This is a genomic window from Cupriavidus sp. 8B (assembly GCF_054589115.1).
In genome coordinates this window covers 8,727-66,397 of sequence record NZ_BAAILO010000266.1, presented here as the reverse complement: position 1 = coordinate 66,397, position 57,671 = coordinate 8,727, and the positions used below count along the sequence as shown (strand labels likewise).

45 protein-coding genes and 1 pseudogene (1 of these 46 only partly in view) are annotated in these 57,671 nt (G+C 63.2%); 22 read left to right on the top strand and 24 right to left on the bottom strand.

What is annotated here, in order from left to right; translation table 11 throughout:
• Window positions 1-1,034, top strand: the 3' portion of a protein-coding gene (bcsE, locus tag ACYP5B_RS26445; protein WP_459571670.1) for a cellulose biosynthesis protein BcsE. The gene continues 718 nt to the left of window position 1, outside the view; only the last 1,034 of its 1,752 coding nucleotides appear in the window; its start codon lies off the left edge, out of view; the stop codon is at window positions 1,032-1,034.
• A gap of 173 nt (window positions 1,035-1,207) precedes the next feature.
• Here bcsE and ACYP5B_RS26440 read toward each other — a convergent pair whose 3' ends face one another.
• The 7 genes from ACYP5B_RS26440 to ACYP5B_RS26410 are packed head-to-tail and all read right to left on the bottom strand — an operon-like array spanning window position 1,208 to window position 9,857.
• Window positions 1,208-2,602 (bottom strand): HDOD domain-containing protein, encoded by a 1,395-nt coding sequence (locus ACYP5B_RS26440; RefSeq protein WP_459571738.1) that lies wholly within the window; start codon window positions 2,600-2,602, stop codon window positions 1,208-1,210.
• Between the two features lie 47 nt (window positions 2,603-2,649).
• Window positions 2,650-4,440, bottom strand: a complete 1,791-nt coding sequence (locus ACYP5B_RS26435) for a putative bifunctional diguanylate cyclase/phosphodiesterase (protein WP_400094196.1) — start codon at window positions 4,438-4,440, stop codon at window positions 2,650-2,652.
• A gap of 30 nt (window positions 4,441-4,470) precedes the next feature.
• Window positions 4,471-4,746 (bottom strand): hypothetical protein, encoded by a 276-nt coding sequence (locus ACYP5B_RS26430; RefSeq protein ID WP_400094194.1) that lies wholly within the window; start codon window positions 4,744-4,746, stop codon window positions 4,471-4,473.
• Window positions 4,743-6,320: a cellulose biosynthesis protein BcsG gene (gene bcsG, locus ACYP5B_RS26425; RefSeq protein WP_459571669.1), complete on the bottom strand. Its 1,578-nt coding sequence runs from the start codon at window positions 6,318-6,320 to the stop codon at window positions 4,743-4,745. Before bcsG ends, ACYP5B_RS26430 begins: the two co-directional genes overlap by 4 nt.
• A 14-nt stretch (window positions 6,321-6,334) precedes the next feature.
• Window positions 6,335-8,899 carry a UDP-forming cellulose synthase catalytic subunit gene (bcsA, locus tag ACYP5B_RS26420; RefSeq protein ID WP_459571737.1) on the bottom strand — a complete coding sequence of 855 codons (2,565 nt, stop codon included), beginning with the start codon at window positions 8,897-8,899 and terminating at the stop codon, window positions 6,335-6,337.
• 8 nt (window positions 8,900-8,907) lie between these two features.
• Window positions 8,908-9,672: a cellulose biosynthesis protein BcsQ gene (gene bcsQ / locus ACYP5B_RS26415; protein WP_459571668.1), complete on the bottom strand. Its 765-nt coding sequence runs from the start codon at window positions 9,670-9,672 to the stop codon at window positions 8,908-8,910.
• Window positions 9,669-9,857: a hypothetical protein gene (locus ACYP5B_RS26410; RefSeq protein ID WP_400094190.1), complete on the bottom strand. Its 189-nt coding sequence runs from the start codon at window positions 9,855-9,857 to the stop codon at window positions 9,669-9,671. Before ACYP5B_RS26410 ends, bcsQ begins: the two co-directional genes overlap by 4 nt.
• 702 nt (window positions 9,858-10,559) lie before the next feature.
• Here ACYP5B_RS26410 and ACYP5B_RS26405 point away from each other — a divergent pair.
• The 7 genes from ACYP5B_RS26405 to ACYP5B_RS26375 all read left to right on the top strand — a co-directional run bounded on the left by ACYP5B_RS26405 (window position 10,560) and on the right by ACYP5B_RS26375 (window position 21,386).
• Window positions 10,560-10,850, top strand: a complete 291-nt coding sequence (locus ACYP5B_RS26405) for a hypothetical protein (protein ID WP_318232931.1) — start codon at window positions 10,560-10,562, stop codon at window positions 10,848-10,850.
• A gap of 588 nt (window positions 10,851-11,438) precedes the next feature.
• Window positions 11,439-14,933 carry an SNF2-related protein gene (locus ACYP5B_RS26400; protein WP_459571667.1) on the top strand — a complete coding sequence of 1,165 codons (3,495 nt, stop codon included), beginning with the start codon at window positions 11,439-11,441 and terminating at the stop codon, window positions 14,931-14,933.
• A gap of 146 nt (window positions 14,934-15,079) precedes the next feature.
• A complete protein-coding gene (locus ACYP5B_RS26395) occupies window positions 15,080-15,925 on the top strand; it encodes a class II glutamine amidotransferase (RefSeq protein WP_400094186.1) in 846 nt (281 codons plus the stop codon).
• Window positions 15,926-16,777: 852 nt separating this feature from the next.
• Window positions 16,778-18,181: a sensor histidine kinase gene (locus tag ACYP5B_RS26390; RefSeq protein WP_459571666.1), complete on the top strand. Its 1,404-nt coding sequence runs from the start codon at window positions 16,778-16,780 to the stop codon at window positions 18,179-18,181.
• Window positions 18,174-18,803, top strand: coding sequence for a response regulator (locus ACYP5B_RS26385; protein ID WP_400094182.1), 630 nt, complete (start codon window positions 18,174-18,176; stop codon window positions 18,801-18,803). Before ACYP5B_RS26390 ends, ACYP5B_RS26385 begins: the two co-directional genes overlap by 8 nt.
• A gap of 761 nt (window positions 18,804-19,564) precedes the next feature.
• Window positions 19,565-20,761: a DUF5666 domain-containing protein gene (locus ACYP5B_RS26380; RefSeq protein ID WP_459571665.1), complete on the top strand. Its 1,197-nt coding sequence runs from the start codon at window positions 19,565-19,567 to the stop codon at window positions 20,759-20,761.
• A 268-nt stretch (window positions 20,762-21,029) separates the two neighbouring features.
• The gene (locus ACYP5B_RS26375; protein WP_459571663.1) at window positions 21,030-21,386 is read left to right on the top strand and encodes a type II toxin-antitoxin system HicB family antitoxin; all 357 of its coding nucleotides are present in this window, start codon (window positions 21,030-21,032) and stop codon (window positions 21,384-21,386) included.
• A gap of 326 nt (window positions 21,387-21,712) precedes the next feature.
• On the opposite strand, the gene ACYP5B_RS26370 is transcribed toward ACYP5B_RS26375, so the two are convergent.
• From ACYP5B_RS26370 to ACYP5B_RS26310, 13 genes are all read right to left on the bottom strand, one after another.
• Window positions 21,713-22,330, bottom strand: coding sequence for a type II secretion system protein (locus ACYP5B_RS26370; protein ID WP_459571662.1), 618 nt, complete (start codon window positions 22,328-22,330; stop codon window positions 21,713-21,715).
• Between the two features lie 3 nt (window positions 22,331-22,333).
• The gene (locus ACYP5B_RS26365; RefSeq protein WP_459571661.1) at window positions 22,334-22,750 is read right to left on the bottom strand and encodes a type II secretion system protein; all 417 of its coding nucleotides are present in this window, start codon (window positions 22,748-22,750) and stop codon (window positions 22,334-22,336) included.
• Entirely contained in the window at window positions 22,744-23,262 is a 519-nt protein-coding gene (locus ACYP5B_RS26360; protein WP_400094174.1) for a type II secretion system protein, read from the bottom strand. The genes ACYP5B_RS26365 and ACYP5B_RS26360 overlap by 7 nt, the downstream gene beginning before the upstream one ends.
• Entirely contained in the window at window positions 23,259-25,637 is a 2,379-nt protein-coding gene (locus tag ACYP5B_RS26355) for a secretin N-terminal domain-containing protein (protein ID WP_459571660.1), read from the bottom strand. Before ACYP5B_RS26355 ends, ACYP5B_RS26360 begins: the two co-directional genes overlap by 4 nt.
• Window positions 25,637-26,161: a hypothetical protein gene (locus ACYP5B_RS26350; protein WP_318232894.1), complete on the bottom strand. Its 525-nt coding sequence runs from the start codon at window positions 26,159-26,161 to the stop codon at window positions 25,637-25,639. The genes ACYP5B_RS26355 and ACYP5B_RS26350 overlap by 1 nt, the downstream gene beginning before the upstream one ends.
• On the bottom strand, window positions 26,158-26,775 hold the full coding sequence (locus ACYP5B_RS26345; RefSeq protein ID WP_400094170.1) for a hypothetical protein: 618 nt from the start codon (window positions 26,773-26,775) through the stop codon (window positions 26,158-26,160). Before ACYP5B_RS26345 ends, ACYP5B_RS26350 begins: the two co-directional genes overlap by 4 nt.
• Window positions 26,772-27,320: a hypothetical protein gene (locus tag ACYP5B_RS26340; protein ID WP_459571659.1), complete on the bottom strand. Its 549-nt coding sequence runs from the start codon at window positions 27,318-27,320 to the stop codon at window positions 26,772-26,774. The genes ACYP5B_RS26345 and ACYP5B_RS26340 overlap by 4 nt, the downstream gene beginning before the upstream one ends.
• Window positions 27,317-28,123, bottom strand: coding sequence for a hypothetical protein (locus ACYP5B_RS26335; protein ID WP_459571658.1), 807 nt, complete (start codon window positions 28,121-28,123; stop codon window positions 27,317-27,319). Before ACYP5B_RS26335 ends, ACYP5B_RS26340 begins: the two co-directional genes overlap by 4 nt.
• Window positions 28,116-29,804 carry a GspE/PulE family protein gene (locus ACYP5B_RS26330; RefSeq protein ID WP_459571657.1) on the bottom strand — a complete coding sequence of 563 codons (1,689 nt, stop codon included), beginning with the start codon at window positions 29,802-29,804 and terminating at the stop codon, window positions 28,116-28,118. Before ACYP5B_RS26330 ends, ACYP5B_RS26335 begins: the two co-directional genes overlap by 8 nt.
• Entirely contained in the window at window positions 29,801-31,003 is a 1,203-nt protein-coding gene (locus ACYP5B_RS26325; RefSeq protein WP_400094165.1) for a type II secretion system F family protein, read from the bottom strand. Before ACYP5B_RS26325 ends, ACYP5B_RS26330 begins: the two co-directional genes overlap by 4 nt.
• Before the next feature lie 603 nt (window positions 31,004-31,606).
• The gene (gene gspG / locus ACYP5B_RS26320) at window positions 31,607-32,029 is read right to left on the bottom strand and encodes a type II secretion system major pseudopilin GspG (protein WP_400094164.1); all 423 of its coding nucleotides are present in this window, start codon (window positions 32,027-32,029) and stop codon (window positions 31,607-31,609) included.
• Window positions 32,026-32,724, bottom strand: a complete 699-nt coding sequence (locus ACYP5B_RS26315) for a lytic transglycosylase domain-containing protein (protein ID WP_459571656.1) — start codon at window positions 32,722-32,724, stop codon at window positions 32,026-32,028. Before ACYP5B_RS26315 ends, gspG begins: the two co-directional genes overlap by 4 nt.
• A gap of 537 nt (window positions 32,725-33,261) precedes the next feature.
• Window positions 33,262-33,729: a hypothetical protein gene (locus tag ACYP5B_RS26310; RefSeq protein WP_459571655.1), complete on the bottom strand. Its 468-nt coding sequence runs from the start codon at window positions 33,727-33,729 to the stop codon at window positions 33,262-33,264.
• Between ACYP5B_RS26310 and ACYP5B_RS26305 the strand changes: the two genes are divergently transcribed.
• The 7 genes from ACYP5B_RS26305 to ACYP5B_RS26275 all read left to right on the top strand — a co-directional run bounded on the left by ACYP5B_RS26305 (window position 33,728) and on the right by ACYP5B_RS26275 (window position 45,402).
• On the top strand, window positions 33,728-33,904 hold the full coding sequence (locus ACYP5B_RS26305; protein ID WP_400094159.1) for a hypothetical protein: 177 nt from the start codon (window positions 33,728-33,730) through the stop codon (window positions 33,902-33,904). The two genes, ACYP5B_RS26310 and ACYP5B_RS26305, sit on opposite strands and share 2 nt — an antisense overlap.
• 356 nt (window positions 33,905-34,260) lie before the next feature.
• The gene (locus ACYP5B_RS26300) at window positions 34,261-36,759 is read left to right on the top strand and encodes a PKD domain-containing protein (protein WP_400094158.1); all 2,499 of its coding nucleotides are present in this window, start codon (window positions 34,261-34,263) and stop codon (window positions 36,757-36,759) included.
• Window positions 36,760-36,884: 125 nt separating this feature from the next.
• On the top strand, window positions 36,885-38,999 hold the full coding sequence (locus ACYP5B_RS26295; protein ID WP_400094157.1) for a cytochrome-c peroxidase: 2,115 nt from the start codon (window positions 36,885-36,887) through the stop codon (window positions 38,997-38,999).
• A gap of 47 nt (window positions 39,000-39,046) precedes the next feature.
• Window positions 39,047-41,521, top strand: a complete 2,475-nt coding sequence (locus ACYP5B_RS26290; protein WP_400094155.1) for a PKD domain-containing protein — start codon at window positions 39,047-39,049, stop codon at window positions 41,519-41,521.
• A gap of 170 nt (window positions 41,522-41,691) precedes the next feature.
• Window positions 41,692-43,914 (top strand): multicopper oxidase family protein, encoded by a 2,223-nt coding sequence (locus tag ACYP5B_RS26285; protein WP_400094153.1) that lies wholly within the window; start codon window positions 41,692-41,694, stop codon window positions 43,912-43,914.
• 50 nt (window positions 43,915-43,964) lie between these two features.
• Window positions 43,965-44,456, top strand: coding sequence for a hypothetical protein (locus ACYP5B_RS26280; RefSeq protein WP_400094152.1), 492 nt, complete (start codon window positions 43,965-43,967; stop codon window positions 44,454-44,456).
• Window positions 44,457-44,469: 13 nt separating this feature from the next.
• On the top strand, window positions 44,470-45,402 hold the full coding sequence (locus ACYP5B_RS26275) for an SCO family protein (protein WP_400094150.1): 933 nt from the start codon (window positions 44,470-44,472) through the stop codon (window positions 45,400-45,402).
• A gap of 256 nt (window positions 45,403-45,658) precedes the next feature.
• Here the strand turns inward: ACYP5B_RS26275 and ACYP5B_RS26270 are convergent, their stop codons facing one another.
• The 4 genes and pseudogenes from ACYP5B_RS26270 to ACYP5B_RS26255 all read right to left on the bottom strand — a co-directional run bounded on the left by ACYP5B_RS26270 (window position 45,659) and on the right by ACYP5B_RS26255 (window position 48,839).
• A complete protein-coding gene (locus tag ACYP5B_RS26270) occupies window positions 45,659-46,045 on the bottom strand; it encodes a COG4315 family predicted lipoprotein (protein ID WP_400094149.1) in 387 nt (128 codons plus the stop codon).
• A 205-nt stretch (window positions 46,046-46,250) separates the two neighbouring features.
• Window positions 46,251-46,463, bottom strand: coding sequence for a hypothetical protein (locus tag ACYP5B_RS26265; protein WP_400094259.1), 213 nt, complete (start codon window positions 46,461-46,463; stop codon window positions 46,251-46,253).
• A 40-nt stretch (window positions 46,464-46,503) separates the two neighbouring features.
• A pseudogene (locus ACYP5B_RS26260) lies at window positions 46,504-46,692 on the bottom strand (N-acetylmuramoyl-L-alanine amidase); the annotation flags it as partial.
• 923 nt (window positions 46,693-47,615) lie between these two features.
• Window positions 47,616-48,839: a hypothetical protein gene (locus ACYP5B_RS26255; protein WP_459571653.1), complete on the bottom strand. Its 1,224-nt coding sequence runs from the start codon at window positions 48,837-48,839 to the stop codon at window positions 47,616-47,618.
• Window positions 48,840-49,644: 805 nt separating this feature from the next.
• Here ACYP5B_RS26255 and ACYP5B_RS26250 point away from each other — a divergent pair.
• The 7 genes from ACYP5B_RS26250 to ACYP5B_RS26220 all read left to right on the top strand — a co-directional run bounded on the left by ACYP5B_RS26250 (window position 49,645) and on the right by ACYP5B_RS26220 (window position 57,367).
• Window positions 49,645-51,345: a multicopper oxidase family protein gene (locus tag ACYP5B_RS26250; RefSeq protein ID WP_459571652.1), complete on the top strand. Its 1,701-nt coding sequence runs from the start codon at window positions 49,645-49,647 to the stop codon at window positions 51,343-51,345.
• 47 nt (window positions 51,346-51,392) lie between these two features.
• Window positions 51,393-51,980, top strand: coding sequence for an SCO family protein (locus ACYP5B_RS26245; protein ID WP_400096851.1), 588 nt, complete (start codon window positions 51,393-51,395; stop codon window positions 51,978-51,980).
• Between the two features lie 590 nt (window positions 51,981-52,570).
• A complete protein-coding gene (locus ACYP5B_RS26240; RefSeq protein ID WP_459571651.1) occupies window positions 52,571-53,542 on the top strand; it encodes a Bug family tripartite tricarboxylate transporter substrate binding protein in 972 nt (323 codons plus the stop codon).
• Between the two features lie 11 nt (window positions 53,543-53,553).
• Entirely contained in the window at window positions 53,554-54,669 is a 1,116-nt protein-coding gene (locus tag ACYP5B_RS26235; protein ID WP_400096849.1) for a DSD1 family PLP-dependent enzyme, read from the top strand.
• A gap of 39 nt (window positions 54,670-54,708) precedes the next feature.
• The gene (locus tag ACYP5B_RS26230; protein ID WP_459571650.1) at window positions 54,709-56,175 is read left to right on the top strand and encodes an N-acyl-D-amino-acid deacylase family protein; all 1,467 of its coding nucleotides are present in this window, start codon (window positions 54,709-54,711) and stop codon (window positions 56,173-56,175) included.
• Window position 56,176: 1 nt separating this feature from the next.
• Window positions 56,177-56,368, top strand: coding sequence for a hypothetical protein (locus ACYP5B_RS26225; protein WP_400096847.1), 192 nt, complete (start codon window positions 56,177-56,179; stop codon window positions 56,366-56,368).
• Between the two features lie 45 nt (window positions 56,369-56,413).
• The gene (locus ACYP5B_RS26220; RefSeq protein ID WP_400096846.1) at window positions 56,414-57,367 is read left to right on the top strand and encodes a LysR family transcriptional regulator; all 954 of its coding nucleotides are present in this window, start codon (window positions 56,414-56,416) and stop codon (window positions 57,365-57,367) included.
• The last annotated feature ends 304 nt before the right edge of the window (window positions 57,368-57,671 follow it).

Here is a 57,671-nt window from a genome sequence, read left to right as displayed (position 1 = left end):
TGATGGTGGCAAGCGATGCGGTCACCGGCGCCACGGAGGAGGCCGGTCTGCTGGCACCCGACGAGCAGCGTGTGATCGTTGCCCGCGATGCGGTGATACGCGAACGCTGGATACCCGAGCACTGGGAGGTGGTCGACAGTAATGAAGCCGTGGCCGCCACCGCGCAGAATGCCGTCGCCGCGACGGTGATATTCCATTACGGCGGCCACCAACAACTCGAAGGGCTGGCACGACAGGTCCATCAGTTGCGCCGCCGCTGCGGCGAGGCCTTGAAGATTGTGGTGCGAGAAGACGGGGAAGCCATGCGGCAGCACTATGAACTGCTGGTCCTGAACCTCGGCGCCAACCTGGTCATTGGGCGCCGCACGACGTTCGCACGTGGCGAGGCAATCCTCGAAGGCATCCAGGGTCAGCTATTCTCGCGTCCGGTCCCTGCCGACTGCCAGACCGCGCTGTCCGCCGTAGTCTCCGGCGCCGCGACCGGCTATGTGCCGGCGGGAGAGTTCGTCGAGCTTGTGCGTACTGCGCTTGCGCGCAGTCGCACCATTCGTTTGCCGCACGTGCTGCTACGCTTGCCATTGCTGCCTGAGGTGGCGCATGTGGATGCGCTGCGCGCCTGCCGCATGAGCCGTGTTGGCGATATCTGCACTGTGGGTTCGGACAGCTTGTACGCGTTCTTCTTTGCCTGCCGGATGAATGATATGGACGGGGTATGCAAGCGGGTCTTCCAGCGCCCGTTGGTCGATCTGTTCGCGGGAGAACTGCGCTGCGGCGACCAGGACTCCATCACCGCTTTGCTCGAGACGTTGGAAACCGATGTGGCCGGTCGCACCCTGCCGGATTATCGCGGCTGGCTGGCGCTTCATCTGGACACCCCTGCGGCAGCCGCGACGACGCTGGCCCTGTCCGGCGAGGTACAAGCCATGAACGCGCTCCCACGCAGCGACGCGCAACCCCCGTCACCAGGCCGATGCGCGTCGCCGCGCCAGTTGCCACGGCCACGCGCGGTACCGCTGAAGCCCCGGGGCCTATGACGATGCGTCAAGCAATCAGGCCGCATATGGCAAGTGCTGGTCTTTATTTGCCGCACAGGGCCTCGCTGCGCACGGCGAAAGGCGTCGACTTGCGCGCTGCGTAGTGCTGGCGTTTGACCGCCCATGGCGGTGCCAACCTGCGGCAACACGCGGCAACACGTGGCAACTACCGCTCACCGGCGCTCGGAGGACCTGAGGAAGGCTGAAGAGATCTCCCGGGCCAGAAGGTCAAGGGCTTCCAACTCACTCTCCGACATGCCGCCCGCGCAGGTGGTTGACCCCCAGTCGCCGCAGATGATGGCGACGCAGCGATTGTGCATGTCCACGGGCGCGAGCAGGATGGACTTGGCGTCTGGCAGTTGCTCGCGATACCAGCGCGGCACCCGGTGCGCCACTTCCTTGTCGAAGGTGTCCGCAAACAGCAGCGGCTTGTGCGCGATGGCGGCGAAATGAAAGATGTCCGGAACGAACCCTTCCTCGAACGACAAGGCTTCCAGCTTTTCCCGCATGCCCTCGCCAAAGGCGACACGTGCTCCGAAACGCTTGGCCGCCGGGTTCAGGAGCATGAGAAAACAACGCGAGAAATTCAGTGCCCTCATCGCTGACTCGAGCACCAGCGGGGCCAGTTCGGAAACCGGAAGATTGCCGCCCGTGCGTTTGATTTCAAGGAGACTTTCCTGAAGTCGCTTGAGGACGTTGTGCGGTTTGCCGGAATGATGGGGTAGGGGCGCTTCGGCAACATCATGCGACTCGGATCCGGCGATGGAAGCATTGAGTTCCCGGGCTTGCCATACCGCGGCATCGACGACGGATGATTGCAGCCCCAAGGCCTGCGCATGGCTTTGCAGCAAGTCATGGATGACCTCCTCGGGCTCCCCCTTGGAAAGAAGTGCCGCAGCCCGGGAGGAAATCTCGGCGATCGCGCCCAGCCAGTCTCCATGGGAGTCCAACACCATTTCCGTGTCGAGGTGCTTGCGCGTCATCGACCTCGCGATCAGGGCAGGCAGCCGCCATTTCACCGCGGCCGCTTCGGCGATTTCCTCCAGGGTCACGCCGAGGATACGCTCGCAGGCCTCGCTTTGCGCGATGGCGTCCTCGGCGCACAGAGCTTCGATCCGTGCCCATTCGTCAGGCAGGTAGAACACCAGCAGCAACCGGCTTATGTCGTGCATCAAGGTGCAGACCACCGCTTCCTCCGCCTGGTTGATGCCTTGCGCGCTGCTTAGTGCACGCGTGAACTCGCCGGCGACAAGCGCTTGCTGCAGTGCCCGCGCGGCTTGCGGGCGCTTGGGTGCTGCGCCACTGAAGTAGTCCAGTAACTGGACGCCGAGCGTCAAGTGGCTGATCGCATCGACGCCCAGGATCAGGATGGCGCGAGATACCGTCGTGACCTCGCCGCCGAACGAGTGGTACATGGCCGAATTGGCCAGGCGGATGACCTTCTGCGACAGGCTGAAGTCCGAGAGCACGCCAGCGGCCATCTCGCCGACGCTGATGTCGCTGTTCAGCGTCTTGAAGACGTTGTCGAAGCAGAATTGCAGCGTGGGGAAGTCTCCCTGCCTGGCCATTCTGGTCCAGAGTTCTTCGAATAACTGTTTCTTTTGCGTCACGGCGTCTAGTCCAGGAGTACTTGCGCACTGTCGAGTTGCAGCTGGCCGGTCTGGATAGCATTCTCAAACTGGGTTGGGCTCATCGCCTTGGCGTAGCGCCAGCCCTGGACCAGATCGCAACCCTGCTCGGCCAGCAGATGGCTCTGCGCATCCGATTCGACGCCCTCCGCGATCGCCACCAGGCCCAGTTCACGCGCTAGTGACAGCACCGCGGACACGATGGTTCTGGCGTGCGGCGAGTTCATCATGTCGGCGACAAAGCTCCTGTCGATCTTTAGCACCGAGAGCGGGAAGCGGCGAAGGTAGGACAGGCTGGAATAGCCGGTGCCGAAGTCGTCGACGGCGAAGCGCACGCCCAATGCACGAAGCTCGATCAGCAGGTCTTCGGCGGCCTTGGGGTCGGTCATCAACGCCCCTTCCGTAATCTCCAGAAACAATCGATTGGCGCCGATGCCGGATTCCGCGATCGCCCGTCTGACGCTGTCGGCGAAGCCGGGGTGCCGGAACTGGACGGGCGAGACATTCACCGACATGTAGTCGACATGGATGCCCAATGCATCCCAGCCCGCAAGCTGCACGCAGGCGCAGCGCAGCGCCCACGCTCCCAGGTGATTGATGAGGCCGTTGTTCTCGGCAATCGGGATAAACACATCCGGCGAAACGATCTCGCTCTCGCGTTCCCATCGCATCAGTGCCTCGACAGCGCAGACCTTGCCCGAACCGGGCCACACGATTGGCTGGTAGCACAGCAGGAATTCTCCGTTCTGCACCGCCTCGAACATGCCCTGCTCAATGCGGAACTGTTCGTCCAGGCGATGCTCCAGCTCCGACGAATAGACGCAGTAGCGATTTTTGCCCTGCGCCTTGGCGTCGTACATGGCAAGGTCGGCGCACCTGAGGAGCTGAGAGGTGGACCGATGCGAATCATCCCAGAAGGTAAGCCCGATGCTCGTGGTGACACGAACCTGGCAACCGGACAGCTGAAAGGGCTGTCTGCAGGCGTGTGTGATTCTTTCAAGCATACCAATGGCGGCAGCCTCAGATGTCATCCCATTCAGGAGCAGTACAAACTCGTCGCCGCCAAGCCGAGCCACCGTATCCTGCGGACGCACGACGTCTTTCAATCGCATGCTCACCTGCTTGAGCAACGCATCTCCGAACTCGTGGCCTAGGGAATCATTGACCTTCTTGAATCCATCGAGGTCCATCAGGGCGATAGCAAACGGCGCCTTTCCCTTGCCGTCATCGGCAAAATACTCGGCGATGCGCTTGCGCATCAGAGCCCTGTTGCCGACACCGGTCAGGGGGTCGCGAAAGGACTCATCAACGAGCCGCTGTTCATTGTCGACCCACCGCGTCACGTCGCTGCCATACATCAGCAGGCACGAACTTCCGTCTTCGCTTGCGTGGAGACTCAGACGGATATCCAGCCATCGGCTTCCACTGATGCCACCTGCGAAGCGCACCCTGTACCACTTGTGGCAACCGTCTCGCTCGCAGCCCTGGAGCAGTTCGGCAAGTCGTTCCCGGTGTTCGGACGAAACTATGTCCAGTATCGAGGACCTGAGCAGGTACTCACGCGGGTAGTCCAGCAATTGTGCCGATGTCTCTGTCGCTTTCAGGATACTTCCCTGGGCATCGACCAGCAGGGCGAGCGCCCCTGACACCTCAAGCAACGCCAGGGCGTCCCGCTCCGACATATCGCGCAAGAGATGTGGGCTGCGGACCGATGATGACCAGTCGGCAGGCTCGTCTGCGAGCACTGCGTCATACGTAAACGATGTCATGGAGTTCATTAGCTCGAAGTCCTTGCAGACGAAATCGCCTCAGCCATTCTGCTCAACCAGATAAACCGGGTCATTCTGTGTTTGCGTAACGACGTCTCCCGAGGGACGCAGCGGTGCGGGCAGCGCGGGAGGTACCTCGGCGTCGCTGCGCTCCAGCATGCGGGCCAGCCGCGGCCAGCGCCGAGCGGCGGCATGGAAGACCTGCTCAGCCTGCTGGTCGTAGTACCGTCCCGGTGCGAAGCCCTCTACCTTCTGGCCCAGTGCCTCGATATCGCTGCTGACGGCGCATGCCGGGTGCGATTGCGCAGACTTCATAGCTTACCTTCCAGCCATATGCCGTCCGCCCCGCGGACAACATAGTCATTGCGGCGCCTGAGCATGACAGTGTCGTCCCCTTCGCCAATCATCTGCGTCTGGGGCAGGTCGTTCGCATACTGAGGCAGCGCGGGCGCACCGGGCCGGAACGGACTGTCTGCCACGATATTCGAAAGCAACTGCACCAATGCAAGGAAACTGCTCGGCGCCTCGATTGTCACCGGCTGGCCCGCCGCGGGCGCCGGCAGGCCTACCAGTTTGACGCCCACCGGGACATGCACAATGCGCGGCGACGGGATCTCGCGCATGCCGGCGATCTGGTTTTCGTCACCGCGCAGCGCTGCCCCGTGCTCGGGCACGAAGACGACTACCGCCTTTCGCCCCGAGCGGCCAATCAGCTCGATCAGCTTGTCCACATCGCCCAGCAACTTGTTGATCCGAAGCGGATAGGACTCGAGGCTGGTCAGTTTCTGGCCAGGCAGGCGATTGCCGTCGTGCAGGGACACGGTGTTGTAGTACAGGGCCATCGGGCCGCCTTTTTGCGCGAGACGGCCCTTGTACCAGTTCTCCAGCACGGCATAGTCGTCGAGGATAGGCGAGTTATCGAAGGCACGCATTGCCACCGGCAGCCCCGCGGTCGGCTCGGGCTTCACATCCGGCACGCCGATTTCCTTCTGTACGACGTCGAGGAAGTTGTCGAAGTGTCCGTCGTGATTCATCAACATCTTTACATCAAAGCCGGCCAGGGCCAGATCCTCGAAGAGGTGGCACTGTGCCGGCGCCTGACTGTAGAGCGCCTGGTGCGATTGCTGGCCGCACGAAGCGCGCAGCAGCCGGATGGCTGCCGGCCCGCTATAGCTTGCCGCGGAACTGAAGTCCTTGAACAGAAAGTCGAAGCGCGACAGCAGCGGATGATTGCGCGCCTTCGCGACATCGAGATCGTCCCAGGCGAGCGAGCAGATATGCAGCACGATGATGTCGAACTGGGCGTCGGGGGCTGCCGCGAGCTTGCCGAAGCTCACCTGCCGCTTCGATTCCTGCTCGCGGAATCCTGCCAACTGGGCATCCTTGTCGCCGGCAACTGCCGCACTGTCCACGCCGGCGGGGCCGGGGGTGCCCGCCGTACCGCCCGCTATCCGCGTAGCGGCCGTGCCAGCAGCGATGCCGCCGACCTGCTGCCACATCGGCACCACCAGCAGCGCAAGCAGAACAAACGTCGAGACGCGCACCCAGCGGTTGACAATGGCGTATGCGATTAGCGCCGCCATTGCCGTGACGATCATCTGATGGCTGATGACTCGCTGGGACAACTCCAGCATGTAGGCAGGCGTGAAGCTCTGCAGATTTGAAAACTGGGAGGCTACGCGAGCGAAGGGCGGCAGGTTTGATTCCCAGTACAGCAAGGCGGCACCCGCAGGCAAGGCCAGGCACTGCCGCAACAGGCGCAGCCAGCGGCGACGCAGCGGGAACAGCAGCACGGATGCGAACAGAATATTGAACAGCCATTTCGGTGCGACCTGTCCGGTCGCGTACAGGTAGAGCTTGGCTGCGAAGTAGAGGTTCCAGAGTCCCATCGTGTCGAGCGAGATCAGGGCTGGCGCGGCCGCGGCCGCGCAAAGAATGCGTCAACCGCATCCATGAAAGCGTCGTAGAGCCGCAGGAGACCCTGATAGCCCATCCCGACCACGTCCTTCAGGCCACGCAGCGGCACGTCGGTCTGCTGCCCCTCGTGCCACTCGAGCCAGGCGTCGGCCCGCCCGAATGTGCATTGGATAAGCTGGATCTCCATGTCGGTCGTCAGTTCGTCGAGCTTCACGCCCAGGCGGTAGTCGTGGTAGCGGGTCACGGTAGCGGGGAAGTGGTATTGCTGGCTGCCGCGCGACAGGCAGACGCCGACGCGCATACCGCCCTCGAGGCGAGCTTCGACCGGCAGCACCAGTCCGAGCCCGCCCATCGAGTAGTTCTCGGTATGGCAAGCGAGCGTCTTGCCATCCGGGAGCAGCAGCGTGGCCGGCACGCGCATCGGGATGCGGTGCGACACGCGCACCTGCCTTGCCTCCTTCGCCACGCCGACGGCGGCCCCCAGCATGATCAGGTTCACCAGCGCCCATGCCATATTCATCACCACCGTCGCGGGTTCCTCCGTGCGCCAGAGCAGCAAGCGGCCAAGCCCGAGGGCAAGGCCCAGCACGTTGATTCCCAGCAGAACAAGATACGGCTTCGAAATTGTCCAGTCGAGAAACTCCTCCTCGATCTGCCCGCCCTTGGCGGTCACGTTGAACTTGCCCAGCCTGGGGTTGATGAAGGCCACTGTGGTCGGCAGCACGATGTACCAGGCCAGTACCGATTCATAAACCTCGGCCCAGAACGAATGCCGGAACCTCCCTTGTATCCGCGAGTTGGAGATATTTGCGATGCAGATATACGGCAGCACGTAGGCCGCAATCTGCACGGCGGACGTGTTGATCACATGCAACTCGAAATAGAGGTACGCGATCGGCATGGTCAGGAAGATCAGCCGTGGAATACCATAGAAGAAATGCAGCATGGCGTTGCTGTAGCAGATCCTCTGGAACACGCTCAGCCCCTTGCCGAGCAATGGGTTGTCGATCCGGAAGATCTGCGCCATGCCACGCGCCCAGCGGATGCGCTGGCCGATGTGGCCGGACAAGCTTTCGGTTGCGAGACCAGCAGCCTGCACCGTGCGCAGATATGCCGTGTTGTAGCCGAGCCGGTGCAGCTTGAGGGCAGTGTGCGCGTCCTCGGTAACGGTTTCTACCGCGATGCCACCGACTTCCAGTAATGGCGCGCGCTTGATGACGGCGCAGGAACCGCAGAAGAAGGTCGAGTTCCAGAGGTCATTGCCATCTTGAATGAGGCCATAGAACAGGCTGCCTTCATTGGGGACACGACGGAAGGTGTCGAAGTTGCGTTCGAACGGGTCTGGAGAAAAGAAATGGTGCGGCGTCTGCACCATCGCGCATTTGGGGTCCGCGACGAACTCGCCCATCGTCATTTGCAGGAATGAGCGTGTCGGGATGTGATCGCAGTCGAAGATGGCGATATATTCGCCCTGCGTTTTCGGTATCGCCTGGTTGATATTGCCAGCCTTTGCGTGGCGGTTGTTGTCTCGCGTGATGTAGCCGACGCCGGCTTCCCTGGCGAAGGCCTGAAACTCGTCGCGCCGACCGTCGTCGAGGATGTACACATTGAGCTTGTGAGCGGGCCAGTCGATGCTGCGCGCGGCGAACACGGTCGGGCGCACCACGGAGAGCGGCTCGTTATAGCTGGGGATGTAGATATCGACTGTCGGCCACAGTGCGGGGTCGGCCGGCAGCGCGCGCGGCTTGCGGTTCAGCGGCCATGCCGTCTGGATATAGCCGAGGAACATCACCAGCCAGGTGTAAGCTTCCGCGGCAAAGAGCAGGTAGCCGATCACTGCTTCGGTCGCGGTGTGAAGGTCAAGGGTCTGGGTCGAGCGCCACCAGATGTACCGCCCCGCCATCAGTAGCGCCAGCGAGATCATGACTAGCGTTGGCAGCCTGCCGGGGATGCGGCGCAACAGCATCACGCCTGCCCATACCAGAAGGAACAAAATGACCTGCCCGGTCAGCGGCAGCGGCGTGGTGCAAATGACGATGTTGGCGATGGCGGCGAGCAGCAGCAGCGCCGGCAGAGCGAAAGGGATCTTGGCTAGCGCCACGGCAAGCCGTTCGAGATGTTGGCCACCGACGATCCAGCCAATGCGCGGCAGGCGCGCCGCGATGCAATCACGCCTTTGCGCCACCCACTGGTAGCCCGATGCCAGCCAGCGGATTTTCGTGCGCCGCACCGGAGAAGACTTGACCTCTGGCCGCAGCGGATTGCGCCGCTGCGTTGTTGCGGCAATGCGGCGCCGAGGCTTCGGCGCACGCAAGACCAAGCGCAGCAGCCATGCGCGCGGAAGCGAATTCCTGCCGAGCCCCAGACGTTCCGCCACGCGTCGGCTCAGTGCATGGATCCACAATGCAGGCAGGTCCGGGCGGCCTGGTCGCGGTGGCTGGAAGAACAAGCGAAGCAGCCATTGCTGGTTGCCTCCTGGCTCGCCCCGCCCGGCAATGCCCAGTTCGCGCGCCAGAACGGGCCCTATGGCGACACCCCATCGCCGGAGCATCTGCGCGATCACGCCGGCGCTCCCTGTGCGCCGCCGTTGATCCATCCTGAGACCCATGACGCCAGGCCGTGCAGGTCATGCGCAGCCTGCGAATGCGGCGAAGTCAAATGGAAGGCTTCGTTGCGCGTAAACGCCTCCGGCAGACCCTCGTCCTGGTGCACGGGATACGGGAGCATGGCCGGCCCCAATGTGGTGCGCAGCAGCGCCATGATGTCCGCATGCAACTGGCGTGCCGGATTTACCAGGTTGGCCACATAGGCGCAGGGCGTACCGCTGGCCACCATTGCTTGGCGAAAGCCCTCCAGTGTGGCGCACACCGCGGGCGCGGGCGGCGTGAGCACAAGCACGAGATCCGCCGCCGCGATGGCCTGGCTGGCCTGCACCGAGGGCCAGGTCGCCGTGTCGACGAGCGCGACACCGTGAGCTGGCAGAGCGACAAGGGCCAGCCTCTTGCGAAGCCAGTTGGGGTCGCGATCCATGCGTGCCAGTGCTTCGCCGTCGACGCCTTCGCTGCCCCACGGGACGAACAGGACCCCGTCGTCGCTGACAAAGCCAGCGTCGGCCCAGGCCTCGGACGCCGTCGCCAGGATGCGCGATGACAGGCCCGCCTTTGGGGGCGTTTCCATGCCGAAGTACATACCGAGCACGTTGCGCGGGTCGCACTCGATGGCAAGTACCGGATTGCCACGCGCGACCAGCAGTGACGCGAGCTCGGCGGTTAGCGTGGTCCGGCCCGCGCCGCCAACCGTCGAGACGATGGCGAGGATCTTCACCGGCGCGTCTCTCCCTGGCCGCGCCAACGCTTGCCATGAATCACGATGCCCTCGAGCTGTTCAGGCAGCCGCGCGATGCGGCCAGGCCAGCGCAGCAGGCCGATGCGCCACACGAGCCACGCCAACGGCACTGCCAAGATCAGCCCCCAGACAAAATAGCCGAGAAAAACACGCATGATCGCCATAGAAACTGTTTCCGAATGGGCGAAGGCGGCCCTGCCCACGCACCTGGCCGCACCCGATGTGGAGCAGAGGGACTCTGTCCGTTCTGACGTCCGGCCCGCAACTAAGCCTTCTGCCTCATTTGCAAGCCCATATAAATGCCCTCCTACAAGCCCAGCGTAGGATCCGCCTCCCCGAAATCTATTCGTTAGCGCATCCAGGTCGCAGCCGTAAGTTACTAGTACGCCACACAGATCAGCGTTAAGGCCAGGTGGTTCCTGAACGGCTCGGACGACTGGGGAGACTCCACTGGTCCGTAGAGAGATCCCACGATTCATCGCTTGGACACTTTCGGGGCAGACGTCGGCGATGGAGAAGGCAAGCGCTATCCCTCCGAATATCGGCCGGCGCCTCGCATTCTTTAGGGTGAAATGGAGAGGATCAGAAAAACGCAGGAGAAACTTGTCATCGGACGGACGCCGCGTTAAGTGGCGCGTCCGTCTCAGACCGGCCAATTGTGGAGGTTGGGTGAAGGTGCCAGGATTTTGCCCCTCTGGTTTACTACGACGGTACAGTCACTACACTTGGTATGGGTCGCGCGAGTCAGGTGCGCGGCCCTCTCAATTGCTCCCACGCTCTACACGCTGTCGGAAAGAGCAGTTACACGCTGCGTGCATTGTTCGTGCGGCATGCTGGTCTCGCTGGTCAAACAGGAGGATGCAATCATGCAAACTGTGATAAGGAGATTTTCCGGAAAGGGTGCAAAGGAGTTGTTCGATCTGCTGGAGACGCGCACGGCTGAGGTCGAAGAACTGATGCGTTCGGTCAAAGGCTTTGTCGGCTACACCCTCGCACGCAGCGGCGATGGCGGATTCTCGGTGACTGTTTGCCAGGACAAGGCAGGCACTGACGAAAGCGTGCAGAAGGCGAAGGACTGGATCGCGAAAAACGCCGGAAGCACGGGCGTGGGCGCGCCGGAGATATCGGAGGGATCAGTCCTCATTCACCTGAAGTAACATTGCCTTGCGACTGGCAGCGCGTGAGTTCAGCGGGCGGATGGGGACGTACGCAACCGGCCTCACCGTCCGCTCCTCACGCCCACGTCTTGCTGGGTTCGTCCAGACCTGCAAACGGACCCAGGTCCGTATTATTCCGAAAAGCGGAGCGGGCAATTTTCTTCTTTATCGAGTCCAAGGGAAGTCCCTTTTCGACCACTTCGTCCAGTCAGTCCCCTCCGAGGCGCGCCGCTGTGGCGTTCTCGCCTAATGTGGACCCTCGGCGAGATAATCGGGCCGTTCTCAAGTGATGTGGGCGCGTTCTCACGTAATGATGGTCCCATCAGCGCCGATCTAATCGGTTCCTGCGATTTATGTTATCGGGCCACTACACCTATGTGCCGACCAGCGCCGATCTCGCATCGAACGATGGCATCCCTCCATCGCCCCTGAATACGTTCATTGCGTCGCCACTTGGCCCCCGCGTCGGCGCGGTCTCATGGATAAGCACCGGCGTTCGGAGTGAGGATGGGGCTGGCGTGCACTGTTTCCAACACGAGCTGCATTTCCCTGAGAAAATGCCCCCAATGATGATGCGACTTTGACACAGTGACACGACAAGCTTTCGGTAAAACGTGGTGGGGTGAGCAGTGGCTCAATGCCCTGACCCACATCGACTACGACAACCGCCTGCCGCGCGGACGAACCTACGCGAACAAAGGGGCAGTCAAGGATCTTGTCGTCAGGGATGGAACCATTCACGCCCTGGTGCAAGGCTCCCGGCCACGCCCCTACCAGGTGACGATCGCCGTGCCGCCACTCTCAAGGAAGGATTCGACACGGCTTCTGGATGACATCGCGACCGATCCTGCCTTGATCGCCAAGATGCTCAATCGGGAACTGGATCCGACAGTTCTGGATCGGGCTCGTAGACTTGGTATTTCCGTCTTTCCCGGGCATTGGAAGGACCTGGATATGCAATGTTCCTGCCCGGATTGGGCCGTGCCTTGCAAACACCTGGCTGCAGCAATTTACCTGTTGAGCCGGGAGATCGATGGCAATCCGTTCCTGGTGTTTGCATTGCGGGGCGTCGACCTGGCGCAAGCCTTAAAATCACGCGACATCCATCTTGAACCGGGAGCCGGGGCTGTCCTGCCCGCATTGGCCGAGCTGCTGCCGACAGCAGCGGACATGCCGGCTGATGCAGGAGATCTTGCTGCGTTTGATCAGCTCGATCTGTCCGCGATTCCGGACGTGATCGCTCCGCTCCTGCACGTGCTGCCTGCACACCCCACATTTTTCACTAATGGAGATTTTCGCCAAACGTTGCAGCGTGTCCTGGTACGGGTGGGCAGGGCGGCGCGACAGGCCATGGATATCGGCGCCGTCAACGCTGAGGGGATCACGCTTGCCGCGGATGACCTGCCGATGATTACGATGGACTCGGAATTGCGCGCGACCGTGTCCGGTACCAAGGACATCGCCACCATTGATGCCTTGGAAACTGCATTGGCCCACATTGAAGCCAGCAACTTGCCAGACCTGCAGCCTCGCGTGGCGGCTCTTTTCCACGTGCGGCTGATAGCGCTGCAGTTGCTCGCACGTGGCGCGGTGGTCCCCCAGATCTTGGCCGGGGATGCTGGCACAGTGGTGCTGCGCTGGCTTCCGGCCACGCTCGACGGGGTCGTGCTCGACCTCATGCAGCGCCTCGCCGCTGCGTTGCCATCGGGCATGCTCAAGACGGGGAAGGGACGGAAGCGGGCGGTGCTTACGCGCGAGGCTCAGGCAACATGCCTGTGTTCCCTGTTTCTGAATCACTTCGTCCATGCATGGTCAGGTGGCGCGGGCGAAAAACCTCTCGGTAATAAGACGCTGGCTCTGTTCTTCTGCACAGGGCGAGCAAGCTACTCCGGTCCGGGTGAGGGCGAGATCGCTGCCGGCATTCACACCTGGCTGTCCCGATTCCATCTGGCGCACCGGGAATATGCACCGGTGTTGTGCATCGAGGAGGGGAGGGCCGGGCATTTCGGATTGTCACTTATGGTCGAGCATCGCTCGGCAGTACTGGAGACGCCGGTATCCCTGGCAGCGATTCTCACCGAACAGGCCTGGTCGAAGGCACGATTTGGCATTCTGCAAACGATCGCGCTCTTGGCCGAGTGCTTCCCGCCGATCAATGCCTATATTAGTGCTAGCGCCAAGGCACCTATCAAGATTGCCGCGGATGCGCTGCCGGGCTTGCTGTTCGACACGTTGCCAGTGGTCCGTTTACTGGGTATTCGCGCGCTGTTGCCGAAAGCGCTCGAGCGGTTGCTGCGCCCCCGCTTGTCCATGCAGATCAAGGGCAAGACCACTGACAGCAGTGGCTTCTTTAACGCCGACGATATATTTGCGTTTGACTGGAACGTGGCCGTCGGTGACCATCTGCTGACACTCGCCGAATTCGAACGATTAGTCAAGGATGCCACGGGCGTCGTACGATTCAAGGGGACCTATGTCTATCTGGATCCGAACGAGGTCGAGCGCCTGCGCGCGCAGATGGCCAATCCATCGACGCCTGCCGGCGCTGAGTTGCTGCATGTCGCGCTGGCGGGGGAGTTCACCGGGACGACTGTTGGCCTGGATGGCAAGGCTAGGAAAATCATCCAAGACTTGCTGCAAGCGGGCACGGTGCCTTTGCCGCGTGGTATCGACGCCACCTTGCGCCCATACCAGCAGCGGGGCTATGCCTGGCTTTATCGGAATGCGCGAGTTGGCCTTGGCAGCGTGATTGCGGACGACATGGGTCTGGGCAAGACACTACAGGTCATTGCGACCCTGCAAAAGCTCAAGGAGGATGGCGCACTTGACGACGCCAAGGCCCTGGTCATCATGCCGACCAGTTTGTTGACCAATTGGCAGAAAGAAATTGGCCGTTTCGCGCCCAGCCTGAGCGTCGGCATCTTCCATGGCAGCAAGCGTGAACTCGGCGCAGTCCGGCCCGACGTCCTGCTGACGACCTACGGCATCGCCCGAACGGCCGCGACTGCCTTGCGTGCCTTAGCGTGGCGCGTAGTGGTGGTGGATGAGGCTCAGAATATCAAGAACCCAGCGGCCGCCCAGACCAAGGCCGTGAAAGCGGTCCCCGCCGCCAGCCTGATTGCCATGAGCGGCACGCCGGTGGAGAACCGCCTGTCCGAGTACTGGAGCATCCTGGATTTCGCTAACCGGGGTTATCTGGGAAGCCTGAGTCAATTCGTGCGGGACTATGCGACGCCTATTCAAATCCAGCGCGATCAGCATGTCGTGCAGCGCTTCAAGCGGGTGACGGCTCCCTTCCTGTTGCGACGCCTGAAATCTGACAAGGCCATCATCAGCGACTTGCCAGACAAGATCGAGCAGGATCAATTCTGCACGCTGACCAAGGTGCAGACGGCTCTGTATCAATCGGTGGTACAGGAAGGGTTGCGAACCATCACGGGGGAATCAGACACGTTCAAGCGCCAAGGCTTGGTGCTGCAGATGATGCTGGCATTGAAGCAGATCTGCAATCATCCCGCGCTATATCTAAAACAGGGGCAGGTCGATGCAGCGGCGTCTGGCAAGGCTGATCGATTTCTTGAACTCATTGACGATATCCACGCGAGTCATGAAAAAGTGCTGGTATTTACCCAGTTCCGCGAGATGGGCGACTTGCTATGCCGTTGGTTACAACAGCAATACGGCCGAGATCCGCTATTTCTCCATGGCGGTGTCCCGCGGGCCAGGCGGGATGCGATGGTCGAGCGATTCCAGAGCGACCGAACTGAACGGGTGTTCATCCTGTCGCTCAAGGCCGGCGGGACCGGGCTGAACCTGACGGCGGCCTCCAATGTCATCCACTACGACCTGTGGTGGAATCCTGCCGTCGAAGCCCAGGCCACGGATCGGGCCTATCGCATTGGCCAGCAGCGCAACGTTCAGGTCCACCGCTTCATCACGCGCGCGACGTTTGAAGAACGTATCAACGACATGCTTCGTGCGAAGCGGGAACTGGCCGACTTGGTGGTTGGTACTGGCGAACAGTGGATCGGCAATCTCAGCGGGGAGGACCTCAAGGCACTGTTTAGCCTGTCGGAACGTTGAGCGAGCATTGACTAGATGCTTTTCCCCACACTTTCCTCACGCGACGCATCACCGCCCTCCAGGCGCGTTGCCGTTCGCGCGTCGCCGTCCTACAACTAAAAGGTGGGCCGGAAGGCACCGGACCGCAATTGTCGAGGAGAAGCATCATGTGCCGCTGGCTAGCCTACTCGGGCAAATCCGTTCCGCTGGAAACGGTGCTGTTCCAGCAGGAACACTCGCTGATCGACCAGAGCTTGAATTCGCGGCTGGGTCATACCACCACCAATGGCGACGGGTTCGGCGTCGGCTGGTACGGACGTCACTCGGAGGTGCCGTTCCGCTACCGCTGCCTGCACCCGGCCTGGAGCGACACCAACCTGCGCGAGACGGCACGGGCGGTGCGGGCGCCGCTGTTCGTCGCCCACGTGCGCGCGGCCACTGGCACAGCGACGCAGGAGACCAACTGCCATCCGTTCCGCTTCGGCCGCTGGCTGTTCGTCCATAACGGCCTGATCCGCGAGTACCCCCTCGTGCGGCGCGACCTGATGATGGCCGTGGCGCCGCACCTGTTCCGCTGGATCGAGGGTTCGACCGATTCCGAGGTGATGTTCTTCCTGGCCCTGACTTTCGGCCTGGAGCGCGATCCGCGCGGCGCGCTGGAGCAGATGGCCGGGCTGATCGAGGACGTCGGCTACCGCCACAACGTGCAGTTTCCGCTCAACATGACCGTCTGCGTGACCGATGGCCAGCAGATCGTGGCGGCGCGTTATTCGAGCGAGGCGGACTCGCGCTCGCTGTTCCACAGCACCTCGTTCAGGCAGTTGCGCGCGCTCTACCCGGACGAGCCGCGCATCATCGCCGCCGGCGACGACGCCTTCCTGGTGCTGTCCGAGCCGCTGATCGACGTGCAGGGGGTGTGGGAGGAGATTCCCGAGGCGACCATCCTGGTTGCCCGGGGCGGCGAAATCGAGCACAACCGCTTCTTGCCGCGGCTGCCGGACCAGTCGACGTAGGGCACAGCGTTAGGGGCACCGCAAGGCTCAATGCCCCACCGCGATATGAGCACGTAAACGATTGCTGGCCTGCGTGGCCTTGTGCGGGCGCCGTGCGACGAAGTGCTCCATTGCGCCGATCGGGACCGACTGCTGTCATATGCGCACCAGTGGTTGTATCAGCATCGACTGCTCATCGTGCATGAGCGCGCCATCCGAAGCCTTGTCGCTGCGGCATTGACCGAGCTTGAGGCCGGCGCCGCCGCCTCGATCCATCCGGCGGTGCGTCCGTAGCGCCGCACCCCTCGCCGGAGCACCGCAATCGCCGCGGCAGCATGGTACTGAGCCAATACCCATACTTCGCGCATTTGCACCTTTGAAAAAAGCCCGCGCGACCGGGGGGAGTCGGACTGCACGGGGTGAATGCGAGCCGGAAACAACCCTTGGCCGAGGTATTCCGATATCGCATGAAAGCGGGATCAAACCATCGGAAAGTTCTAAAACATTGCAAGACATTGCAAGACATTGCAGGCAATGGCTAAGAAGATCCGGGACAGGCTTTACAAGCGGCAACAGCAAACGCTGGCGTGCAGGATTCTTTGCATGATTGCGCAGGGCGCACCTCGAAAGACAGCCGGATGGTAGCTACCATAGATTCCAAATAATGAGAATCAACCAAATGCATTGGTGAATTCACGTCATCCAAGAGGTTAGGTTTACTATAACCAGAGTACCAATCAGATAACATGGACGTGGGGCGTGAATATTCGTCGCCATTGGTCCCAACAAAAATGAGACCTTGGTCCATATCCTTGTCCGCTCCTGGTTTGTAGGCTTAAGAAAGGGAGTTCCATCATGAAGGGAGTTCCAATCTTGAAAACGCTAGCTGATCTGAGCCTGTCGCGTCAGTTTCTGATTACCAGCCTGCCCGTTCTGCTGTTCGGAATGATTGTGATCGGCACGCTGGTGAGCCAGGAAGTGGAGAATGGCGTGGTGAACCGTCTTGGCGGGGTCACGGGCCTGTACGTGGAGAGCTTTGTCGCGCCACACGCCCAGACGCTGCTTCACGCCAGTGACCTTAGCGAATCGGATCGGGAAGCGCTGGGCAAGCTGCTGCGCAATACGCCGCTCGGCGAAAAGATCGTGGCTTTCAAGGTCTGGCGCCCCGATGGCCGGGTACTGTATAGCAGGAACCCGCAGATGATCGGGCGTAAGTTTCCCGTCGAGGAAGGCCTCGAGACTGCGTTGGCCGGCAGCGTTCACTCCAAGATCAGTACGTTGTCGAGCGAGGAGAACCTGTTCGAGGCCGGCAACTGGCGTCAACTGATCGAAACCTATGTACCGATCCATGGTGACGGCACCGGGAAGGTCATCGCGGTGGCGGAATTTTACCAAACCACCGATGAAATGGAACGTGAAGCATGGGCGGCGCGACGCAATAGCTGGTGTGTCGTGGCATTCACTGTGCTGACCATGTATCTCCTTTTGTTCGGCCTGGTGCATCGGGGCAGCCGAACCATCGGCCGGCAGCGGCAGGAGCTGAAGGACAAAGTGGCACAACTGTCGGAGTTGATCGGACAGAACGAGAGCCTCCACGAGAAGGTCTGGCGCGCGGCCGTCCGCAGCACCGCGGTCAATGAGCAGTTCCTGCGGCAGATCTCCGCCGACCTGCATGATGGACCCGCGCAGGACATGGGGCTTGCGTTGATGCAGTTCGAAGCCCTTGCCGATCAATGCCGGCGTTGTCCAGGAGGGCACGGCCAGGTGCAGGCTGGCGGCGTGGATTCCATACGCTCGTCGCTCAAATCGGCACTGACTGATCTGCGCACCATTTCCGGTGGCCTTCGCTTGCCGGATATCGATCGGCTCCCCATCGCCGAGGTCGCGCGACGCGCGGTGCGCGACTACCAGCGAAAATCGGGCGCCCGCGTGACGCAGCGCATCGAAGAGGTGCGTACCGAAGACTCTCTGCCTGTCAGGATCGCGCTCTACCGCTTGCTGCAGGAAGCCTTGTCCAACGGCTTTCGGCACGCTGGCGGATGCGGGCAGCAAGTCAATGTCAGGGAAGTTGACGGTAACTTGAAGATCGAAGTGATGGACACGGGTTCAGGTTTCGATCCGGTCGTTGCCTCGAAGGGCGGCGGCCAGGGCCTGGTCGGGATGCGTGAGCGCGCCGAGATCCTCGGCGGCTCGTTCGAAGTCATCAGTTCGGCAAGCCAAGGGACCGTCATCCACGTGAGCCTGCCACTGGGCGTGCCGGAGATGCAAAATGCGTGAGCCAGTCAGAATCCTCGTCGTAGATGACCACCCGCTGTTCAGGCAAGGGGTGGTGCTTTCGCTCAATGCATCGGCTGAGTTCACCGTCGTCGGCGAGGCCGGTTCCGGCGAGGAGGCGCTGGCGCTCGCCCGCGAACTGCTCCCCGATATCGTGCTGCTCGACATCAGCATGCCCGGGTGGAGCGGGCTGGTAACCGCGGAGAAGATCGCGACCGCCTGCCCGGCGACGGCCATCGTGTTGCTGACGGCTTCCGAAGACCAGGATATGTTGCTTGGCGCCTTCAAGGCCGGCGCGCGCGCCTACGTCCTGAAGGGCGTCTCGGCCCAGAAATTGCTGGATGTCCTGCGCTCCGCACTCCAGGGCGAGGTTTATGTATCGCCGCCACTGGCGTCGGAAATGCTGGCATCGCTGACGCGCAGCCGCGCACCGGATCCCCTGCAGGAACTGACGGAACGGGAGCGCGAAATTCTCGGGCTGATCGGCGTTGGCATGACGAACAGGGAAATTGGCCAGCGTGTATTCCTGTCCGAGAAAACGATAAAGCACTACGTCACGAACATCCTTCAGAAATTGCAGGTTCGCAGCCGGGTCGAGGCCGCGCTCCTCGCTTCGCAGCGCTAGCTGCCCACACCCCACCAGAGCCATTGACGCGCGTTCCAGGGTATCAAGGATCGCACCCGGTGCGGACCGCCGCACGATTTCTCCGGCGACGATGCCAGGAGCCTGCGGCATCTCGCTACGTGGAAGTCCGGGATCCTGCGGCTCAGATGGGCAGCAGGCGTATCCTCGCCGGGTCCGGCCTCTGCGACAACGGTGAACTCAGTCGATGCATTGAGCGAAAGCACCACTCCCTGGCTGAATAGAGGGTCGTCGGCGTAGTCGCGCGAGTGGAATCAATCCGATCGTCGCTCAAATCTGCCCTGGCCGATCTGCGTGCCATTTCCGGCGGCCTCCGGTTGCCGGATATCGACCGGCTTCCCATTGCCGGACCCGGCAAGGATATGGACTAAGGTCTCATTTCGTTGAGACTAATGGCGAACCATAGTCCCTCCCATCGCCCATGTTATCTAGCTCGTCACCACACTATAGTAAGCCTAACGCCTTGGGCGATGCATGCAGCAGAATGCGTATGGTTATTTCCCATCGCTGGAAAACTATGGTAGGTGAATTCCGGCTCTCTTGGGGAGATGCGCAATCAAAGAAACCCCCTCGCCGGATTCGTTTGCGGCCACTGCCGCGTGCAGGCCGGATGCTTGCCCACTGCCATGAAATGCCTCGGCATTGAGCCGATGCCGGGGACGGGCCGGGCGCCGCGCGCCCAACCAGAATTGATACAAAGGAGGTAGATTGACATGACTGAAACTCGCTCCCGGCGTCGTATCATGGCGCGCACTCTCTGGCTGGCCGCTGCTGCCGGCATCACCACACTACTGGTCGCCTGTGGCGGTGGCGGCGGCGATAGTGCACCGGCACCTTCAACGCCCGCGCCGACTGCGACGCCGACGAGCTTCAGCGGCACGATTACCGGATTCGGCAGCCTCATTGTCAACGGCGTACGCATCGACAATAGCGCGGCCAAGACCACCCTCGACGACGACAATCCCAATGCCGGTGCCGATGACATACGCCTTGGCATGGTAGTGGCAATCGAAGGCGAGCGCGACAACAGCGGGGCAACCGGCCGGGCAACCAGCATCGCCGCGCGCAGCTTCGTGCAGGGGCCGATCTCCAGCATCAACGTCGCGGGCAACACGCTGACGGTGCTAGGCGTGGTGGTGACTGTCTCGCCATCCACAGTCTTCGACGGCAATGGCCTGACCGGGCTGGCCGTGCTGTCGATCAACGATACGGTGGAGGTCCACGGGCTTCCCGATGCAACCGGCGCCCACCTGAAGGCCACCCGCATCGAGAAGAAAGCACCCACGGCCGAGATCCGGCTCACCGGTGTGGTGCAGGGCGCGACCGCCACCAGCTTCACCATAAACGGCATCACGGTCCAGTTCACACCGGCAGCGCTGGTGAACCTTCCTAGCGGCGTCATCAACGGCGCTGTTGTCCGGGTGAAGGGAACGCTGACCGCGCCGACGGTCATTGCGGCCGCCAGGGTGCGCGGCACGACCCTGATTCCAGCGATCCCGCAGGGCCAGCGGGCAGAGTTGGAGGGCGTAATCACGAAGTTCACTTCGGCCACAGACTTTGAGGTGTCCGGCCTGCGGGTGACGGTGCCGTCCACCGCCACGGTGAGCGGTACGCCAACACTCGGCGCCCGTGTGGAAGTGAAGGGGGCCGTCGCCAACGGCGTACTTGTGGCTACGCAGGTCGAGGTCGAGGACGAAGCCCATGAAGCCAACGAAGCGAACGAACTGCATGGCACAATCTCCAGCCTCGACAAGGCCGCGCAAACCTTTGTCCTAAGCAGTGGCGGCGGCGTGACCGTGAAATGGAATAGCGCAACGGTCTTCGACAATGCAACCCTGCCGAGGGGCGCCGACGATCTCGCGGCCGGCATGCGCCTGGAGATCCGAGGGAAGGTGAGCGGCAACGTGGTGCTTGCGAGCCGCATCAAGCGGGACAACTAAGCTGTAGGCGCCGGCAGCGGAGGGTGGCAAGCAGGTTGTTATGAAGCGGGCGCGGTTGCTGAAATTGTGCTAATTCTACTAGGCAATCCGCCCGTCAACGGACGTGTAATGAATCCCGGTACGCAAAGGCAGCATCTAGAGCCCCTGGGGGCGAAGCAAACTCACTTCAGGGGCATTGATTCCCGCCTATCGCGATGGCCCGGTGGGGTTCACGGGCTAACAGCGAGTTGTTCAGAACATCTTTAAATCTGGAAGACTGGAGCTAATTATGAGTGACATGCTTCAATATAGAAATTATTATGGTTCTGTCGAATATAGTGCTGCCGACAGGTGTTTTATAGGAAAGCTTGAGTTTATTGATGATATTATAATATTTGATGGGACTAGCGTGCCTGAGCTCGAGGCGGCATTTCGGGATGCAGTTGACTCGTATATTGTATTTTGCGAATTGAGGGAAAAGGAATCTTGCACTGCCTATGAAGGAGGCATAAAAATTCGAATTGGGTCTGAACTTCATAGAAAAGCCGCGGTGTCGGCTAAAAAAAATGGCAAGTCACTAAATGATTTGGTTAAGTATGCGATTGAGAAGGTTCTATATGAAAATCCTGAGTCTCATGGTAGCTGAATCATGAGAAGGAGTGCTCCGGACGCAGGGTGGGATCGTTGTTGATCAGCGAGGTGCCGGTAATCCGACCCTGGAACAGCCGCTGACGGTCGGGTAGCGATAGGCCTTGCCAAGCGATACGCGATGATGCCATCGGATCGCCATGTTGGGAGTGCGTGGGCCGGTCTGATGACCGCCAGCAAGGTCGCCATCACGGTCGCTATCAAATCCGTGGCGCGAAGCGTTGGCTGGCTGCGCTTCCAGGGTAGACCTCGTGGTTGTTCCCGCATCCTGTATATCCTGGTTGCAGAATGGATGCGCCGCACCCGGGTGCTTCCGAGCGCGCCTCAGAACCGTACCGCCGGTTGCGCGGCGCCGGGTACGACTGCCCCCGGAGACGCGGCGGCACCCCCTGCTCCCGCAGTCCCACCAACGCCCCCAACGCCCCCCACGCCCCCCACGCCCCCAACGCCTTTGACCACCGGCGCGATCATCTCCTGCGGCGGCATGAATTTCCACTCTCGGTATGTAGTCTTGCCCTCGAAGTCCTGAAAGCGCAGGTCGAAGTTGCCGATCTTGATCGGCTTGCCGTTCGACATGCTGTACACGCCCATGATGCCGGGGCCCGGCACCGCCTGGATCGTTCCCCACCCGTCCTCGCCGGTGAGCGGATCCACATAAAGCTTGCGCAGGTGGCGGCGCGGGGTGGGATAGCGCGGATCTTTCAGCAACGCCTGCAGGCTCGGCGGCGTACGCGGCTGGCCGGGCGGGGTCGCGTTGGCGTAGCTGATGAAGGCGTCGCGAAACTCGGTGCCGATGGCCAGCAGTTCTTCTTCCGCGGCACGGCGCTGCGCGACCGCGCCCAAACGGAGTGTGGCGGCGGCTGCGACGCCGATCACCGCCACCATCAGGACTAGGCCGATGTAGCCGAAGCCGCGTGCGCGTTTGGTCGGGCGGGCCATCATGGTCTATCTCTGCGAGAAGGGGGTATTGCTGCGGCCGCTCCCGGTCGCGCTGCTGCGCAGGTCGTAAACCCGGCCTTTGCTGGAATCCTCCGGCGGTACGATGATCCAGGCGGTGCTGCTGTTGGCCACCGGATCGAACGGCATGGCGCGCAGGTACTTTTTCTCGACCAGCTCTTCGAGCGAGTCCGGATAGCGCCCGGTGTCGCCATAGAATTTGTCGATGGTCGAACGCGCGGTGGCCAAGTTGTCGATCAGCACCGTTTCGCGTGCGGTATCCACGCTATGGAAGTAACGTGGCACAGCGAGCGTCAGCAGCAGCGCGATGATGGCAAGTACCACCAGCAGCTCGACCAGGGTGAAGCCCCGGGCAGGGCGCGCAAGCGCGGGGCGCAGGCGAATCGACGGCATCGCGGTCACCATTTCCTGTACGGAACACCGTTCAAACCGGTCTGTTCGGACCGGGTGTAGACATCGTAGACATCGTCGCCTTCCTGCGGCGCGTCGGGCTCGCTGGCATAGCTGCGCTTGGCCCACGATGCGGACTCAGGGCCGTTGGTGTCTGCTGCCATCGGGTCGCGCGGCACCCTGCGCAGGAAGTACATCTTGCTACGGGTGGGGCTGCGCTGATCGAGCACGCCCTCGGCCAGGATCTCCAGGTCCTTCGGGTAGCCGGTACCACCGGCCATCTTTGGAATCCGTCCTTCATCGCTGGCGCGCTTGTAGGCGTCGATCGCGCTGCGGATCTCTCGCAGCGCCCGCCGCAGCTCCTGCTCCTTGGTGCGCTGCACGGATATCTGTGCCAGCGGCAACGCAATGGTCGCCAGCACGCCGAGGATAGCCAGCGTGACCAGCAACTCGATCAGCGTGAAGCCGCGCACGCCGGGGCGCGCCCGGCGCATCTGCCGCCAGCAGGTTTGGGTGGACGGATTCATGGCTGCACCTGCACGACATGCGGCGCCGGTGCCTGCGCCGGTATGGCGCTGCCCTTCAAGCCGACCGGCGCGGCCGTCAGCAACTGAATGGCCGAAGCATTGGCCGGCGCGAGCGCGCGGAAATTGATGCTGGCGAAGTTGCCGCTACCGCTGGCGCCGCTGTTGTCGGTGCGGGTGCCGGTGATGAGAAGCTGTCCGGCGGTATCGACCTTGCTGGTAAAGCTGGTTGGTGCGCCGCCCTGGCGCAAGAACCCGCCTTCGACCACGCCGCCGGCCTGGAACACCTTGTCGTCGAAGGTGATCGCCACCGGGACGCTGGTGACGGGCCTCCCGGACTGCATCGAAAGCTGCAGGGTGAAGGTGTCCCCGACCTTCAGCTGCTGCGCGCCGTCCCAGCGCAATTGCGCGCTGCCCGGGGCGTTGGCGGCGGGCGTTTCCCGCGCTTCCGGCGCGGCCGGCGTGGTGGCGGACGCGGCAGCCGTATCGTCGTCCTGGGCTGCCGGAGCCGGAGCGGCAGGAATCACCGCGGCTGCGGGCACCGAGACAGGCATGGCTGCCGGTTGCGCCGGCCCTGGCGCGCTGGGTGGCACACCCTGGCCCGGCTGGCCTGTCAGCGCGATCAGCGGCGCCCGGGCGGAGGGCACGGTAAGCCCTTGGGGACGCAGCCGCAGGCTGGTCTCGGTGCCCGCCGCGAACGTCAGCATGGTCGGCTCCGGGCGCTCGATATTGCGGATCAGGTGGGGCGTGATCGACAGCACGATTTCGGTGTTGTGGTTCTCGTCGGCCGAGTTGCCGAATAGCCGGCCGAGCATGGGCAGGTCGCCGATCCCCGGAATCTTCTTGGCGTTGCGGCGGTCTTCGTCGCTGATCAGGCCGGCCAGGACCTGGTTCTCGCCGTCGCGCAGGCGCAGTGTGGTGCTGGCGGTGCGTGTGCCGATCTGGTATGCGACCGAGCCGGACTTGGTCTGCAGCTGGCTGACGATATTGCTGACTTCGAGCGAGACCTTGATCGCCACGTCGTTGTCCAGGTGGACCGCCGGCTCCACATCGAGCTTCAGGCCGACGTCGATGTAGTTGATGGACTCCGAGGCAAAGCCCGTGGCGGTGGAGGTGGTAGTGATCAAGGGCACGCGGTCGCCAATCAGGATCTTGGCCTTCTCGTGGTTGCGGGCGCGGATGCGCGGATTGGCCAGCAGCTTTGCCGAGGAATCGGTGTTGCCCGCATTGATGGTCACGGGCCCGATGCCGGCTGCAAGCGTGGAGCTGGTGATATTGGTCAGGTCGCGCAGCGTCAGCAGGCCGCCCGCGGCGGACGGGATCGGCGTCAGGCTCAGGCTGTCCGGCCAGGCGATGCCCAGGTTGAGCAGCCGGTCGCGCTTGACCTCCAGGATCTCGACCTCCAGCATCACTTCGGGCTCGGGCACATCATGCAGGGCCACCAGCCGGGAGGCGAGCCGGATCGCCTCCGGACTGTCGCGCACGATCAGCATGTTGAGCTTGTCGTCGACCACCACATCGCGCGTCTTTAGGATGGTCTTGAGCGTGTTGGCCACCATCTTGGCGTCGGTGTTGGCCAGGTGGAAGGTGCGCACCATCAGCTCCTGGTAGTCCTTTTGCTTGTTCGGGGTGTTCGGATAGATCAGGACCGTGTTCTCGTCGAGCACCTGCTGCTCGAGCTGGTTGGTCAGCAGCGTGAAGTACACGACCGACTCCACCGTGCTGTTCTTGAGGAATACCGTGGTCTTCTGGTCGGTGCGCACATCCTTGTCGAACAGGAAGTTCAGGCCCGACGAGCGCGATACCACTTCAAACAGCTGCTTCAGGGTCACGTCGCGGAACTCGATCGAGATCGGCTTCTTGTAGGCAACCGACAGCATCCCGTCGCCCGGCCGGCCGGTGGCGTCGTCGCCATCGCGGCGAGCCGCCACCGCTGCTGCGGGGGCCCGGGCGCCGGCAGCAGCGGTGGCAGCTGCACGTGTCTTGGCGCGTGCGGCCTCCAGCGCGCGCATGCCCGCGGTGGCACGCTCGTTACCGCGATCGAGCGCCAGCGCGCGGCGGTAGATCGCTTCGGCAAGGTCGGGCTTGCCGGTGGCGGCCTCGCGGTCGCCGCGCTCCACGTAGCTTGCGATCGTGAGTTCGCGTGCCCGCAGATAGCCCATCTTGTATTGCACGTCCTTGGGATTGAGGGCCATGGCTTCCTGGTACTTGGCCATGGCTTCCTCCAGCCTGCCTTGCGCAGCCAGTCCCTGTCCTTCGCGGAATGCCTTGTCCGCGGCGCAACCGCCCAGCAACAGGACGGCCGCCACAAGACAGGCCGACCCCAGCCGCGTTGCCAGCCCGCCCCGGACGCACTTGGTAGCGTTTGATTCAAACATCAGTCAGCCTCCCCGATGGCCAGCTTTTGAACCTGCTTCAGTGGCAGGTATGTAATCGTCACGGTGGTTGGCGTGATCGCTTCGGCACGGTAGGTGCTATCGATCATGCTGTGCTCACGCACGACATAGGTATCCCCGCCCCGCGCCAGGTAAGCCTCCCACTTGCCGTTTTCCTGCTTCTTGCCCAGATAGGTGAAAGGCAAGGGGGGCGCGGTCGGCTTTGGCGGCGGCGCCACGACGACGGGCGGCGGCGGCGGTGGCGGCGGTGTCCAGTTTTGGCTGACGAACAGTGTGCCGGCAGGCGTGTCGCCGTCGCCGAGCAGTTCCGCGCGATCGCGCACGGCAAGAATGACCGGCTCCCGCGACGGGTTGCTGTCCGCGCGCACCGGTGCTTCGGCGGCGCTTGTGGCGGTGGAGCGCGTCACCGCGGTGACGACGTCCCCCGCTGGCGATTTGTCCCCGAAGATGCTCAGCCAGGCCGCTCCAAGCAGCAAGCCGCCGAGCGCGATATGACGCGGCTTCATGGCTTGTCGCTCCGCATGGCCATTACCCCGGGCGCGGGGTGGGAAGGCGGCGCCTCCTTCAGATGCAATGTGAAGCGCAGCCTTGCGTCCAGCGTGCCGTTGCCGACCAGGTCGCGCCGGAAGCTGATCTCGTCCAGCGAGGCGAAGGGGATCGCCAGCAGGGTTTTCTCGCAGAATCGGCGGATTGCGCTGTACGAGCCGTTCACTGGCAGCAGGACCTGGTAGCTGTAGACCTGGCTGTTGCTGTCGTAGCTCACCTTGTACTCGCCCTTGGCCAGCGTCAGTCCGCTCTCGCGCGCCTTCTCGAACAGCGTAAGCAGTTGCCGCTCGGTACGGTGACGATCGCCCAGCGTGGCATAGAATGCAGCCAGCCGCTCCTGCCCTGACACCGCAACCGCCTTGCGCGGCGCGCCTGGCACCACGCGCTGGGCCATCCGTTCGGCTTGCAGCGCGGCGCGCTGCGAGTCGACCTGGGCCTGTTCATGCGGTACCCACCACAGCCAGCACAGTGCGCCGGCGATACAGAGCAGGCTGGCGAGACCCGGGCCGGTACCGTAGCGCGATAGCGCCAGGCGGATCTGCAGCAGGGTTCTTCCGATGCGCGGTGGCGTCATTTTTCGCTCCTTGCCCATTCTGCGAGGAACTGGAATCGCAGCGGCTTGTTCGGGTCTTGCTCATTGATCTCATGCCGGGTCAGCACCACCGATGAGAACATCGGCTGCTTGCTGACGCGGCTGATGTAGTCGAGCATGTCCTCGCCGGTCTTTGCCTCGGCGCTGCCCTTGATGGCGTGCCGGGCGGCATCGGGCGCAAGTTCCAGCAAGGCGATGCTGCCGGCGGGCGTGGCCGCCTCGACCGCCTGGAACAAGTCGCGCCACGGCAGGTTCAGGCGCGCAACGACATCGTTGACCGCGCCGGCCTGCGCTTCGCCAATCGGCGCGCCGCGTTGCGCGGGCCGGTCGCGCTCGCTGGCGCGGTTGCGGATCTGCCGGAGTTCGGCCTGGCGCAGCTCGCCTTGTTGCGCCAGGTTGTACCCCGCGACCGCCGCGCTTGCACATAGCGCAAGGCCGATTGCCGCCGCCAGCCAGATGGCAGGCCCGGTCTGCGCCACGGTGCGCCGCAGTGAGCGCGGTGCAAAATCGATCTGGCTCGTCTTCATGGGCGCGCTCCTGTCAATGCCAGTTCGGCGCCCGCCGATGCTTGCGCTGCGGCGCCATCGAGCCGCACGCAGGCCGGTGCGCCGTCCTGCGGCGCAAGCCATGGCTCGGGTACCCAGCCGCACAGGCAGACGCGGTCCGGCGCCGGCATTGTCTGGCGCAGGGCCTCGCGCGCGAGTTGGGTGGACAGCCAGGCCGGGTCGTCCAGCGCGGCCGGCGGCAGCGGCAGGCGGCGCACCTCGGCCAGCCGGCCCTGGTCGATCACGCCCAGCGACAGTGCCTGGGCATCCACCACGCCGAACCAGGTATGGGCCGCCACAGCGTGCCGCCAGCGGTTCCAGGCGGCGATGAACTGCGGCTGGATCGCGACCAGCGCCAGGCGATGATCCGCCACGGCTTGCTGCAATCCGTCCAGCAGTGCCTGCGGCACCGCGCAGGCAAGGAACGGGTGCTGCGCGTCCCAGTCCGCGCGGACATGCCAGTCGCTCGGCGGCTCGCCATAGAGTTGCTGGAAGCGCATCGTCATCGCCGCGTGGCAATCGCGCAGCCGCTCGGCATTGTGTGGCGGCGTGACCATGAACAGCCGCACCCACTCGTTGCCGAGAACCACGGTGGCGTCCATCCGGGCGCAGCCGGTGTCTGCCAGTGCGGTGCGCAGGCCCTGCAGCGCGTGCGGCGCGGATCCGGCGTCGAGTGGCCGATCCATCAACAGGTGGCGCCTCGGCCGCAGCCACCCGTGGGAGCGCACCAGCGCTACATAGGTGCTCGACAGGCCGATGCGCAATGTTGTCTGGAGTTTATTCATGGAGCGTGACTCGCTTGATTTCTTCGAGCGTGGTTTCACCGCGGCTGACCAGTTCCAGTGCGGCTTCGCGCAAGCTGCGGCTGCCATTGCGCCGGGCGGCCTCCTTGATCTGGCGGATCGGGCGCTTGTCGATGATGAGTTCGCGCAACTCGTCATTCAGGATCAGGATCTCGGCGATGGCGCGGCGCTTGCTGTATCCGGTGCCCCGGCAATCGCCGCAGCCCTTGCCCTGCATGAAGCGGTAGCCGGCCACGTCGGCGCGGCTGAGGTAGACCCTGGCCAGTTCGGTGTCGTCCGGTGCGTGAGGCGTGGCGCAGCGCGTGCAGTTCATCCGTACCAGCCGTTGCGCCCAGATGCCATTGAGCGCGGAGACAAAGGCATAGGGATCGATGCCCATATGCGTGAAACGGCCGAAGACGTCGTAGACGTTGTTGGCGTGGACCGTGGTCAGGACCAGGTGGCCGGTCAGTGCCGATTGCACCGCGATCTCGGCGGTCTCGCGGTCGCGGATTTCGCCGACCATGATCTTGTCCGGGTCGTGGCGCAGGATGGAGCGCAGCCCGCGCGCGAAGCTAAGCCCCTTCTTTTCATTGACCGGGATCTGAAGGATGCCCGGCAACTGATACTCGACGGGATCCTCGATGGTGATGATCTTGTCGCGGCCGTTGTGGATTTCGGTCAACGCGGCGTAGAGCGTGGTGGTCTTGCCGGAACCGGTGGGGCCGGTCACCAGCAACATGCCGTAGGGCTCTTGCGACAACATCCGCAGCGCGGCAAGCGACGGCGCGTCAAAGCCCAGCGCTTCCGGCGTGAGCGATCCATACGCCTCGATCATGGCGCGCTTGTCGAGAATACGGATCACAGCGTCCTCGCCATGGATGCTGGGCATGATGGACAGCCGCAAGTCGATCTCGCGGCCGCCGGCTTCGACCCGGAAGCTGCCGTCCTGCGGCACGCGGCGCTCGGCGATATCGAGCTCCGCCATGACTTTCAGGCGCGAGATGACCTGCTCCGCGACCTCGACGCCGTGCGCCGTGGCGGCGTGATCCAGCACGCCGTCGATGCGGTACTTCACCGCCAGCCCGTGCGCGGTGCTTTCGAGGTGAATATCCGAGGCGCCGGCCTTGAGCGCGTCATAGAGCGTGGAATCGACGAGCTTCACCGCCGGGCTGGCGACCTCCGACAGCGATGCGAATGACAGCACGGCAGCGGTCTTGCCGCCGTGCGCCTCGCCGGCGGCACTGCTGACGATGTTATCGACCGCGCGCACCGATTCTTCCTGCTTCGACAGGTAAGCCTGAATATCGGCTTGCAAGGCCAGGCGGTACAGCAGGGCCATGCCTGCCCGGGCTTCCAGCCAGGTGTGCAGGTCGGTGTCGAACGGGTCGGCAATGACTGCAATGCCCTGGCCGGCGTCGTCGCGCAGCAGCACGCAGCGGCGTTGCATGGCCTTCGACAGCGGCAGCCTGTCAAAGGCCGGGGCCAGCGTCAGCATCTGTGCGGTTTCCACCACCTCCAGCCCGAACGCCCGCGCCAGGGCCAGCACCAGGTCACGCGGTTCGGCGCCGGTCAGGCTCTCCAGCTCGCTGATCATCGTGCGCTGCGAGAGTTGCGCCTGCTTGCGGGCCCGTTGCAGCAGCGGGGCATCGAAGACAATTTGCGGAGCAGCGTTCTCGCTCATGTCAGGCCTCCGGCAAGGTCGAAGATCGGCATGTACAGCAACACCACGATGGTGCCGACGATCAGCCCGATGCCAGTCATCAGCAGCGGCTCGAACATGCGCATGAAGCGCTCGATCCAGCGGCTGATCTCGCCATCGTAGAAGTTGGCCGACTGTGTGAGCATCGCGCCCAGCTCGCCGCTGCGCTCGCCAACGCGCAGCATGCGCAGCGAGATCGGCGTGGTGAGTCCCTGTGCCTCGAATGCCGCCGACAGCGTGAGCCCCGACTGGATGGCCTGCCTGGCGGCGCCAAGACTGGCGCGCAGGTCCGCGGCGGCCATCGCCTGCGCGGTGTCGATCGCGGCGACGATATGGATGCCGCCTTCCAGCAGCATGCCCAGGGTGAGGTAGAGCCGCGACAACTCGACAATGCGCACACAATGGCCGATTCCGGGAAGACGCGCCAGCAGCGAGCCGATGCCACGGCGCGCCAGCAGCCGCCGCACGCCGAAGAACGACGCCAGGGCGCCCAGCAGCGCAGCCGGCATCAGCACCGCGCCGTGGCGTCCGGCGAACTGGCCCCAGCCCAGCAGCACCTGTGAAAGCCACGGTAGGGTGCGCCCCGCGCCTTGGTACACCTCCGCGAAGCGGGGCACCACGTAGCCGATCAGGAAGGCGGTGACTGCGCCCCCGACCATCAACAGGATCATCGGATAGATGGCGGTGCTGACCAGCTTGTTGCGCACGCTGTCGATGCGCTGCTGATAGTCGACGTAGCGTCCCAGCGCTTGCGGCAGGTCGCTGGTGTTCTCGGCCGCCTGGACGATGCCGACATAGAGCGGGGGGAAAATATCCTTCAGCTCGGCCAGCACCCGGGAGAACCGCTTGCCCTCGCGCAGCCCGGCAAGCAGTTGCGACAGGACTGTGACGGACGCCGCATTGCTTTCCTTCTCCTGCAGCGCCTCCAGGCATTCCACCAGGCTTAGACCCGCATTGAGCAGGGCCAGCAATTCCTGGCTGAACAGCGATACCGCAAAGCGCCCGCGGCCCCGCCCGGGCAAACGCAGCCCGGCAGCCAGGCTTGCGCGCACCGGTGCGATGGCCGCGGGGCAGAGGCCGCGCGCTTCGACCTGGCTGCGCGCGTCCGCCTCGTTGCGGGCATCCAGCCTGAGCTGAACCATCAGATGGTCTGGTGACAGGGCGCGCACGTCAAACTGCATGGTTGTCTCTCCGCTGGGTCCGAAGCGATCAATGAGTGGAGGTCCGGGACGGCTTGCGCCCCGAGGCATCATGTTGCCGGGCTGTTCGAGCCGCATCGCTGGCTTGTTTCAGCCAAATGCGCACAGCAAGCAGGCGGGCTCACGAGACCGTCGGGAAACGCGGCACGCTACGAGCGGCGGCGCGCCATATTCGGCGTGGGCCGACCCGGACCGCATTGGCGGCGAGGTGCCGGCGGTGCCGGCACTCTGTGCAGGAAGAAAGAAAAGTGCTCGACTTCATGTCACCCTCGACCCGGTAGGGTTTATATGCGTCTTCACGCCAGACACTTGCTGTCTTGTCGTCTTGCCGTCTTGCGTTGAGGACGGTGCTGCGGACCGTTCCATACTTGCTGCGGCGGCCCCCGTTCGGGGCCTGCCCGGTCTCTGCCAATTCCCGCATCGGTTCCCGGAAATTCCATGGAACTTCAGTACTCCGTCTAACGCTGGCACCTGAGAGCACTGCTGGCTCGGCGTTGCTCTCTCCCAGCGGAACTGCTTTCTGTTTGTTTTACGGAAGCCCCCTTGCGCATGGCTCGCTGCAACGGGCTGGCTCGCCGCGATGCTCTAGTTCGTAATGTCGGCGGCGTCGCCGGTACCGCCCGCTTGCCCGTCTTTTCCATACGAGCGGATTTCCACTTCGCTAGTGGCCCCGGGCGACCGATACTGATAGGGGTGGCCCCAGGGATCGAACGGCACGTCCTTCTTCAGGTATGGCCCGTTCCACTGGACGCCGCCACCCGGCTTGGTCACCAGGGCGATGAGTCCCTCCTCGGTGCTCGGATAGCGCCCGACGTCGAGCCGGTAGGCATCGAGGGCCTTTTCCAGCGCATCTATCTGCGCCTTCGCCATGGTGCGCTCGGACTTGCCGAGCTGCGAGAAGTACTTGGGCCCGACATAAGCGGCCAGCAAGCCGATGATGACCACCACGATCAGCAGTTCGAGCAAGGTAAAGCCGGCGGCGCGGCTTCGGGTCAGCGAGGTCTTCATGGCGCGGCTCCCGGCTTGGACTGGTTGCGGTTGGACTGCATGCGGGCCAGCACGGCCGGCACATACAGCATGGTTTCGCGGTAGGGCGGAATGCGTCCGGCATGCCTGGCCACGGCGCCCTCGCCGGCGTTGTAGGCGGCAAGCGCAAGTGCGACATTGCCGTCATGCCGCGCCAGCAGGTACTTAAGGTGGCGGATGCCTGCGTCGATGTTCTGCACCGGATCGGTGAGTTCGGTGACGCCATACATCGCGGCGGTGGACGGCATCAGTTGCATGGCACCCGTGGCGCCCTTGACCGATATGGCGGCGGGATTTCCCCCGGATTCGACGTCGATGATCGCCCTGACCAGGGCCACGTCGACGGCGTGCTTCTGCGACAGTTGCTCGACTAGCGGTGCGAGTTGCCGATCGCGGATGTCGCGCGTATCGCCGGCGCGGTAAGCCGGGCCGGACGCCACTTTTTTTGTGGGCAATGCCGCGAGACGCGGCGCATCTCCGCGCAGGAAAAGGCGATAGCTCTTGTCAAGCGGCTGGCTTGCGAAACGGACTTCACCATCCGGTCCTTCCGAACGATAGATGTCCGCGCTCCACGCAAGATCGCAAAGGCTGATGCCAGTCAGTCCCGTTGATAAGAAAATGAGAATTCTTATTATTGGCTTCATGCCCGCTCCCCCGCCATGGAGAAAGACTAGCACGGAGGTATTTGAAAAGAAAAGAACGTGCGACTCATCCTCTCGGTTGAATGTCCATGTATTTCATTAGCTATTGATAAGTGCATTTCGGCTAATTCGCGCCAGGACTACGGATTGCGCGGGCACCCGACGCCCGCTGGATCAATGTAAAGACATTACTCATCCATTTGACCTATGGTGCCGTTGAACGCAATCAACAAATGATTAGGCGTCAGTGAAAGGTCTGCGAAAGCTTCGGTCAATCAGAGTCGATGGCTCTGGCGATCTAAAAAACAAAAAACGGTTAGCCGGCAAGGCTAGGGATGCCATCCGGGCACATACAGGGAGTGCCTGGTAGCGTCGCGAAGATAGCCTCGGGTAAACCATGGGAGGTGATGCAAATGCATCAGACATTTAAGTGCTCGCCAATTGTGCCGTCTGGAGCCAGCGCGGGCCCCCGCATGCGCGTCATGGCTGCGCCAGTCGGAGAGACTATGAGCGCAGCCCGAAGTCGCCCATCGTAGCGGCAGCATTGATGCCCGCTCTCTAAATTGTTTTCGATTATGAAGAAAGCTGCAGGTCGGCTGGGATCCGGCCGTCCAGTCGAAATGCATGGGTCGTTAAATAAGACGGGAAAAAAGAATGAAAAACGTGGGTAATAAGAAAACCAAAGGGGAGAATCGCAGGCATTCCTTCAAGCTCGGCGTGGCCGGCTCGGGAACCACTTTGCTTGGAGAGGAACTGGTCACAAGACCGGCCCACGCCAAGGATGGCGGCGATTCGCGCGGAAGCCCTTACACCAGGCCATTTATCGTCCTGGTCAACCGGCTGGAGCAGACCGACGGCCGCGGCCCGACCGACAAGCTGCTGTCGCCGGGAACCCAGATCCTGCGCTTTGACGTCAAGTCCCATCCCAGGGTGCCGGATGCAATCCGGGTGCCGGCCACATTGCGCGAGCTGCCCGGCACGCCTTCCGCAGCCGAGCTGAAAGCCGGACTGGACCTTCGTGACCGGCAGGCGCGCGGACATGGAGCTGGTTCGCCGCCGGCGGGGATTCTACTACACCGATCCGGCGGAAGACGCCAGCCTGGCGCGCCATACCGGCATGCTCAGCATCGGCAACGAGCGGCTCGACCGCTGGTGCATGATGCCCGCGCTGACGGCACCGCACCAGATCGCGCACCTGGTGCTGAGCATGAATTAGCGGCAAGCAGTGTTGTGAAACAGCCCGCGTGCAACTTTGTCATTCGGATTGGAGGAGCTCTATGTCGGACACGAAGGCTACCAGCCTAGCTTGCTGAAACATTGAAACGGGAAATGCGGAGCGGAGCATGCCAGTGCGCAAAGGCCAACGCTCAGCATAGCGGAGTTGCCGCGCGTTTGGCAACGACGCCACGCGCCTGCATGGCATGGCAGGCGCCGGCCCGTTTCAGCGCTTTGGTGGACAGACGGCAGGCAGCGGAAGCAACCGCGAGCGATGGGAAGCGCCGCGCGACGGCGGACCCAGCACGCTCTGGATCATGGTGAGGGGAGGGGGGAATCATGTGGAACGAAGTGGGTATGACGACACGGCACCGCGGCGGAGGTGCCGCGTGTCGGTCAACATGGGCCGCGCGCAGCCTTGAGCCGTTGCGTGCATTGCTGGCTGTGGCGCTGCTCTTGCTGCAACTGTGCTGGCATGGCCAGGCGCTGGCGCAGTTGCCGCCGCCGGGCGCGGCGTCGCAATTCGACATTGCCGGCTTCCTGCAGGAGGCCACGCTGAATGGTCCAAACGCTACCGCCATCACTGGCGGCAAGCTCAAGGTCAACGGTCATGTCGTGGTGGTGCCGGACCAGACCATCGTGATCCTGCCGGCGAATGCGCTGACCTGGAAGGAGCTGTTCGATCAGGCTCCGGCGCCGTACACCGGCATTGCGACTGGCATGGCGCTGACGGATAGCCCGCCGCCGCTGACCACCTACGAGGCCCACGTGATCGGTAACCGGGTCGGCGATACCTATATCGCCGGACTGATATACCTGTCGCAGCAGGAGCTTAACTCGGGCGCGGGCTACATCAACTATATCGACTATGCCGACGGCACAATGTACATCGGCGGCAAGCTGAATGTTGACCTGACGACCGGCGTGCCGCAGAACGTGCTCGATGGCAATAACCCGGGCACGCGCGTGCGCATCAATGATCCGATCGGTAGGTTCGGCCGCGTGGCAACACCGGATCAGCGCTTCACGCTCGATCCAGACAATCCGACGATCCGCAGCACCTCCGGTTTCCCGATGTGCCTGCCACGGACCAATCCGAACGATTTGACCGTGATCCCCGACGCTTTGTGCCCGCAGGGCAACCGGCCGAAGGATGGCACCGGGAACTTCGTGAGCGCGTTCACCATGCCGGCACCCGCCACGCTGGCCGCCGGGCAACTGCCCGATCCTCGCATCATGGCGCCGTTCGAGGTGGGCGACTACGTCACCTATGCCGGTACGCTGGTCACGGACAGCGGTACCAGCGGCTCGTACCCGGCGGGCAGCGCCGGCACCTATGTGTCCGCGCACACGATCACCAATAATGTGGCTATCTATACCGCCCCCGGCACCAACCCGGCCTATGTTGCGGTGGAAGTCACCATCCTCGGCACCGGTGGCCTGACCGTGATCGGCGCGGGCGAAGCCGCCATTCGCACCCGCTTCGAGGGCATGACCACCGACCCGAGCCGCAACATCCATCTCTATGGGATTGACGTCAACCCCGACGGCACCACCAGCGATCGCGACTGGGGCACGATCGCTGTCGACCCGGGCCCACCGACGGGCCCGGTCAAGGGGCGCTGGCGCTTCCGGCCACCGTGTACGGCCACCGTGGCTAGCGTCAAGGCCTGCACGCCCCCTTCCGGAGGCAACTTCATACCGGTGACGCGCGAAGTCCGCGCGGTGATCGAGGGGGCATGGACGCCCGCGACCCTGCAGGCGGCTACCGGTGGTGCGAACGGCCTGATGGCAGGGCAGTATCACGCTCCGATCCTGGAGTACATCTTCCCGGAGAACACACCCGGCACGCCACCGCCGCCCAACAACTTCGATACGATTCCCTTCCTGGCACAGGGGGGGTACACGTCCTCCGCCGGTACCCTCGCGGGCCAGCTCAACCCATGGCCTGGCGCGCAGGCGCCGGGGTCCTGCACGGCCCCGACCGCCAACGCCGGCGCCGACTTCAGTGTCGCCTCCGGCGCGACGTCGGTGCCGCTGACGGGAAGCGCAACAGGTACCGGGCCGTTCACCTACGCGTGGACTGCGGTGTCGCCGTCGACCACGGTGATCACCAACCCGACGTCGCCGAACCCGACCTTCAACGCGCCGGTGATTCCAAGCGGTGGTTCCGCCCAGACGATGGTGTTCCGCCTGACGGTCACTGGTTGCAAGAGCCAGACTGCCACGTCGACCGTCACCGTGACGGTGCTGCCGCCCAGCCATCCGGTCCCTGTGATCAACCCGATCGCACCGGTGAAGGTCACCTCCGGCACGCCCGTCACGCTGACTGCGACCAGCAGCGGTTCGGCTGCCACGACCTACACGTGGACGCAGACGGCTGGTCCCGCGCAGGCGTTCTCGCAGCAGCCTCCAGGCAGCGCGTCCATCAAGTTCACGCGTGCGATACCGTTGGGGCAGATAACCAGCGATGTGCTGACCTTTACCGTGACGGCTAACGACGGCGGGCAGGTATCGCAGCCGGTCAGTGTCACGGTGACGGTGGCGCCGCAGCCGGATGCGGTCACCATCACGCTTGCTGAGTACCGTACGGCGAAACAGCGCGTCGACCTGACGGTCACGTCGTCCATCGTCAACCCGAACCTCGTCTTGACACTGCAACCGTACAAGACGACCTCGGGCGCGACGTTCGACCCCAGCGCACTCGGCGCCACGCTGGCCAATACCGGCGGTGGGACCTACACGCTGGTCCTGGTCGGGGCACCGCAACCCGCGTCACCGCCGGCAACGCCGCTGACCGTGAAATCCAGCATAGGAGGAACCAGCGCACCGACCGCACTGACGCGCATACGCTAAGCAGGTGAGGGCACGCCCCGGGATGCGCGCAAGACGCATCCCGGGGACCTGCCCGGGGACATAAGAATTGCGCCAAGGTTCGCTGCCGATAAGCGGACACCGAGCGTACACGGGGAGAAGGGGTTATGGACCAGACCAGCAATGGTATAGGGGAGGTATCGTCGCGAGAACCGGCGCAAGCCGCGATCGAGGCGCATCACAACGACTGTTCCTGGCGAGGGCGGGCAAGCCGCACTGTGCGCTGGGTCGTGCTGGGTCTTGCCGGCGCGGTGCTTGGACTGCCGCTGGCCGGCATGCATCTGTTGCATGCCCAGTCTTCACCGCAGATTTTCCCGGTGCAACGGCCGCTGGGATCCCTGAAGAAAGTAGCGGTGCCGGGGCCGACCGACCAGGAGCTGGCCGAGTTCGTGCGCGACAAGAACGCGGCCATACAGCTTGGCAAGGCCCTGTTCTGGGAGACCCGCGTCGGCAGCGACAACCGCATGGCCTGTGCCAGTTGCCACTTCCATGCCGGTGCCGACCACCGCATCACCAACCAGATCAACCCGGGGCTGCTGGCAAACGACCAGACCTTCCAGATCGGCGGCTCGCAAGCCGGCCCCAACTATACGCTGCGCGCGGCGGATTTCCCGCTGACGCGTCACGCGGACATCGACGACGCGGGCACCATCATTTCCGACATCAATGACGTTGTGTCGTCGCAGGGCGTCTTCACGGCGAAGTTCGACGGCGTCCGTGGGAACGGCAAGACCGACGATTGCACCAACGTCACGGATTCCGTCCTGCACGGCGGTACCGGCTTTGACATCAACGGCGTCAACACGCGGCGCGTCCCCCCGCGCAACACCCCGAGCGCCATCAATGCCGTATTCAATTTCCGCAACTTCTGGGACGGCCGGGCCAACAACGTGTTCAACGGCGGCGACCCCTTCGGCATGCGCAACACCCAGCCGCTGGTGTGGAAATTCGACAAGGGCGTCATGCGCAACGTGTCGGTGTCGCTGTCATCGTCGTCGCTGGCATCGCAGGCGTCGGGCCCGCCGATGAGCGGAACCGAAATGAGTTGCCAGGGGCGCGCCTTTATCGACCTGGGACAAAAGCTGCTGAAAGAGCGCCTTCTGGCCGACCAGACCATCTCGCCGCGCGACAGCGTGCTCGGGGCGTTTGCCGTGCGCGCGCCCACCTACGCGGAGCTGGTGAAGAAGGCGTTCCGGCCGGAGTACTGGGCGTCAATGGCAACGCTCAACCTGCCCGGTTCCCATGCGCTAAATTTCAAGTCGATGGACTTGCTGAAACAGCGCCGCAAAGATGACATCGACTTCGAGTTCGACTTCAAACGGATACGCCGCAACCTGGTCACCAACCAGATGGAGGCCAACTTCGCGCTGTTCTTCGGCATCGCCATCCAGATGTACGAAGCCACGCTGGTTGCCGACGACACGCCGTTCGACCGTTTCGCCGAAGGGGACCGCACCGCGCTGACGGCGCAGCAGATGCGCGGGCTCATGCTGTTCCAGGATCGGGGCCGCTGCATCAGCTGCCATGGCGGCCCGGAAACCACCAATGCTGCCTTCAACAATGTGCAGAACCAGCGGGTGGAACGAATGACCATGGGCGATGGCGCAGTCGGCATCTACGACACCGGCTTCTACAACATCGGCGTGCGGCCGACCCACGAGGACATCGGCCTCGGCGGCAACGACGCCTATGGCAACCCGCTGTCGGAAACGCGCATGGCGCAGCTTGGGAAGAGCGCGCTGCTTGGCAACGGTTTTGGCGGCAGCCCCTTCCCCCAGGGACAGCGCATTGTCGCGGACGGCGCCTTCAAGACGCCCGGCCTGCGCAATGTCGAGTTCACGGGGCCGTACTTCCACAACGGCGGCAAGTCGACGCTGATGCAGGTGGTCGACTTCTACAACCGCGGCGGCGACTTCAGCTATGCCAATCGCGACAACTTCGACTTCCATGTCGGACCGATTGGAATGACCGAGAGCGAAAAGCAGGACCTGGTGGCCTTCCTGCTGTCGTTGTCGGATGACCGGGTCCGGTTCAGCCGCGCGCCATTCGATCACCCGTCGATCTGCATACCGAGCGGCCATCAGGGCGGGTCCAAGGCGGTGGCGCAGGACGGCCGCAAGGGTTCCGCCATCGACCTGATGCAGTGCCAGCGCGAAGTGGGTGCCGAAGGCACGCGCACTGGGTTGCAGACGTTCCTCGAATTGAGCCCGTTCGCGCACTGAGCCGCGAACGCAATGAACAGCTGAATGGCAAACAGGGAGGCCACAGCATGTCAGCTCTACACCAAGCAATCACCGGCGCCGTGAAGCGCGCCGGGCAATCTGGCGCGGCAGGGGTACCCGGCCGCGCATGGCGCGCTCTTTTCCAGTGGGCTCTGCTGTCCGTGTCCTTGCTCGTGACGCCGCCGGCGCTGGCACAGGCGCCCGCGCCGGGCGTAGACGCGCAGTTCGATGTCCTTGGCTATATCCAGGAGGCAACGCTGGACGCGTGCGGCGACGCGCTGTGCGGCGGCAAGATGCGGGTCAATGGCCATACCATCGTGATCCCGTCCAGCACCATCGTGATCCTCCCTGCCAACTCCCTGACGTGGAAGGAGCTGTTTACCCAGGCCCCGGCGCCGTACACGAACGTTGCCACCGGGATGGCGCTGGCCGATTCGCCAGCGCCGATCAGCAGCTACGAGGCGCATGTGATCGGCAACCAGGTGGGCGATGTCTATATTGCGGGCCTGGTCTACATTTCGCAGCAGTCCCTCAACAGCGGCACCGGCTTCATCAACTATATCGACTATGCGAGTGGCGAAATGCGGGTCGGCGGCCGGCTGGTGCGCGACGGCAGCGGCGTCCCGCAGAACGTCCTGGATGCCAGCAAGCCCGGCGTTCGCGTGCGGGTCAACGATCCCGGTGGCCGCTTCGGGCGCGCCACGTCGCCCGACCGGCGCTTCACCATCGATGCCGACAACCCGACCATCCGCAGCGTCACGGGCTACCCGATGTGCGTGCCGCGCGTCGATGCGAGCCGCCAGGCTGACGACGACGCTTGCCCGCAAGGCAACCGGCCAAAGGATGTCAGCGGCCAGTTCGCCAGCAACTTCACCATGCCCGATCCCGCGTCGCTGGCCGCGGGGCAGTTGCCGGACCCGCGCATCATGGCGCCGTTCGAGGTCGGTGACCACGTCACCTACTCGGGCACGCTGGTGAGCGATCGCGGCGTGCAAGGTCCCTACACCACCACCGATTCGACCTACGTTTCCGCCCATACGCTCATTGCCAATCTCGGCATCTTCACCGCGCCGTTTACCGATCCCGCCTATGTCGCGATCGACGTGACGATCCTGGGCAATGGCGGCATCATCGTGCCGGCCAACATGGAGGCGGTGGTGCGGACCCGCTTCGAGGGCTTCACCACCGACCCCAGCCGCAATATCCACCTGTATGGCGTCGACGTGGCGCCCGACGGTACCACCACCGACCGTGACTGGGGCATCGTCGGCGTCGATCCCGGCGCGCCGACCGGCACAGTCAAGGGCCGCTGGCGCTTCCGGCCGCCCTGCACGGGGCTGGTGGCCACATTCAACTTCTGCTTCGGCCCGCTGGAAGAGAACACCTTCCTGCCGGCCACGCGCGAAGTGCGCGCTGTCATCGAAGGGGCTTGGACGCCCGCAAGCGCCACGCCGCTGAAGAATGGCCTGGTGCCCGGCCAGTACCACGCCCCGATCCTGGAATACCTGTTCCAGGAGAGCTTCCCCGGCGTGACGCCGCCCCCGATCAGTTTCGCCACCATACCGTTTCTGGCCAAGGGCGGCTACAGCTCGTCCAGCGGCGTGGTGGCGGGGCCGCTCAAGCCCTGGCCAGGTTCGAGCCAGCCGAGCTCGTGCACGCCGCCCCAAGCCAGTGCCGGCGCCAACATCACGGTGCAGTCGGGCGCGACCAAGGTGCAGTTGAATGGCACCGCCAGCGGTTCGGGCTCGCTGAGCTATCAATGGACACCGCCCAAGGGCATCGCCCTGGCACCGTCGGCCACAGTACTCAACCCGACCTTCAACGCACCGACGGTGACGGCCACCAACACCTTGCTGTTCGCGCTCGACGTGGTCGGCTGCGATGGCCAGAAGGCGACCTCGGCCATGACGGTCACCGTCACGCCCGCGCAGGCGGCGGTGCCGTTCGTCAACCCGGTCGCGCCGCTGACGGTGCCGTCCGGATCGACGGTGGTCCTCACCGCGGTGGGCACAGGTGCCCACAAGCTCAGCTATAGCTGGACGCAGACCAGCGGCCCCCCGCAGCCGTTCAACCAGCCCAGCGGCAGCGCGAGCATGACGGTGAGCCACGCCTTGCCTGTGGGCCAGACCGCCAACGACGTGCTTGGCTTCACCGTCATCGCCACCGATACGGTCAGCAACGCGAAGTCGGCACCAGTCACGGCCATCGTCACCTTCACGCCGGCACCGGACACCGACACCATCACCGTCGCCGATTACCGCATCGCGAAGCAACGGCTGGACGTGACCGCGGTCTCGTCGGTCGTCAGCCCCAAAGTGGTCTTGACCCTGCAGCCATACCGCACCACCAGCGGCCGGTTGTTCGATCCCGCCACCCTGGGCAACACCATGACCAACAACGGCGGCGGGAACTACACGCTGGCGCTGGTTGGCGCGCCGCAGCCAGGCCCGGGCGAGGGCCTGGTGGTGAAGTCGAACCTGGGTGGCAGCAGCCCGCCGACACAGCTCACGCGCATCCGCTGAAAGGCGCTGCGCGCAAGTAGCCCCGGGGGCGGATGCCAGGCCGCCCCCGGAAACCACGACCGGAAGACATCGAGTTCCGTCTTACCGGGCGGGTGAAGAGAAGTAGCAAAGCTTGCACGGGGAGGCCCTGCTGGAGAAGGGATCAAAACGATAGATGGGGGTAAAACAACATGTTGTATCTACCGAAAGACGCACCGGCGGACGAAGTCCGCAAAGCGGAAAATGCACGGAAGAACCGGCTGGAGATCGTCGAGGCGCTGTCGCACGGGAAGGTCTCGCGCCGCGAACTGCTGAAATGGGGTCTCGTGACCGTAACAGGCATGGTGGCAAGCAAGCACGGGCTGAACCCGTTTGTCGGACCGGCCTGGGGCAAGGGCGGCAGTGGCAGCGGCAGCGGCGGAACCAGCAGCGCCAGCAGCACGGGCATTCCGGCGAGCCCGCTGTTTGGGGTCGTGCCATTCACGCAGCCCATGCCGCGCATGGACGTGCTGCCGCGTAAGCCGGTATCGGCCCTGAGTCCTACGCCAACGCACGAGGCCAACACGACGATGCAGGCGGTGCCGTCCGCACTGGGTGGGGGCCTGGGGCCGATCGAAGGGCGCCCGCCGGGCCCCATCTGGGCACATCAGGGCTGGGACTTGTTCCCGCCACAAGTGGCCTATGAGGTCGAGCAGCGCGGCATCTCGCACAATCTGCTCTATCGCCCGGACGTGGACTCGCGCCTGAACTGCGGCATCGATCCGGCCCAGCAGGTGCAGACCTGCTTCCAGCATGGCATGCCGGACCAGCAATCCACCAAGTTCTGGACCTTCAACGGTACCTTCCCGCCCAAGCTGGTCCTGGCTCGCTACGGCGAGCCCATCCTGTTCCGTCACCACAATAAGCTGTCCTACGATCGCACCGAGAACGGCGGCTTCGGTATCCACACCATCTCGACGCACGAGCACAACGGACATCACGGCGCGGAAAACGATGGTTTCACCGGGGCATTCTTCTTCCCGGGCCAGTTCTACGACTATCACTGGCCGCTGGTGCTTGCCGGGTTCCGCAGCATGAACACCACGGCCAGCGACCCGCGCGCGGGTACCCCGGACGGCAACGGCGGCATTACCAAAATTCCCGGCGACTGGCATGAAACCATGAGCACGCACTGGTTCCATGACCATATGTTCAGCTTCACGTCGCAGAATGTGTACAAGGGGATAGCGGCGATGATGAACATTTACAGCGCGCTGGACCGCGGCAACGAGGCCATCAACGACGGCGTGAACCTGCGGCTGCCGAGCGGGCGATCCAAGGACTGGGGCAATCTCGACTACGACGTCAACCTGATGCTGTGCGACAAGGCATGGGATCGCGACGGCCAGATGCAGTTCGACATCTTCAACCTCGATGGCTTCCTTGGCGACCAGATAACGGTCAACGCGGTGTTCAAGCCGTACTTCGAAGTGGAGCGGCGCAAGTATCGCTTCCGCATCCTCAACGCCTCGGTATCGCGCTTTTTCAAGCTGATGCTGAGCGACAGCTCGCCCATGATCCAGATCGGCAACGACGGCAACCTGTTGCCGCGGCCGGTGGTGCTGTCCCAGCTCGACGAGATGGGGATCGCCGAACGCTACGACATCGTGATCGACTTCTCCCGCTACACCAATGGGGCGCGGGTGCAGCTGGTCAACCTCGCCGAGCACGACGACGGCAAGCGCGTGGCGCATGACATGACACTGGGAGAAGCGTTGTCTGGCAAGTCGAAGGATACTTGCGTCGGACCGATTCTCGAGTTCCGCGTGATGCGGGATCCGCCGGTGCCCGATGTCAGCCGCGTGCCGGCGACCCTGATTCCGAATCCCGACCTGTCCAAGATTCCGGTGGCGCGCGAGCGTACCTTCCTCCTGGGCGATGGAGGCAAGCAGACCACGGGCAAGTCGGTATCGGGCTTCTTCGGTCCATGGGGCATCCGCACCGATGGCGGCGAGATGCTGAACGCCGACTATGGGCGGGTTTCCGCCGCGCCCAGGGCGGGCACCCGGGAGATCTGGAACCTGGTCAATGGCGGCGGCGGCTGGGACCATCCGCTGCACATCCATTTCGAGGAAGGACAGATTCTCCAGCGCGATGGCAGCGCCCAGAAGGTGCCCGCCTGGGAGCAGGGACGCAAGGACGTCTACCGCTTGCACCCGAGCGGCAGTCTGAAGATCACGATGCAGTTCCGCGACTGGGGCGGGATGTTTATGGAGCATTGCCATAACACCGTGCACGAGGACAACGCCATGCTGCTGCGCTGGGAAATCGACGATTCCGGCAAGCCGTTCCTGCGCCCCCTGCCCACGCCCATCCCGACACCGCAGGGCGTGACCTTCCAGGACCCGGTTGAAGTCCTGAAGACCGCGCTATAGGGCTCGCGGGAGCCCGGCAGCAAACAACGCAAACTGAAACGGAGCGAATCATGAGGAACCAGCATGGACACCGGCCGCCGCTGCTGCGAGCCGGTACCCTTGCGCTGTGGCTGGGTGTCGCGGGCCTGCTGGGTGGCACCAGCGGGCCGGCCGCGGCCGACCCGCCCACCTACTCCGCCGCCTTGCCGGTGGCGGGGAAGATGCAGGGGGATCAGGAGAGCATCGTGTTCTCGGGCATGGTGGTGATCGAGACCACGGTCATCACCGCGCCACAGGCGCCGCCGGTAGCGGAGATCGCATTCGATTTTTCCGCGGTCACCGCCCGGGGCGAGGAGAGCGGGACCGCCTATCGGGTGGACAGTCCCACCGGCCTGCAGCGCAGGCTGAACACGGCCGAAACGATTGAGGTCAGTTTTCCGTACTACCCGGATGGCGAACCGCTGTCGGCCCGATCGGCCACGGCGTCATTCAAGCTGTACGCAACCGGGAAGACGTCGAAGACCATGGCCGTCGGCACCGATCGCCCGGAGCGTTCCAACTGATGAGGTGAGCAATATGTCGATAAGCCGGTACTGGCGCCGTCTGGCAGCGGCGCTGGGGGCGACGGCGCTGACTGCCGCCGCCCCCGTGCACGCCGAAACCCCATGGGGCGCCGACTACTTCCCCAATGTCCTGCTGAAAACCCAGGATGGCAAGACGGTCCGCTTCTATGACGATTTGCTAAAGGGCAAGGCGGTCGCCATCAACCTCGTGTACTCAAGCTGCGCGAACGTGTGCCCGCTCGAAACCGCCAAGCTGGTGCAGGTGCAGAAGATGTTCGGCGACCGGATGGGGCGCGACATCTACTTCTACTCCATCGCCATCGATCCCTGGGATACACCGGCCGAATTGAAGTCCTATGCGAAGAAGTTCGGTGTCGGCCCCGGCTGGTTGTTCCTGTCCGGCAAAGACGAAGATATCCGGCTGATCGCGCGCAAGCTGGGCCTCTCACGCGCCAATGACCCGGAGACGAAGGATGGCCATAGTGCAACGCTGATGGTCGGCAATGTGCCGGCGGGGCAGTGGATGCGGCATTCTGCTATAGACAACCCACAGTTCCTTGCCACTGCGATCACCAATTTCCTGGGTTGGGGCAATGCAAAGCCAACAACCGACTACGCGCAGGCGAGGCCGCTGTTGGTGGGCCGCGGAGAGTTTCTGTTCCAGAGCCGCTGTTCGGCCTGCCATACGGTTGGCCACGGCGACCGGCTGGGACCTGACTTGCAGGGCGTTACCACGCGCCGCGACCGGCGCTGGCTGACCCGGTATGTGACCGAACCGGACAAGGTGCGCGCCGAGGGGGACCCGACTGCTGCCCGCCTGTTCCAGCAGTACAAGCAGATCCGCATGCCCAACTTGGGGCTGGGCGGTGACGATGTGGCCGCGCTGCTCGGTTACCTAGAATTGCAGAATAAAGTAAATGGCGCGGTGAGAGCATCCGTGCCTTGATACGCTGGTTTCGGGGCGGCGGGGTGCCGCGCCCGAACCGGTTACCTGCCGCGGGTAGAGCCTCCTGCGATATGGCGACGTTGTTGTGGTGCAATCGAAGCGGACCACCATGAACGCAATCTGCTCCAGTCGCTGTACCAAGGCGCGCGCTCTTTGAGTGCATTTGGTACGGCGAGCGCCTGCCCTCTCCGCGCCCAGCAAGAGGGAAGAAGTAGGAGCCGTGACTACGCAGACCGGCGCAGGGCGCCGTCGGTGCTCAGTTCCTGACGATGTGCCATATGTTCTTGAAATTGTCCCCGGAGCGCTCGCCCGGCCTGCGGTCGCCCGCGTAGAGATAGAGCGGCTTCCCCTTGTAGGCCCACTGTCTGGTGCCGTCTTCGCGTTCCAGAATAGAGAACGGCTCAACCGCCGTGACTTCTGGTTTGGCCCGGGCCGGCAACCAAAGGTTGGTGCCCTGTCCACGCCAGGCGCTCCTGCCGCTGCCCGCCACGTCACGATCAAACACATACAGCGTCATCCCGTCGGCGTTGACGAGGATGCCGCCGCTGTAACTCGGCTGGGCCCTAACCGCCGCGACTGCCGCCATCACCGACAGGATGAACGGCGCGCCAATACGCAAGGCAAACAAAAATGCACGGTTCATGGCAGTAGTTCCGTCCGGGTCATGACAGCGCTGGCGCGGGTCGCCGACGGAGTCAACGCTGATACCAACGTAAACGCGACAATTCCATGGTTTATTCCACGGAAGCGTTAAAATTTTAAGACTCTGTTTTTACAGGCGTCCGGAACCAGCGGCGGCCCGTCGCCAGGCTTTCGGCGAGGGTAACCAGCGCCACTTGGAGCTTCGGTCAGCGCATCCACGCCTTGCCCGACAGTTTTGCCAGTTGTCTGACGACGAGGACATCGCGGTGGCTGGTGTGCGGGTCGGGCTCGGCATGGCCGAGAATGTTGGTGCGATCGTTGGTCTGGCCGTGCTGACCGCACAGCCAGACCAACAGTGCCGCCGACCCGCGGTATTCCTCTTCGGTGGGCAGGAGGCCGCGCGTGTTGGCGACATGCATCGATCCCGATGCTGTAGCCATTGAGCACATTGGCATGCCAGGCGACGTCGTTGTTGCGAACCATCTGTACCAACTCACCGTCGCGCCACACTACATAGTGCGCGCTGACGTGAACGGGCTGGTTGCGGGCATTGCGCTGGCTCGGCCGTCGTGCGCTGCGCGCGGCTGTCGTTACAGAGTGACGAGCTGGAGCACCGTTCGGCTGTGGGGATTTGCACGAGCTTGTCACACACTTCTATCGCGATGGCCTAGACTCGATAAACGCAACAGCTTAGAAAGGCGCCTGCAATGAAAATCCGCCTCCAATACGTCTGCATAGTTCTCGTCGCGGCATGGTCTGGTAACACATGGGCGCAGCCGGCTTGTTACGCAACAAACACCAATTATGATCAACGATGCTCGATTGTTTGTAAAAACGGTGAGCGAGCTGCATGCAGAGATAGCCCCGGGAGTTCGGAGCCAGAATGTTCATGCATTAACCCCGCGAATACCGGGAAAATAGCTGAGAGCGAATTGCCAGCTCACCCGCGAAATCATGGCGTGGATGGTAAGGCATCCACTGCTACGGTCCGGGATGCGAAGAAGAACTGAAAAGAACTTGAAATTGTGATCAGTCTATTTTCATCAAGGATCCGCAGCCGATGGGCGACGGAGAGCTCGTCGCGTACTTCGCTGTGGTGAATCAAACGCCTGACCTCCGCCAAGCAGCTGCGTGCCCCTAAGGAAAGCGCGCGCACACGGGAAGCCCCTTGGCGGTCGTCAGGGATGATCAACCGGACCCCGTGAGGGACAGGCCGGACGTCGTGGGGTGGCGGAGAGGATCGTAGTACCGGGGAAGCCGGGTAATGCCGGTGGAGGGAAGGGGCCTCAGTTCAAGACAAACGCAAGACGTAGTGAGGGACTGGAGGTTAGGCAACCTGTCAACTCCTATCAGTGTTCAGAAGCCGCAGATGGCGTTACACGCGAAAGCGAAGGCAGAAGCCGGTTGCTGCTTCTACGCCCTATACGACAAGATCAGCCGCGACGACATTCTGGTTCACGCCTATGCCCAATGCCGCGCCAACAAGGGCGCGCCGGGTGTGGATGGACAGGACTTCGCGGAAGTCGAAGCGTCTGAGGTGGAACAGTGGCTCGGCAGTTCCGCTTACCCCTTCAAATCTCATCAAAAATCAGGTTGTGGATTTTCTCCCCCGCAAGGCGGAGCGATGCGAGCGCCGCGAACAGCGCAACGACGCCTAGCGCTTCCAGCACGCTGGCATTGATGGGGCCGTAGGCGATCCGATGGCCACTGTAGTAAATCGCCGGTAAGCTACAGATCGTGCCGGTAAAAACCACTGTCCAACGGCGCGCGTTGCGCCACGCATTGCCAGGGTGCCCACGATGCAAGGCCAGCGGGTTCGGAGTCAAGGCCAACACGGCAAGGGCCAGCAGGAACGGCGCGTGGCCGACGGCATCCACCATACCGAACAGCGGAATCGCAGCGGCAAAAATGGAAATCAGGAAGACAGCGGCGATCCGTGCGGCGACGCCGCCCGCCAGGACCGCAAACGCGGCACAGAATTCGACGAATCCGGCGCTTTGCATAAAGAAGTCCGGGCTGAATCCCATCAGCAAGGCGCGCCCGCTGCCGCATAACAGGGGAAATGTCCATTCTGGATACAGCCATTTTTCGACACCGCCCCACATCAGGGTGAGCGAGGTAGCGATCCGCAGCGCATTGAGCGCGGCTTGCCGCCGGCCCGCATCGGCTTTCGTCGCGCACAGAAGAACGGAAATGCCGATGAAAATCGGATAGTCGAGCAGATGAAACACGCCGAATGTCGCGACGGCGTAGCCGTAGAGCAAGGCAATGCCGAGCCCTGCAAGCGCGGACCGGCCGCTTGCAGCGGCCACCGCAATGCCAAGTTGCAAGGGCGCAAGCCACCATGCGTTCGCCTTCAGTTCGGGTGTAAGGACGACCGGCGTCTCCCTGAAGAACCAGACAATGGCAACAAGGAACGCCGCCATTCCCAGGCGCATGATGGTCGTTGCCTTGTCACCGATGTCGAGATCAATCAGTGCCGCGGGGAACTTGCCAGAAGTCCTGCCGGGTGCCAGCCACGCGTCGATTAACGCGACCGCTGCCATCACGACAACGGCCGCTGTCGCAAGCGCGAGAAAGGGCGAGGAGTCCATTACAGCAAACGGCGACCTGGGCGTATTGTGCAAATCGACATTGGCGAACCACTTAATGTGCGCGTGCGCGGCTTCCGGCAAGCACGGAAACAAGCAGACCAGCAGCCTGACGTCGAAACCCGCGCCCGCGCGGTCGACCCCGAGTTTGAGGATTTGCCCGCGGCCGTATTTGGACCGTGACACGACTCTGGAATTGAACATGGGACTCCTCCTTTTCGAGACAATGGCTAGCCGTAGTGACAGGCGGCCTGAAGCAAGCCGTCTTGCCGCTTCGCAAGGCATCGCAATTCTCCCCGCACCATCCTTTGCGCCGGGCACCGCCAGCACTCGCAGATAGCGTTGTTGTTTTAATAGACGTCCTGCCGCCCCGACGTCAGCGTGCCGCCTTCAGGCAATCGGCACTATTCATCAATAGCCGAGAAGTTCCCTATAGCGCTCGCCGACACCCAATCATTTATTGATTGTCTTTGCCTGCGCCATCCTCCTGACGGATGTATGAGAAATGGGTTCATATGACTTCTGTTTGCATTGAATCATCGATCCGAAGCTGTGCGGGTCCGTGCGGAAGCACAGATCCGTGAGAAGATCGTCGTGGTCAGCGACGACAGCGGATTTCCATGAGCTAGCACGTCCCTGGACAACAGACGTTCAACCACCGACGAAAGCTTTCCGCAGGTGCCGGCAATGTTCGCATACATTCCTCATCTATCAGAAGGATGGACAAGGCGCGAACATTCAACAAATGATTAGGTGTCGGGGCACAGCTATAAGGGCCTATTCGGTTGATGAATCGTGCCGATGGTCAGGTGAATAGGCCGAGGGTAAATAGGCCGAGGGTAAATAGGCCGAGGGTAAATAGGCCGAGGGTAAATAGGCCGAGGGTAAATAGGCCGAGGAGTCGATGGCCCCGGTGTACCCAGGAGCGGCCGGACCTTCATTAAAGCAACAACGCTGCCGGGGTGGAGCGGCAGTGCGAAACATCAACGATGGCGGGGAGGAACGGGCTATGTCCAAGGTCCCTGGCGGAATGCCCTCGGACACGGGTCGTCGCCGACTGGTGAAATTGGGCGTTGCCACAACAGGCGCGGGACTGCTCTGCGCGCAACCAGGTTCATCAGTTGCAAAAGACGGCGGATCGTCCGATCTCCCGCGCAGCCCACCGACGACCCCTTTTGTCGTCTCGTTGCCGGTGTCTCCTCCCAAGTCGGTGGCGGCACTTGATCCGGCACCAGGCATCAACCCCGGTGTGGGCGAGGTCGGACGCGTGGCGCATCAGCGATGGGACGAATTCTTGCCTAAGAAATTCTACGCATTGCACGTGCGAGAAGAACTGCATTCGTTCCACCCGGAGTTGCCGACGCAACCTATCTGGGGCTATGACGGCAAGCTCCCTGGCCCCACGTTCGTGGCCCGCTACGGCGAGCCAGCGCTGGTGCGCATCTACAACGACTTGCCATTGAACCATGTCGGATTCGGCATGCCGGAGATCTCCACCCATCTCCATAATGGGCATACCGCGTCCGAAAGCGATGGTTTCCCCGGCGACTGGTACAGTGCGGCAAAAGTTGACCCCAGAGGTTTCCTGACGAATCCAGGCCGCTACAAAGACCACCATTACCCGAATATATACGCGGGCGGTGATCCGCGCGAAGCCTTAGGCACGTTGTGGTATCACGATCACCGGATCGATTTTACCGCGCAAAATGTGTACAAAGGCTTGACCGGCTTTTATCTGCTGTTTGATGACATCGATTCCGGCAATGAACATGACACCAGCCCGAACGCACTACGCTTGCCCAGCGGCGTGGGCGTATATGACATCCCGCTGGTGTTCCAGGACAAGCAATTCGATTCCAGCGGTTTCTTGTTTTTCGACCAATTTAATAGCGATGGCATCCTGGGGGACAAATTTTGCGTCAACGGCAAAGTGCAGCCATTCTTCTCGGTGGAACGCCGCAAGTATCGCTTCCGCCTGCTCGATGGCGGGCCATCACGCTTCTATGAATTCTATTTAAGCTACAACGGAGCTGACCAGGCATTCACGTATATTGCGAACGACGGCAATCTGCTGCCGGCGCCGTTGAGCATGAAGAAAGTCAGGTTAAGCGTGGCCGAGCGCGCGGACATTGTGATCGATTTTTCCCGGTATCCGCTGGGCAGTCAATTATTTCTAGTCAACCGCCTGGAGCAAGTCAATGGCAGGGGACCAACCGGCAATATCCTGTTACCGGGTACGCAAATCCTGCGTTTCGATGTCGAGCGCGAGCCGGCCAGCCCGGACACGAGCCTTGTGCCGGCAAAGCTGCGCGATTTGCCTCCTGTCAATCTTGCGGAGGTGGTCAAGACCAGAACGGTCAGACTCGATCGATCCAACGGGCAATGGACCATTAACGGTGAAATTTTCGACCCCGAGCGGCCGAGCGCATCTCCCAAACAGGGCACCGCTGAGATCTGGGTGATGCAATCAAATGGGGATTGGTCGCATCCATTCCATCTTCATCTTGAGGAAGGACGGATCCTGTCGCGCAATGGCAAGCCGCCGCCGCCGCACGAGCGGGGACGCAAGGACATGTTCGTGGTGGGCCCCGGCGAAGAACTACGCGTGCTTTTTCGGTTTAGAGACTTCTTCGGCAAATACCCGGCGCACTGCCATAACTTGATCCACGAAGACCACGCGATGATGTCGCGCTTTGACATTGTTCCCTAAACTGGGTCTAGGTTGGGCGGCCCTGGCCGATACGCGGAGATGCCATCATGACAACTAGACGTCTTGTACTCAGCGGCCTGGGCGCGGGCGCATTGAGCCCAGTGTTTGCCGCCGCCCCACCTCAGTCTCAGGGGGCCGCGGGCCAGCGCGTAGGCTATTTTCCCAACGCGATTCTCGACACGCACGACGGTCGCAAGGTGCGGTTTTACGATGATCTGATCAAGGGCAAGCTGGTCGTTATCAATATGCTGCTGACTGAATGCGGCGAAGGACTTTGTCCCACTATGACGGCCAACCTGGTGCGCGTGCAAGAGGCCTTGGGCAAGCGCGTTGGTCGCGACATCTTCATGTATTCGATCACGCTGCGGCCGGAGTTTGACACGCCGCTGGTATTGAGGGCGTATGCCAGGCAGTTTGGTGTCAAGCCGGGCTGGACCTTCTTGCGGGGCGAGCCGCAAGACACTGAAATCATTCGGCGCAAGCTGGGATTCTACGACCTGGACCCAAAGGTGGATGCCGATGTGGGGCAACACACCGGCTTGTTGCGCATTGGCGACGAGCCGCATGATCACTGGTGCATGATGCCCGCGCTCAGCTCACCGCGACAGATCGTGAGTACCATTTTGAGTGTGTAATTTCACCTTGCTGATCACTACCGGCAAGCCGAAGTGCATCGTGCACGGCGCCGGCGGCAGCCTGCTCGAGCATCCGAAGGAGCATCGGCTGCACTGCGACCTGGGGAAATCGAGCTCCCAATGACGCCGTTTGCGGTTGATGATGACCCAACAGAAATCCTCTATTAATCAACAGCTTACGAGGCACCGACCGCGCTGCTGCTGGGCTTGCGAACCGTCGCACATTGCACCGAAATCAAAGCTACCCCAACGACCTCGCTCAGTAAGTGCATATGCTCTGGGTGCTGCCATGGATGGCCACGCTCGCACCAGCCGTTCGGCGGCCTGGGCCCGAAGTCCGCGGCACTCACCAATTGAAGATAGTTTCCAGTTTTGGGCGACGCCTTCGGCAGCGTAGGGCAGGGGTGTCCCGCTTCTCCAAGAATCCCGAAGTTAGCACGCTGCGACACCGGCTATTCGTAAGCGCGGCTGAATACTGAATGTAGCTGGGGCTAGTTTCTGTTTTGAGTGCGAAGGCTTACCGTTCGCTCACACGCAAGTCGCAAGCGTGTGGTAGCCGGCGGCTCTACCGCCAAAAGGAACCCAGTGCCATGTTTAGACGCCTGTTGCCCCCCATTTTCGTCCTTGCCGTCATGGCCGTCGCCGCGGCGCCAGCCGTCGCGGCCTATCCCGACAAGCCGATCCGCCTGATCGTGCCGTCGGCTCCCGGCGGTGCTCCGGACGCGTTGATGCGGGCCCTCGGTCCACAGCTGGCACAGCAATTGGGCGTGCCCATCGTGATCGACAACAAGCCCGGTGGCTCCTACGTGATCGGCACCATGGACCTGGTGAAGTCCGCACCCGACGGCTACACGCTGGCCTACGGCAATATCGTCTCGCTAGCGACCAACAAGTCGCTGCTGCCCTCGGTACCATATGACGTCGAGAAGGACCTGACACTGATCGCGAACACGCTGCGCCTGTCCAACATGATGATCGTCAACAACAGCGTGCCCGTCAGGACCGTTCCCGAACTGATCGCCTATGCGAAAAAGAACCCGGGCAAGCTGGCCTTCGGATCGGATGGCAACGGCACCACGGCGCACCTGGGCGTCGAACTCTTCAAGGCGATGACCGGCGTCAACATGCTGCATGTGCCCTACCGCGCGGCGACCTCGGCCATCACGGACCTGATCGGCGGTGGCATCCAGCTCATGATGATCAACACGCCGGTTTCCGCGCCGATGGCCCAGACGGGCAAGGTGCGGGCGCTCGGCATCTCATCGGCGCAGCGCTCGGCTGCGTATCCGGACCTTCCCACGATTGCCGAATCCGGCGTGCCCGGATTCGAGGTGTCGGCGTGGGGCGGAATCATCGGCCCAGCCCACATGCCCAAAGATATCGTCACCCGCCTCAACCGCGAGATCCGCATCGCGCTGGAGAGCCCCGCCGTGCGAGAGCGATTCAAGTTGCTGGGGGCGGAAATCGCGCCTGGCACTCCCGAGGAGTTCCTGGATCTCTCCCGCCGCGAGACGCTCAAGTGGGCCAAGATCGTGAAGTTCTCCGGCGCCAAGATCGATTGAAGGAAATCCCCATGAGTCCCTGGAAAGCTGCCCAACCTGGCGATCCCGTCGTTGCCATCGACACACCCGCGCTCGTGCTCGACCTGGATGCGTTCGAGCGCAATCTGAAGCGCATGGCTGACGCATTGCGCGGCAGCAACGTGCGCCTGCGAGCCCACGCCAAGAGCCATAAGTGCCCGGAGATCGCCTTGCGGCAGGTCGCGCTGGGCGCGGTGGGCATCTGCTGCCAGAAGGTCAGCGAGGCAGCCGTGTTCGTGGAAGCGGGCATTGGCGACATTCTGGTCACCAACCAGGTGATCGGCGACGCCAAGCTGCGCCGCCTGGCTCTGCTCGCACGCAAGGCGCGTATCGGCGTGCTGGCCGATCATCCGCGGCAGGTGCAGGCGCTGGCCGCCGCCGCGCAGGCGCATGCCGTCACGCTCGACGTCTACGTCGAGGTCAACGTCGGCGCCAACCGCTGCGGTGTGGCGCCGGGCGACGAGGCGGCGCAGCTGGCCCGGCAGATCACAGGCAGCGCGGGACTGCGCTTCGCCGGGCTGCAGTGCTACCACGGTCCCGCCCAGCATTTGCGGTCGCCGCAGCAACGCACCGCGTCTATCAAAGAGGCCATCGAGGCGGCGCGCATGACGCGCGACGCCATCGAGGCCTGCGGTATCGCGGTTGAGCGTGTCACGGGCGCCGGCACCGGCACTTTCTTGCATGAACGCGACAGCGGCGTCTTCAACGAGCTCCAGGCAGGCTCCTATATATTCCTGGACCGCGACTACGGCGACAACGAACGCGGCGAGGGCGATGTGCCTTTCGAGCACGCATTGTTCGTGCGCACGACCGTCATGAGCCGGGCGACTCCGCAGCGCGCGATCGTGGATGCCGGCCTGAAGGCGTCGAGCGTGGATTCGGGCATGCCCGCCGTCTGGCAGCGGCCCGACCTGCGCTATGTGAAGGCCGCCGACGAACATGGCGTCCTGGCCACCGGCGATGCGGCCGCAGTGTCGCTGGGCGAAGCGCTGATGCTGGTGCCGGGCCACTGCGACCCGACCGTCAATCTCTACGACGAACTGGTGTGCGTGCGCGGCGACAGAGTGGAGGCCCTTTGGCCGGTTGCCGCGCGCGGCGCGCTGTTGTGAGCGCCGGTGTGCGCCACGGAAGTTTCTTTAGGAAGTCCCATGCACGAAAAATTTGATCTGCTGATCCGCAACGCGAGCATCGTGGACGGCACGGGTGCGCCGCGTTACGCGGGTGACATCGGCATCCGCGGCGACCGCATCGCCCGCATCGGCGATTTGTGGAGCGCGCGCGGCGAGTTGGAGATCGACCTCAAAGGCCGCATCGCGGCCCCGGGCTTCATCGACGCCCACACACACGACGACCGCCTGATGCTGTCCAGCCCCGACATGGCGCCCAAGGTCAGCCAGGGCATCACCACGGTAATCGCGGGCAACTGCGGCATCTCGCTCGCGCCGATGCCACGGCCGATCCCGCAGCCGGTCACGCCGCCACTAAACCTGCTCGACGAGAAGGGCGACTGGTTCGCTTTCCCCACATTTGCCTCCTACATCGCGGCGCTGCGCGGCAAGCCCGCGGCCACCAACTGCGCCTTGCTGGTGGGTCACACCACGCTGCGCGTAGCGACCGTGGATGATCTGGAGCAGCCGGCATCGCGGGCGCAGATCGAGCAGATGCGCAGCCTGGTGTACGAAGCGCTGGAAGCCGGCGCCATCGGTGTCTCGACCGGCCTGTTCTACGAGCCCTCGGTCGCGGCACCGACCGAGGAGGTGATCGACGTCTGCGGCCCGCTCACGGCTTTCGGCGGCGTGTACTGCACCCATATGCGTGATGAGGCGGACCGGGTGATCGATTCGCTGGAGGAAACCTTCCGCATTGGCCGCGAGGTCGGCGTGCCGGTGGTGATCTCGCACCTCAAGGTGGTCGGCGAAAGGAACAAGGGCCGGTCGCAGGAAGCGCTGTCCTTCATTGAGCGGAACATGGCGACTCAGCCGATCTGCATCGACTGCTATCCCTACACCGCCGGCTCCACGGTCCTGTCGGCAGACCGCGCGGCCAGTTCGACTCGCGTCATCGTGAGCTGGTCGAAGGCGCTCCCGGAATTCGCCGGGCAGGATCTAGACGCCATCGCCCGAAAGCTGGGCGTGGACCAGGACGAAGCGATCCGCCGCCTAAGCCCCGCGGGCGGGATTTACTTTCGGCTGGACGAAGCCGACGTGCAGCGCATCCTGAAGCACGACAAAGTCATGATCGGCTCGGACGGCCTGCCGCACGACGCATCTCCGCATCCGCGTCTGTGGGGGAGTTTCCCCCGCGTGCTGGGCCACTACGGCCGGACCCTCGGCTTGTTCCCCCTGGAGACTGCCGTGCGCAAGATGACCGGTCTCACCGCGGAGAATTTCGGCCTGAAGGACCGCGGCGTGCTCAAGGAAGGCGCGTTCGCCGACCTGGCCCTGTTCGACGCCGACACCATCGACGCGGCCGCCACCTACGAGGCGCCGATGGCTCCGGCGCATGGTATCGATACGGTCATCGTCAACGGCGCCCTCGTCTGGCAAGGCGGGCGGTCGACCGGCGCGCGGCCAGGGCGGGTGCTGGCGCGCGAGCCGCAGGAAGCGCAGAGCTGACATGCCAATGGTGGAACAACTGGAAACGCCCGCGTTGCTGCTCGACGAGGCGCGGATGAATCTCAACATCGAACGCATGCGCAACCGCGTGCGGCAGTTGGGCGTTTCCTTCCGCCCATTTCAAGACGAACAAGTGCTTAGATGCGACGCGCCGTATGAGGAGCGCGGCTGCGGCAGCATGGCCGAGTGCTAACGCGGGAGTCGACGATGCGGGGGGGACGGGCGTAACATTCGGGCCATGCCACATGACATCAACGACTTGCGCTTTTTTGTCACCATCACCGAGAGCGGCTCCCTGGCGGAGGCGGCGCGCCGGCTGGACGTGACACCTTCGGCGGTATCGCAGCGGCTACAGCAGCTGGAGTTGAACCTCGGCACCCAGCTGGCCCACCGCAGCACACGGCGCTTCAGCCTGACCGAGGAGGGCGAGTTGTTCCATGCCGGCGCCGTCGCGCTGCTGGCGGACCTGGATGCCCTGGTTGACACGGTGCGCGAGCGCTCGGGTGACGTGGCTGGCACGCTGCATGTCTGCGGCCCGCTCGGCTTCGGCCGGCACTACCTGGCGGGGGCCATCGCTGACTTCCACACACAGCATCCCAAGCTGATGGTGTCGTTGACGCTCAGCGACGTCGTGTCCGCGGCAGAGGCCAATCGGTTCGACCTGATCGTCCATATCGGCAGCCTGCCGGATTCGAGCATGGTCGCTTACCCGATCGCCCCGAACTCGCGGCTGCTCTGCGCATCCCCGCGCTATCTCGCGCGCCGCCCCGCGCCGCATGAACCCAAGGACCTGGCGCGACACGACTGCATCGTGCTGCGCGAGAACCATGAGGACGTGACCCTTTGGCGCTTTCGCAAGCTGCGCACTGAAGCCGCCGTGCGCGTGCCTGCGATCCTGAGCACCAACGACGGCGAGGTCGCCCGACAATGGGCGCTCGAGGGCAAGGGCGTGATCTTGCGGTCGGAATGGGACGTGGCCGAAAGCCTGGCCTCCGGCCGCCTTGTGCGTCTGCTTCCCGACTGGGTCTTACCGGATGCGGACGTTGTGGCGCTGATCGCGAGCCGCGCGCGCTTGTCGGCGCGGGTCAAGCTGTTCCTCTCCTTCCTGCAGTCACGCTTCAAACCCCAGCCGCCGTGGCGGGAGAGCGCCCCAAAGCGGGGGCTAAGATCAGGTCTTCCCTCAAGAGGATAGTGAGCCACTTACCCAGGCGATGGCCCGGCGATGCGGCGATCAGCAGATCGCGGCGCGAGGGATTCGTTGTCGACATGCTCATGATCCTGCTCACGTCTTGCGTCGAATGGCAGAGAGCCGCCCTCGGTCGCGTGCGGACCGGCGGATCGCCTCTGGAAAACAGGGCGCGCGGCAAGAACACTGCGGCGGAGCCATTCCTACCCGCAGGAAGGTGCACCGGCGTTGCCGGTGCCTGCGTGAACGACTCGGCTACTTCACCGGGGTCAGGATGGGGGCGCCCTTCTTTTTGATCAGGAACACGACA

Bases quoted from the DNA above. Each gene is read 5' to 3' on its own strand.
- ACYP5B_RS26440 (WP_459571738.1), bottom strand. From the start codon at position 2,602: ATGGCCAGGCAGGGAGACTTCCCCACGCTGCAATTCTGCTTCGACAAC.
- ACYP5B_RS26435 (WP_400094196.1), bottom strand. From the start codon at position 4,440: ATGAACTCCATGACATCGTTTACGTATGACGCAGTGCTCGCAGACGAG.
- ACYP5B_RS26430 (WP_400094194.1), bottom strand. From the start codon at position 4,746: ATGAAGTCTGCGCAATCGCACCCGGCATGCGCCGTCAGCAGCGATATC.
- bcsG (WP_459571669.1), bottom strand. From the start codon at position 6,320: ATGGGACTCTGGAACCTCTACTTCGCAGCCAAGCTCTACCTGTACGCG.
- bcsA (WP_459571737.1), bottom strand. From the start codon at position 8,899: ATGCTCCGGCGATGGGGTGTCGCCATAGGGCCCGTTCTGGCGCGCGAA.
- ACYP5B_RS26410 (WP_400094190.1), bottom strand. From the start codon at position 9,857: ATGGCGATCATGCGTGTTTTTCTCGGCTATTTTGTCTGGGGGCTGATC.
- ACYP5B_RS26405 (WP_318232931.1), top strand. From the start codon at position 10,560: ATGCAAACTGTGATAAGGAGATTTTCCGGAAAGGGTGCAAAGGAGTTG.
- ACYP5B_RS26395 (WP_400094186.1), top strand. From the start codon at position 15,080: ATGTGCCGCTGGCTAGCCTACTCGGGCAAATCCGTTCCGCTGGAAACG.
- ACYP5B_RS26385 (WP_400094182.1), top strand. From the start codon at position 18,174: ATGCGTGAGCCAGTCAGAATCCTCGTCGTAGATGACCACCCGCTGTTC.
- ACYP5B_RS26380 (WP_459571665.1), top strand. From the start codon at position 19,565: ATGGCGCGCACTCTCTGGCTGGCCGCTGCTGCCGGCATCACCACACTA.
- ACYP5B_RS26375 (WP_459571663.1), top strand. From the start codon at position 21,030: ATGAGTGACATGCTTCAATATAGAAATTATTATGGTTCTGTCGAATAT.
- ACYP5B_RS26370 (WP_459571662.1), bottom strand. From the start codon at position 22,330: ATGATGGCCCGCCCGACCAAACGCGCACGCGGCTTCGGCTACATCGGC.
- ACYP5B_RS26365 (WP_459571661.1), bottom strand. From the start codon at position 22,750: ATGGTGACCGCGATGCCGTCGATTCGCCTGCGCCCCGCGCTTGCGCGC.
- ACYP5B_RS26360 (WP_400094174.1), bottom strand. From the start codon at position 23,262: ATGAATCCGTCCACCCAAACCTGCTGGCGGCAGATGCGCCGGGCGCGC.
- ACYP5B_RS26355 (WP_459571660.1), bottom strand. From the start codon at position 25,637: ATGTTTGAATCAAACGCTACCAAGTGCGTCCGGGGCGGGCTGGCAACG.
- ACYP5B_RS26350 (WP_318232894.1), bottom strand. From the start codon at position 26,161: ATGAAGCCGCGTCATATCGCGCTCGGCGGCTTGCTGCTTGGAGCGGCC.
- ACYP5B_RS26345 (WP_400094170.1), bottom strand. From the start codon at position 26,775: ATGACGCCACCGCGCATCGGAAGAACCCTGCTGCAGATCCGCCTGGCG.
- ACYP5B_RS26340 (WP_459571659.1), bottom strand. From the start codon at position 27,320: ATGAAGACGAGCCAGATCGATTTTGCACCGCGCTCACTGCGGCGCACC.
- ACYP5B_RS26335 (WP_459571658.1), bottom strand. From the start codon at position 28,123: ATGAATAAACTCCAGACAACATTGCGCATCGGCCTGTCGAGCACCTAT.
- ACYP5B_RS26330 (WP_459571657.1), bottom strand. From the start codon at position 29,804: ATGAGCGAGAACGCTGCTCCGCAAATTGTCTTCGATGCCCCGCTGCTG.
- ACYP5B_RS26325 (WP_400094165.1), bottom strand. From the start codon at position 31,003: ATGCAGTTTGACGTGCGCGCCCTGTCACCAGACCATCTGATGGTTCAG.
- gspG (WP_400094164.1), bottom strand. From the start codon at position 32,029: ATGAAGACCTCGCTGACCCGAAGCCGCGCCGCCGGCTTTACCTTGCTC.
- ACYP5B_RS26305 (WP_400094159.1), top strand. From the start codon at position 33,728: ATGGAGCTGGTTCGCCGCCGGCGGGGATTCTACTACACCGATCCGGCG.
- ACYP5B_RS26310 (WP_459571655.1), bottom strand. From the start codon at position 33,729: ATGTCCGCGCGCCTGCCGGTCACGAAGGTCCAGTCCGGCTTTCAGCTC.
- ACYP5B_RS26300 (WP_400094158.1), top strand. From the start codon at position 34,261: ATGACGACACGGCACCGCGGCGGAGGTGCCGCGTGTCGGTCAACATGG.
- ACYP5B_RS26295 (WP_400094157.1), top strand. From the start codon at position 36,885: ATGGACCAGACCAGCAATGGTATAGGGGAGGTATCGTCGCGAGAACCG.
- ACYP5B_RS26290 (WP_400094155.1), top strand. From the start codon at position 39,047: ATGTCAGCTCTACACCAAGCAATCACCGGCGCCGTGAAGCGCGCCGGG.
- ACYP5B_RS26285 (WP_400094153.1), top strand. From the start codon at position 41,692: ATGTTGTATCTACCGAAAGACGCACCGGCGGACGAAGTCCGCAAAGCG.
- ACYP5B_RS26280 (WP_400094152.1), top strand. From the start codon at position 43,965: ATGAGGAACCAGCATGGACACCGGCCGCCGCTGCTGCGAGCCGGTACC.
- ACYP5B_RS26275 (WP_400094150.1), top strand. From the start codon at position 44,470: ATGTCGATAAGCCGGTACTGGCGCCGTCTGGCAGCGGCGCTGGGGGCG.
- ACYP5B_RS26270 (WP_400094149.1), bottom strand. From the start codon at position 46,045: ATGAACCGTGCATTTTTGTTTGCCTTGCGTATTGGCGCGCCGTTCATC.
- ACYP5B_RS26265 (WP_400094259.1), bottom strand. From the start codon at position 46,463: ATGCATGTCGCCAACACGCGCGGCCTCCTGCCCACCGAAGAGGAATAC.
- ACYP5B_RS26255 (WP_459571653.1), bottom strand. From the start codon at position 48,839: ATGTTCAATTCCAGAGTCGTGTCACGGTCCAAATACGGCCGCGGGCAA.
- ACYP5B_RS26250 (WP_459571652.1), top strand. From the start codon at position 49,645: ATGTCCAAGGTCCCTGGCGGAATGCCCTCGGACACGGGTCGTCGCCGA.
- ACYP5B_RS26245 (WP_400096851.1), top strand. From the start codon at position 51,393: ATGACAACTAGACGTCTTGTACTCAGCGGCCTGGGCGCGGGCGCATTG.
- ACYP5B_RS26240 (WP_459571651.1), top strand. From the start codon at position 52,571: ATGTTTAGACGCCTGTTGCCCCCCATTTTCGTCCTTGCCGTCATGGCC.
- ACYP5B_RS26235 (WP_400096849.1), top strand. From the start codon at position 53,554: ATGAGTCCCTGGAAAGCTGCCCAACCTGGCGATCCCGTCGTTGCCATC.
- ACYP5B_RS26230 (WP_459571650.1), top strand. From the start codon at position 54,709: ATGCACGAAAAATTTGATCTGCTGATCCGCAACGCGAGCATCGTGGAC.
- ACYP5B_RS26225 (WP_400096847.1), top strand. From the start codon at position 56,177: ATGCCAATGGTGGAACAACTGGAAACGCCCGCGTTGCTGCTCGACGAG.
- ACYP5B_RS26220 (WP_400096846.1), top strand. From the start codon at position 56,414: ATGCCACATGACATCAACGACTTGCGCTTTTTTGTCACCATCACCGAG.